Annotated in this window: 51 protein-coding genes (2 of these 51 running past the window's edge); 19 read left to right on the forward strand and 32 right to left on the reverse strand. The window is 63.1% G+C overall.

What is annotated here, in order from left to right; genetic code table 11:
• The 7 genes from P0D68_RS18825 to P0D68_RS18855 form a co-directional block, all read right to left on the reverse strand.
• A protein-coding gene (locus P0D68_RS18825; protein ID WP_091801321.1) for an LLM class flavin-dependent oxidoreductase crosses the window boundary here: on the reverse strand, positions 1-1012 show its 5' portion. Its footprint begins 359 nt before the window's first position; only the first 1012 of its 1371 coding nucleotides appear in the window; the start codon lies at positions 1010-1012; its stop codon lies off the left edge, out of view.
• The gene (locus P0D68_RS18830) at positions 1012-2274 is read right to left on the reverse strand and encodes an SfnB family sulfur acquisition oxidoreductase (RefSeq protein ID WP_408298850.1); all 1263 of its coding nucleotides are present in this window, start codon (positions 2272-2274) and stop codon (positions 1012-1014) included. The genes P0D68_RS18825 and P0D68_RS18830 overlap by 1 nt, the downstream gene beginning before the upstream one ends.
• A gap of 3 nt (positions 2275-2277) precedes the next feature.
• Positions 2278-3528 carry an SfnB family sulfur acquisition oxidoreductase gene (locus P0D68_RS18835; protein WP_408298852.1) on the reverse strand — a complete coding sequence of 417 codons (1251 nt, stop codon included), beginning with the start codon at positions 3526-3528 and terminating at the stop codon, positions 2278-2280.
• 205 nt (positions 3529-3733) lie between these two features.
• Positions 3734-4477, reverse strand: a complete 744-nt coding sequence (locus P0D68_RS18840; protein WP_408298854.1) for an amino acid ABC transporter permease — start codon at positions 4475-4477, stop codon at positions 3734-3736.
• Entirely contained in the window at positions 4474-5214 is a 741-nt protein-coding gene (locus P0D68_RS18845; RefSeq protein WP_408298856.1) for an amino acid ABC transporter permease, read from the reverse strand. The genes P0D68_RS18840 and P0D68_RS18845 overlap by 4 nt, the downstream gene beginning before the upstream one ends.
• A gap of 95 nt (positions 5215-5309) precedes the next feature.
• Positions 5310-6128 carry an ABC transporter substrate-binding protein gene (locus tag P0D68_RS18850; protein WP_408298858.1) on the reverse strand — a complete coding sequence of 273 codons (819 nt, stop codon included), beginning with the start codon at positions 6126-6128 and terminating at the stop codon, positions 5310-5312.
• Positions 6129-6326: 198 nt separating this feature from the next.
• Positions 6327-6638, reverse strand: a complete 312-nt coding sequence (locus P0D68_RS18855; protein WP_286162071.1) for a hypothetical protein — start codon at positions 6636-6638, stop codon at positions 6327-6329.
• Positions 6639-6996: 358 nt separating this feature from the next.
• Here P0D68_RS18855 and P0D68_RS18860 point away from each other — a divergent pair, with 358 nt between their 5' ends.
• Entirely contained in the window at positions 6997-8352 is a 1356-nt protein-coding gene (locus tag P0D68_RS18860; protein ID WP_408298861.1) for an LLM class flavin-dependent oxidoreductase, read from the forward strand.
• A gap of 158 nt (positions 8353-8510) precedes the next feature.
• Here the strand turns inward: P0D68_RS18860 and P0D68_RS18865 are convergent, their stop codons facing one another.
• The 6 genes from P0D68_RS18865 to P0D68_RS18890 all read right to left on the reverse strand — a co-directional run bounded on the left by P0D68_RS18865 (position 8511) and on the right by P0D68_RS18890 (position 13838).
• Positions 8511-10610, reverse strand: a complete 2100-nt coding sequence (locus P0D68_RS18865; protein WP_408298863.1) for a family 2A encapsulin nanocompartment cargo protein cysteine desulfurase — start codon at positions 10608-10610, stop codon at positions 8511-8513.
• Positions 10585-11517, reverse strand: coding sequence for a family 2A encapsulin nanocompartment shell protein (locus tag P0D68_RS18870; RefSeq protein WP_091801348.1), 933 nt, complete (start codon positions 11515-11517; stop codon positions 10585-10587). Before P0D68_RS18870 ends, P0D68_RS18865 begins: the two co-directional genes overlap by 26 nt.
• Positions 11518-11624: 107 nt before the next feature.
• The gene (locus P0D68_RS18875; RefSeq protein WP_091801351.1) at positions 11625-11900 is read right to left on the reverse strand and encodes a helix-turn-helix domain-containing protein; all 276 of its coding nucleotides are present in this window, start codon (positions 11898-11900) and stop codon (positions 11625-11627) included.
• Positions 11897-12874 carry a serine O-acetyltransferase EpsC gene (gene epsC / locus P0D68_RS18880; RefSeq protein WP_408298866.1) on the reverse strand — a complete coding sequence of 326 codons (978 nt, stop codon included), beginning with the start codon at positions 12872-12874 and terminating at the stop codon, positions 11897-11899. Before epsC ends, P0D68_RS18875 begins: the two co-directional genes overlap by 4 nt.
• 42 nt (positions 12875-12916) lie before the next feature.
• On the reverse strand, positions 12917-13384 hold the full coding sequence (locus P0D68_RS18885) for a rhodanese-like domain-containing protein (protein ID WP_408298868.1): 468 nt from the start codon (positions 13382-13384) through the stop codon (positions 12917-12919).
• 205 nt (positions 13385-13589) lie between these two features.
• A complete protein-coding gene (locus tag P0D68_RS18890) occupies positions 13590-13838 on the reverse strand; it encodes a hypothetical protein (RefSeq protein WP_408298870.1) in 249 nt (82 codons plus the stop codon).
• Between the two features lie 305 nt (positions 13839-14143).
• Between P0D68_RS18890 and P0D68_RS18895 the strand changes: the two genes are divergently transcribed.
• The gene (locus P0D68_RS18895; protein WP_408298872.1) at positions 14144-14956 is read left to right on the forward strand and encodes a VOC family protein; all 813 of its coding nucleotides are present in this window, start codon (positions 14144-14146) and stop codon (positions 14954-14956) included.
• A 172-nt stretch (positions 14957-15128) separates the two neighbouring features.
• Here P0D68_RS18895 and P0D68_RS18900 read toward each other — a convergent pair whose 3' ends face one another.
• From P0D68_RS18900 to P0D68_RS18915, 4 genes are read right to left on the reverse strand one after another with little or no spacing between them, the layout of a single operon-like run.
• Positions 15129-15929, reverse strand: a complete 801-nt coding sequence (locus tag P0D68_RS18900; RefSeq protein ID WP_408298874.1) for an ABC transporter ATP-binding protein — start codon at positions 15927-15929, stop codon at positions 15129-15131.
• Positions 15926-16795 (reverse strand): ABC transporter ATP-binding protein, encoded by an 870-nt coding sequence (locus tag P0D68_RS18905; RefSeq protein WP_408298876.1) that lies wholly within the window; start codon positions 16793-16795, stop codon positions 15926-15928. The genes P0D68_RS18900 and P0D68_RS18905 overlap by 4 nt, the downstream gene beginning before the upstream one ends.
• A gap of 11 nt (positions 16796-16806) precedes the next feature.
• Positions 16807-18630 (reverse strand): ABC transporter permease, encoded by a 1824-nt coding sequence (locus P0D68_RS18910; protein WP_091801372.1) that lies wholly within the window; start codon positions 18628-18630, stop codon positions 16807-16809.
• 40 nt (positions 18631-18670) lie between these two features.
• The gene (locus tag P0D68_RS18915) at positions 18671-19849 is read right to left on the reverse strand and encodes an ABC transporter substrate-binding protein (RefSeq protein WP_408298878.1); all 1179 of its coding nucleotides are present in this window, start codon (positions 19847-19849) and stop codon (positions 18671-18673) included.
• 338 nt (positions 19850-20187) lie between these two features.
• Between P0D68_RS18915 and P0D68_RS18920 the strand changes: the two genes are divergently transcribed.
• The 5 genes from P0D68_RS18920 (at position 20188) to P0D68_RS18940 (ending at position 25159) form a co-directional block, all read left to right on the forward strand.
• A complete protein-coding gene (locus P0D68_RS18920; RefSeq protein ID WP_408298880.1) occupies positions 20188-21210 on the forward strand; it encodes a LysR family transcriptional regulator in 1023 nt (340 codons plus the stop codon).
• On the forward strand, positions 21207-22697 hold the full coding sequence (locus P0D68_RS18925) for an NAD(P)-binding domain-containing protein (protein WP_408298882.1): 1491 nt from the start codon (positions 21207-21209) through the stop codon (positions 22695-22697). Before P0D68_RS18920 ends, P0D68_RS18925 begins: the two co-directional genes overlap by 4 nt.
• A gap of 26 nt (positions 22698-22723) precedes the next feature.
• Complete coding sequence (locus tag P0D68_RS18930; protein ID WP_408298884.1) at positions 22724-23284, forward strand: CMD domain protein; 561 nt, start codon at positions 22724-22726, stop codon at positions 23282-23284.
• On the forward strand, positions 23281-23856 hold the full coding sequence (locus P0D68_RS18935; RefSeq protein ID WP_408298886.1) for a peroxidase-related enzyme: 576 nt from the start codon (positions 23281-23283) through the stop codon (positions 23854-23856). The genes P0D68_RS18930 and P0D68_RS18935 overlap by 4 nt, the downstream gene beginning before the upstream one ends.
• Positions 23857-23983: 127 nt before the next feature.
• Positions 23984-25159: an ABC transporter substrate-binding protein gene (locus P0D68_RS18940; protein WP_408298888.1), complete on the forward strand. Its 1176-nt coding sequence runs from the start codon at positions 23984-23986 to the stop codon at positions 25157-25159.
• A 152-nt stretch (positions 25160-25311) separates the two neighbouring features.
• On the opposite strand, the gene P0D68_RS18945 is transcribed toward P0D68_RS18940, so the two are convergent.
• Complete coding sequence (locus P0D68_RS18945) at positions 25312-26901, reverse strand: ABC transporter substrate-binding protein (protein ID WP_408298890.1); 1590 nt, start codon at positions 26899-26901, stop codon at positions 25312-25314.
• 167 nt (positions 26902-27068) lie between these two features.
• Entirely contained in the window at positions 27069-27308 is a 240-nt protein-coding gene (locus tag P0D68_RS18950) for a hypothetical protein (protein ID WP_408298892.1), read from the reverse strand.
• A gap of 55 nt (positions 27309-27363) precedes the next feature.
• On the opposite strand from P0D68_RS18950, the gene P0D68_RS18955 reads away from it, so the two are divergent.
• The 5 genes from P0D68_RS18955 to P0D68_RS18975 all read left to right on the forward strand — a co-directional run bounded on the left by P0D68_RS18955 (position 27364) and on the right by P0D68_RS18975 (position 33497).
• Positions 27364-28584: an LLM class flavin-dependent oxidoreductase gene (locus P0D68_RS18955; protein WP_408298894.1), complete on the forward strand. Its 1221-nt coding sequence runs from the start codon at positions 27364-27366 to the stop codon at positions 28582-28584.
• Between the two features lie 71 nt (positions 28585-28655).
• Positions 28656-29717 (forward strand): ABC transporter substrate-binding protein, encoded by a 1062-nt coding sequence (locus P0D68_RS18960; RefSeq protein WP_408298896.1) that lies wholly within the window; start codon positions 28656-28658, stop codon positions 29715-29717.
• A gap of 41 nt (positions 29718-29758) precedes the next feature.
• Positions 29759-31378: an ABC transporter substrate-binding protein gene (locus P0D68_RS18965; protein WP_408298898.1), complete on the forward strand. Its 1620-nt coding sequence runs from the start codon at positions 29759-29761 to the stop codon at positions 31376-31378.
• 38 nt (positions 31379-31416) lie between these two features.
• Positions 31417-32472 (forward strand): aldo/keto reductase, encoded by a 1056-nt coding sequence (locus P0D68_RS18970; RefSeq protein ID WP_408298900.1) that lies wholly within the window; start codon positions 31417-31419, stop codon positions 32470-32472.
• Between the two features lie 152 nt (positions 32473-32624).
• Positions 32625-33497 (forward strand): MetQ/NlpA family ABC transporter substrate-binding protein, encoded by an 873-nt coding sequence (locus tag P0D68_RS18975; RefSeq protein WP_091801406.1) that lies wholly within the window; start codon positions 32625-32627, stop codon positions 33495-33497.
• A gap of 56 nt (positions 33498-33553) precedes the next feature.
• Here P0D68_RS18975 and P0D68_RS18980 read toward each other — a convergent pair whose 3' ends face one another.
• From P0D68_RS18980 to P0D68_RS18995, 4 genes are all read right to left on the reverse strand, one after another.
• Entirely contained in the window at positions 33554-35269 is a 1716-nt protein-coding gene (locus P0D68_RS18980) for an ABC transporter ATP-binding protein (RefSeq protein WP_408298902.1), read from the reverse strand.
• 73 nt (positions 35270-35342) lie between these two features.
• Positions 35343-36314, reverse strand: a complete 972-nt coding sequence (locus P0D68_RS18985; protein WP_408298904.1) for an ABC transporter permease — start codon at positions 36312-36314, stop codon at positions 35343-35345.
• Positions 36315-36356: 42 nt separating this feature from the next.
• Entirely contained in the window at positions 36357-37337 is a 981-nt protein-coding gene (locus P0D68_RS18990; RefSeq protein ID WP_408184985.1) for an ABC transporter permease, read from the reverse strand.
• Between the two features lie 13 nt (positions 37338-37350).
• The gene (locus tag P0D68_RS18995; protein WP_408298906.1) at positions 37351-38955 is read right to left on the reverse strand and encodes an ABC transporter substrate-binding protein; all 1605 of its coding nucleotides are present in this window, start codon (positions 38953-38955) and stop codon (positions 37351-37353) included.
• 427 nt (positions 38956-39382) lie between these two features.
• On the opposite strand from P0D68_RS18995, the gene P0D68_RS19000 reads away from it, so the two are divergent.
• Positions 39383-40612, forward strand: coding sequence for a porin (locus P0D68_RS19000; RefSeq protein WP_408298908.1), 1230 nt, complete (start codon positions 39383-39385; stop codon positions 40610-40612).
• 106 nt (positions 40613-40718) lie between these two features.
• Here the strand turns inward: P0D68_RS19000 and P0D68_RS19005 are convergent, their stop codons facing one another.
• Both P0D68_RS19005 and P0D68_RS19010 read right to left on the reverse strand, forming a co-directional pair.
• On the reverse strand, positions 40719-41063 hold the full coding sequence (locus P0D68_RS19005) for a DUF3088 domain-containing protein (RefSeq protein WP_408298910.1): 345 nt from the start codon (positions 41061-41063) through the stop codon (positions 40719-40721).
• Between the two features lie 41 nt (positions 41064-41104).
• On the reverse strand, positions 41105-42322 hold the full coding sequence (locus tag P0D68_RS19010) for an acyl-CoA dehydrogenase family protein (protein ID WP_408468739.1): 1218 nt from the start codon (positions 42320-42322) through the stop codon (positions 41105-41107).
• Positions 42323-42612: 290 nt separating this feature from the next.
• Between P0D68_RS19010 and P0D68_RS19015 the strand changes: the two genes are divergently transcribed.
• From P0D68_RS19015 to P0D68_RS19025, 3 genes are all read left to right on the forward strand, one after another.
• The gene (locus tag P0D68_RS19015) at positions 42613-42903 is read left to right on the forward strand and encodes a co-chaperone GroES (protein ID WP_007177123.1); all 291 of its coding nucleotides are present in this window, start codon (positions 42613-42615) and stop codon (positions 42901-42903) included.
• An 18-nt stretch (positions 42904-42921) separates the two neighbouring features.
• Positions 42922-44562 (forward strand): chaperonin GroEL, encoded by a 1641-nt coding sequence (gene groL, locus P0D68_RS19020; RefSeq protein WP_408184980.1) that lies wholly within the window; start codon positions 42922-42924, stop codon positions 44560-44562.
• 330 nt (positions 44563-44892) lie between these two features.
• The gene (locus P0D68_RS19025; RefSeq protein ID WP_408298914.1) at positions 44893-45120 is read left to right on the forward strand and encodes a hypothetical protein; all 228 of its coding nucleotides are present in this window, start codon (positions 44893-44895) and stop codon (positions 45118-45120) included.
• Between the two features lie 43 nt (positions 45121-45163).
• Here the strand turns inward: P0D68_RS19025 and P0D68_RS19030 are convergent, their stop codons facing one another.
• Positions 45164-47224, reverse strand: a complete 2061-nt coding sequence (locus tag P0D68_RS19030; RefSeq protein ID WP_408298916.1) for a pyridoxamine 5'-phosphate oxidase family protein — start codon at positions 47222-47224, stop codon at positions 45164-45166.
• A 30-nt stretch (positions 47225-47254) separates the two neighbouring features.
• Positions 47255-47896, reverse strand: a complete 642-nt coding sequence (locus P0D68_RS19035) for a glutathione S-transferase family protein (RefSeq protein WP_408298918.1) — start codon at positions 47894-47896, stop codon at positions 47255-47257.
• Between the two features lie 110 nt (positions 47897-48006).
• On the opposite strand from P0D68_RS19035, the gene P0D68_RS19040 reads away from it, so the two are divergent.
• The gene (locus tag P0D68_RS19040) at positions 48007-48933 is read left to right on the forward strand and encodes a LysR family transcriptional regulator (protein ID WP_408298920.1); all 927 of its coding nucleotides are present in this window, start codon (positions 48007-48009) and stop codon (positions 48931-48933) included.
• A 49-nt stretch (positions 48934-48982) separates the two neighbouring features.
• On the opposite strand, the gene P0D68_RS19045 is transcribed toward P0D68_RS19040, so the two are convergent.
• The 3 genes from P0D68_RS19045 to betC all read right to left on the reverse strand — a co-directional run bounded on the left by P0D68_RS19045 (position 48983) and on the right by betC (position 52940).
• Complete coding sequence (locus tag P0D68_RS19045; RefSeq protein ID WP_091801437.1) at positions 48983-50131, reverse strand: porin; 1149 nt, start codon at positions 50129-50131, stop codon at positions 48983-48985.
• A 268-nt stretch (positions 50132-50399) separates the two neighbouring features.
• A complete protein-coding gene (locus P0D68_RS19050; RefSeq protein ID WP_408184976.1) occupies positions 50400-51350 on the reverse strand; it encodes a choline ABC transporter substrate-binding protein in 951 nt (316 codons plus the stop codon).
• A gap of 51 nt (positions 51351-51401) precedes the next feature.
• Positions 51402-52940 (reverse strand): choline-sulfatase, encoded by a 1539-nt coding sequence (gene betC / locus P0D68_RS19055; protein ID WP_091801445.1) that lies wholly within the window; start codon positions 52938-52940, stop codon positions 51402-51404.
• A gap of 162 nt (positions 52941-53102) precedes the next feature.
• Between betC and P0D68_RS19060 the strand changes: the two genes are divergently transcribed.
• On the forward strand, positions 53103-54017 hold the full coding sequence (locus P0D68_RS19060; RefSeq protein WP_091801448.1) for a choline sulfate utilization transcriptional regulator: 915 nt from the start codon (positions 53103-53105) through the stop codon (positions 54015-54017).
• A gap of 137 nt (positions 54018-54154) precedes the next feature.
• Positions 54155-55030, forward strand: coding sequence for a formyltetrahydrofolate deformylase (gene purU, locus P0D68_RS19065; protein WP_091801451.1), 876 nt, complete (start codon positions 54155-54157; stop codon positions 55028-55030).
• An 81-nt stretch (positions 55031-55111) separates the two neighbouring features.
• Here the strand turns inward: purU and P0D68_RS19070 are convergent, their stop codons facing one another.
• Complete coding sequence (locus tag P0D68_RS19070; RefSeq protein ID WP_091801454.1) at positions 55112-55969, reverse strand: glycine betaine ABC transporter substrate-binding protein; 858 nt, start codon at positions 55967-55969, stop codon at positions 55112-55114.
• Positions 55970-56104: 135 nt separating this feature from the next.
• Positions 56105-57284 carry the 3' portion of an FAD-binding oxidoreductase gene (locus tag P0D68_RS19075; RefSeq protein ID WP_408298925.1) on the reverse strand. It continues 80 nt past the right edge of the window, so 1180 of the gene's 1260 nt are visible here — the last part of the coding sequence; its start codon lies off the right edge, out of view; it ends in the stop codon at positions 56105-56107.

Raw genomic sequence — 57284 nt, forward strand, 5'->3', positions numbered from 1 at the left:
TCGCGTTGCCGGGCGCGTAGTCCACTGGCGCGTCGAGATCGTATTGCGCATAGTCGATACCCGTGCTTGCCGCGAAGTGCGCGAGCCCGGCTTCGCGGCTCGCATATTGCCGATAGTCGGCATATTTCTCGCGGGCCTGCTGCTCGGTTGCGCCCGCAACCACCGCGGCGCCGACGAACACCTTCACGTCCTCCGGACGGCGGCCGGCCTGCACCAGTTGCTCGCGCAACGTGCGCACGGTTTCGCGCGCGGCCTGCCGGTTCGGCGGCGAAATGAACACGCATTCGGCGTGACGCGCGGCGAACCGCTGGCCGCGCCCGGAACTGCCGGCCTGGAACAGCACTGGCGTGCGCTGCGGCGACGGTTCCGCGAGGTGATACCCCTCCACGTTGTAGTACTTGCCCGCATGCCGCACCTGATGAACCTTCGCCGGGTCCGCATACACGCGTCCCGCCTTGTCGCGCAGCACCGCGCCCTGCTCCCAACTGCCTTCCCACAGCTTGTAGAGAATCTCCAGGTATTCGTCCGCCCGGTCGTAGCGCTCGTCGTGCGGCAGTTGCTCGCTGAGTCCCATGGCGCGCGCCGCGCTGTCGAGGTAGCCCGTGACGATATTCCAGCCAACCCGGCCTTGCGTCAGATGATCGAGCGTCGAAAACCGGCGCGCGAGAAGATAGGGCTGCTCGTAGGTGAGATTGACCGTCACGCCGAACCCAAGATGCTCGGTCACGGCGGCCATTGCCGACACCAGCAGCGTGGGATCGTTGACGGGCAACTGGATCGATTCGCGCAACGTCACGTCCACGTTGCGTTGATAAACATCGTAGACGCCGACGATGTCGGCGAGAAAGAGCCCGTCGAACAGTCCGCGCTCGAGCGTGCGCGCGAGGTTGGTCCAATACGGCAGCAGACGGTAGTCGCTCGAACGGTCGCGCGGATGCGTCCACAGGCCATGGTTGATATGACCCACGCAGTTCATGTTGAACGCGTTGAGCAGGATCTGTTTCTTCGCCATCACAAGGCTCCATGCCGCGGCGGCAGCTTGTCGTTGAGGTAGTAGTTGCCCACGGCGTGATACTTCCAGCGCACCGGGTCGTGCAACGTGTGAGTGCGCGCGTTGCGCCAGAAACGGTCGAGGCCGAGACCGTCGAGCGTCGCGGCGGTGCCGGCGAGTTCGAACAGGCGCGACCCGGCATCCAGCGACACGGTCGTGGTGAGCGCGCGCGCCTCGGCCACAGCGATCGACGCCTGCGCGACCGACTGCTCGGTGGGCTGCGCCTGCGCAGCATCGACGAAACGTCCCGCGCGGCGCAGCAACGCTTCTGCCGCGCGCAACCGCACTGAGAGGTCGCCGAACTGCGCAATGGTCAGCGGATCGTCGGCGGCCCGTTCGACCTTCGCGTCGATCCACGGTCGCGAGCGCTCCCGCACGAATTCCAACGCGGCTTCGAAGGCGCCGCGCGCCTGACCGAGATCGATTGCCGCATGAATGATCTGCGCGAGCGGCCCGATCGTCGTGGCGCGCTCGAACGACGCCTGAAACGGCACGACCCATTCGGGCTCGACGTGCACATGATCGAACTGCACCGACCCGCTGCCGGTGACACGCTGGCCGAAGCCATCCCAGTCGTCGGTTACGGTGACGCCCGGTGTGCCGCGCGGCACGAACGCCAGATAAGTGACGTCGCGGCCCTGCTCTTCGGCGACGACCAGCGTGGGGATCCAATGTGCGTAGAGCGCGCCCGTGCAATAGAACTTCCGGCCGTCGACATACCAGCCGGCCGCCTCTCGCGTGAGCCGTGTGCGTCGTTTGAAATCCTTGTGGCCGATTTCCGCGAGCGCATTGCCAAAACGCTCGCCCGCGAGCACCCGTCCGTAGAAAAAGCGCTGTTGCTCCAGGCTGCCGCCAACGCGCAGCACCTCGAGCGCATAGAAATGGTTCTGCGGGATCTGGCCGAGCGAGCCGTCGGCTGCGGCGATCGTTGCGGTGACTTCGGCGAGCGTACCGTTGCTCACACCCGCGCCGCCGAATTCGCGCGGCACGGTGATGCCCCACAGGCCGCTCGCCACGAAGGCGTCGAGTTCGGCCCACGGAAGCCGCCGTTCGCGATCGCGCAGTGCGGCTTCGCACGCGAATGCCTCGGCCAGACGGCGCGCGACGAGCCGCGCCTGCGCGTCGTCGCCGATCAGTTCGGGAGTGGGCAGCGAACGCAGTTCGCGAGGCAGCACGGCAGGCGCGGCGCTGTCGCCAACCGCGGAAGAAAGGTCAATGGTCATGTTTCAATTCCACGAATGCCGCGCGGGAAGCACCTGATTCAGGTGATAGTTGCCGAGCAGATGCAGCTTCCAGCGCACCGGGTCATGCAGCGTATGAGTGCGGGCATTGCGCCAATGGCGGTCGAGGTTGTGTAGCGCACGGGTCGACGCGGAGCCGGCCAGTTCGAACAGCTTTTCGCTAGCCTCCAGCGCGATGCGTGTGGTCAACACCTTGGCCTCGGCAACGGCGACGGAGGCGCGCGCGCTGGCTTCGGCATCGATCGGCCGGGTCGCGATCGCGTCGAGCGTGCGGCCGGTTTCCAGCAGCACTTCATGCGCGGCATGCAGGTCGATCTCCAGACGGCCGACATCGGCGATGATGTACGGGTCGTCGGTTGCGTGCTCGAGGCCGGAATCGACCCACGGCCGCGCGCGTTCGCGCACGAAGGCGAGCGCGTCGGCAACGGCGGCCTGTGCGATACCCTGGTCGATCGCCGCCTGAATCAGTTGCGACGTCGGGCCGGACAGACCCGGGCGGTCGGCCAGTTGCCAGATCGGCAAGACGTCCTGCGGATCGACGGGCACCGCGTCGAAGGTGACGGTGCCGCTCGCCGTGGTGCGCTGGCCGATGGCGCTCCAGTCGTCCACTACCGTCAGGCCCGGCGCATCGCGCGGCACCCAGACCTGCACGGCGCGTCCTTCGTCGTCGGTCGCGCGCGTCGGGACGCGGTGCGCGAACAACGCGCCGGTCGAATAGAACCGCTTGCCGTCGAGGCGCAAGCCGTCGGGCGTCGCGCGCAGGCGCGTCGAACCCTGCAGGACCGTCGCCGCCGCCGCCGAGCGACGTTCCGGGCCGGCATTACCAAGCCGCCGGCCGGCCAGCACTTCGCCGTACAGACGCTCTTTCTGCGCCGGGCTGCCGACTTCGCGCAGCACACCCAGCACGCCGAACTGGTTCTGCGGAATCTGCCCCAGCGCGGGATCCGCCGCGCAGAGGTTCACGAAGACTTCGGCCAGCGTCGCGAACGACACATCCGCACCGCCATATTCGCGCGGCACGGTGATGGCGCCGAGACCGCTTTGCGACCATAGATCCAGTTCGGCCCATGGCAGCACGCGATTGCGGTCGCGTTCGGCGGCGCCCGACGCGAAAACGTCGGCGAGGGTGCGGGATGCGGCGAGCGCCTGTGCGTCGTCAGCGATCCGCGTGACGCGCGCCGGATCGGGACGCGCCGGCAGTCGCGACGCGACAGGGCTGGATGTGGGACTGGACATGATGGCTCATACAGACAGTTGAGACCCGTCCGCTTGCGGCGTTTCGGCCTGTTGCCATTGGCAGCAGTACGGGTCCGACTCGCCACGGAAGGGCTAATCGTCTATTGGACCAGTACCTGCGCGTCACGCCTACTATCGAATTGGCAATTGCTTATCACGCGTTCCGATTTGCGGTGACGGCCTGCCCGGCTGCCTCGCGGCTTTTTCATTCGCTGAGTCGACCGAGCGGCAATGGTGTAACAGCTTCCTCATTCGATCCCGTAGTGGCGTGAGCGGACGGTGAGCGCAGCAGAATGCGGTGAGCGATCCATTGCAACGCGGAGCACAGCAGCAGATAAACGATGCCGACGAACACGAAAATCTGTGCGGGGTAAATCATCAGGCGGCTGTTGACCTGATTGGCAAGGAACGTGAATTCCGGCACGCCGACGATATACGCAAGCGAGGTATCCTTGACCAGCGACACCCACTGATTGACGAACGACGGCATCATGACGCGCACCGCCTGTGGCGGCACCACGTGACGCAACGCCTGCCAGCGTGAGAGCCCGAGCGACAGCGCCGCCTGTTGCTGACCCGCGCCGACCGACACGATGCCCGCATGCACGGCATGCGACAGATACGCGCCACCGATCAGCGACAGCGCGCACACCACCGCAACCAGCCCCGGCACGCCGATATGCAGCAGGATCGGCATCAGGAAGAATGTCCAGAAGATCAGCATCAATACCGGAATCGCCCTGAAGAACCCGACGATTGCGACCAGCAGCAGATGCACGCCGCCGCGTGTCAGCGAGAGCGCCACGCCGCCCGCCAGCCCCACCGCCGCGGACAGCAACGCCGACACCACCGACAGCACAACCGTCAGCGCGGCGCCGCCCAGTGGCCCATTGGGGAACGCGCCGAGCAGCAGATAACGCAGCGTCGGCAGCCACTCGAGCGCCGTCATGCCCGCCCTCGCTGCAACGCACGTACGCCAGTGTGTTGCCAGATCACCAAGGCCGTTTCGATCAACGCGATGGTGCCGATATACAGCACGGTTGCAGTCCCGAAGGCCTGGAAGGTGCGGAAGCTCTCCGTGTCCACCTGACGCGACATATAAGACAGTTCGGCCACGCCGATCGCCATGGTCAGCGACGAGTTCTTCACGACATTCATGTATTGCCCCGCGAGCGGCGGCGTGGCGATACGCACCGCTTGCGGAACAACGACGTGCCGCAAGGTCGCATAACGCGTCATGCCCAATGCGGCGCCCGCCTGGTATTGCGCGATGCCCACGCCGCGGATGCCGGCGCGAAACTCCTCCGCGATAAAGGCTGTGCTGTAGCAGGTCAGGCCCAGCCAGCCGGCGAACAGTTCGAAGCTCGGCCAGTGCACGGCAAAGGGCCCGGCGCTCAACACATGCGGCGTGTTCAGCCACGTCATCCAGGCTTGAGGCAGCAGCGTCGCCGCGCCGAAGTACCAGAACAGCAATTGCACCAGCAGCGGAGAGTTGCGAAACACGAGTACATAGACCCTTGCCGCAGCCGCGACCGTGCGATGTTGCGCGATATGGGCTATTGCCAGCACGAATCCGAGCAGCGTCGCGCACACGCTCACGCACGCCGACAGGATCAGCGTGATGAGAAAACCGTGGGCGAGCCAGCCGAGATAGCGCGGGTCCAGCCAGAAATTCAAGAGATGCATGCGGGAAAAACGCGGTCCGGTATCAGCAAGAAGGCCCGATCACGCGTTTCGGGCGGTGACCGGGCCATGTGGAGGCGGCTGTGAAGCGAGGCGCGTCAGCTCTTCTGCGGATCGCCGATCCTGAACAGGCGCGGCAACGGCGCGGCGCTCTTCGGGCCGAACCAGGTGTCGTAGATCGTGCCGGCCGTGCCCTTGGCTTCGAGATCCTTCAGCGTATCGTTGACGACATTCAGCAGGCGCGTCTCGCCCTTCGGCACGCCCACGCCTTCGTAGTCGTTGGAGATCGTGAACGGCGGGATCTCGTAGTTCGCCTTGTCCGGCACCTTCGCGAGCAACGCGACGAGCTTCGGTCCGTCTTGCGTGATCGCCTGCACGTTGCCCGTGCGCAGCGCGGCGAAGGCGAACGGCGTGTCGTCATAAGCAATGATCGTGGCGCTCGGGAATTGCGCACGCACCTGCTGCTCATTGGTCGTGCCTTTGTCCGCGCCGATCCGCAAACCGTTCAATTGTTGCGGCGAGGTAAGCGTGCCCTTCTTCGCAATGAATTGCGTGCCAGACGCAAAATAGGGGGTGCTGAAATCCACCTCCTTCTTGCGATCGTCGGTAATCGTAAAGTTGGCAAACACCAGATCCACCTTGCCCGACTTCAGGAAAGCAATGCGATTGGCCGGATTGGTCGGCTGGATCTCGAGCTTGACGCCGAGGCGCGTGGCGAGCGCTCGCGCATAGTCGACGTCGAGCCCGACGATCTGATTGCTCTTCGGATCGACGAAACCGAACGGCGGATTGCTATCGAAAGCGGCTACGCGCAACACGCCCGCTTTCTTGATGTCGTCGAGACGATCCGCATGCGCGGCAGCGGACATGAGAAGCAGACTTCCGGCGATCACTGCGCCAAGCACTCTGAGATTCATAACGGTGTTTCCTGTTGTTTTAATGGGCCGCGCGCGAGGTCGAACGGCGCGTGCCCTTAGCGTGAGACGTGGACTCTAACAACGCTCGCGGACGGCACAAACCAAGCAATTTTCAGGTGCTAAGCAGCGTTGCTGATAACCCCTGGCGTCTATGGCCGAGATCGCGAACAGGTGTCGTGAACAGATAAGTCGGACGACTCAGCGGCGCACGAGCATGGCGAGCGAGCGGTGCGCATCGAGTTGCCTGTCGTAGCCCGCCAGCGCGCCGTCCACGCGGCGCGTCAAAGGCGGCGTGGCGACAGTGGTTACATCGGGCTCAAGCGGCGACGCGCAGACCGGCGTCGCGCCCGACAAACAGTAGCCGACATCGCGCCGGGCGTTGATGCACGTGCGCACCTTGCCGCTGGCGATCAGCGTGGCGAGCGCGGCTTCGACCGCTTTCTCCGATACGCCGAACAAACGGGCGAAAGTCACAGCCGTATAGACGCGGCTGTGCCTCATTTTCAGCATCAGACTCTCGATCAACGGATCCATACTCGATAAAGGTGGGTCACTGCGGTTATGAAATAGACGCCGCGCGCTGACACCGCGCACGGCCTGAGTCAAAGCATGGCAGTGTTGGCGCGAATTTGGAAAGACCGAGTTCCGATATGGTTATGAAGCGAGCGGCACATCGTAAATCACGGTGGCGGCCCGAACGCTGCGCGGCATCATGCTGGTCTTGCATGGCGGCGAACCTTAGTCGTTGCCGACATATCGATGCCAGAAATCGTTAGTGGTCTCGAATGCACAGCCAATCGACAATTGAAGAGTCGGCCAGATGCCTTTGCTCCTTCGTTGCTGGCCCTTCCCGCATTCGACCAGACCCATGAGAAACGACCCGCCGCGCCAGCTCCATCTGAACGTCAACATTCTCCACTCGGGCTTCGTGCCTTCCGCCTGGCTTACCGAAGACGCGGATCCGCGCGCGTTCATCGATATCGCTCACTATGTTCGCGTTGCGCAGATCGCCGAGGCGGCGAAGTTCGACGCCGTGTTTCTCGCCGACAATGCGTCGATCGCCGATCAGATCGACTTCCGGCCGATCACGGCGCTGGAGCCGACCGTGCTGCTCGCCGGCATTGCTGCGGCCACGACGCATATCGGTGTGATCGGCACGGCGTCGACGAGCTACAACGAGCCGTATAACATCGCGCGGCGCTTTGCCACGCTCGATCATCTCAGCGCGGGGCGCGCGGGCTGGAACATCGTGACGACCGCCGATCTCGGTTCGGCGCGCAACTTCGGCCGCGAGGCGGTGCCTAATCATGCCGAGCGCTACGAACGCGCCGCCGAATTCACGGAGGTCGTGAAGGCGCTGTGGGATAGCTGGGAAGACGACGCCTTTATCGGCGACAAGGTAGATGGCCGTTTCGTCGACGCGGCGAAGGTGCATCGCATCGACCATCGCGGCAAATATTTCAGCGTGGATGGCCCGTTCAATCTGCCGCGCAGTGCTCAGGGCCACCCGGTGCTGATCCAGGCCGGCGGCTCGGTGGATGGACGCGAGCTTGCGTCCCGTCACGCGGAAGCGGTCTTCTCCGCGTCACAGTCGTTCGACGAAGCGGCTTCTTATGCTCGCGAGCTCAAGTCGCGCGCCGCGGCATTGGGGCGCGGCAACGACGCGATCCGCGTGCTGCCCGGCCTCACCACCATCATCGGCGCAACCGAGGCGCAAGCCTTGCGTCGTCGCGACGAACTGGTGGATCTGATTCCGTGGACTTACAGCCTGACGCGTCTGGCGGGCATATTGGGTGTGAGCGTCGAGCGGTTGAAACTCGACGAACGTCTGCCGGACGATCTTTCACTGCCCGGTGGCGGCAACGGCAATCACACGTTCTTCCATGTCACGCTCGCGCAAGCTCGTGCGAATGGCTACACGGCGCGCCAGTTGATCCGCGCGCTGGCCGGCGGTGGCGGGCACCGTGTCATTGTCGGCACACCGGAACAGATCGCCGACGATATCGAACACTGGTTCAAAGGCGGCGCCGCCGATGGTTTCAACCTGATGCCGGATGTTTTGCCGGGCGGCTTGCAGGATTTCGCGGACGGCGTGGTGCCGCTATTGCAACAGCGCGGCATTTTCCGCACCGAGTATGAAGGCCGTACGTTGCGTGAGCACTTCGGTTTGCAGCGGCCCGTGAGCCGCCACCTCGAAACACGGGAAGCGGCAGCGACCGTTTGAACGCTCAACCGAGCCGTCATACGGCGTGTCGCGCAGAAGTGGGAGTGGTGCCAGTGGCACCTCACGCGGCAGATTGAGAAAGCGGCAAACGCAAGCGTTACCACTGACAGGTTTCATTCGGTAAAAAGGCGGCAGCCGTAGCCGGCCACCGCCTGTATTCAGCGTCGCGAAGACAACCGTCGCACTACAGACACTAGCGCATCGACTTCATCGCAGGTGTTATAGAACGCGAGAGATGGCCGCACGGTCGCCTCGACGCCAAAGCGTCGCAAGATCGGCTGCGCACAGTGATGCCCCGAGCGCACGGCAATGCCCTCTTCGTTGAGCGCCTGCCCGACCTCCTCGGTCTCGTAGCCTTTCAGCACGAAGGACAACACACTGGCCTTGTCGCGCGCAGTGCCGATCAAGCGTACACCGGGCACCGGTTGCAGCACGCTCGTCGCATACGCGAGCAGATCGTGCTCGTAGCGCGCGATATTCTCGATGCCGACGCGTTGAACGTAGTCGATCGCCGCGCCCAGACCCACTGCATCGGCGATATTGCCCGTGCCGGCTTCGAAACGATTCGGCGGCGGCTGGAACACCGTGCGCTCGAACGTGACGTCGGCGATCATGTTGCCGCCACCCTGCCACGGCGGCATGTCCTCCAGAATCGCGCGCTTGCCGTAGACCACGCCGATGCCGGTCGGACCGAACACCTTGTGACCCGAGAACACGAAGAAGTCCGCGTCGATCGCCTGCACATCCACCCGCATATGCGACACCGACTGCGCCCCATCGACCAGCGCCTTCGCGCCGGCCCGATGCGCGAGCTCGACGATCTCCTTGACCGGCACCACCGTCCCGAGCGCATTCGACACCTGCGTGACGGAGACGATTTTCGTGCGGTCATTGAGCAGCCGCCGGTATTCGTCGAGCAATACCTGGCCGCTGTCGTCGACCGGAATCACGCGCAGCTTCGCACCGGTTTGCGCGGCAAGCTGCTGCCACGGCACGATATTGGCGTGATGCTCGAGGTGCGAGACGATGATCTCGTCACCCTCGCCCACATGCTTCACGCCCCACGTCTTCGCGACCAGGTTGATCGCCTCGGTAGTGCCGCGCACGAAGATGATTTCCTCCGGCGACGCCGCACCGATGAAACGCTGCACCTTGCTGCGCGCGGCTTCGTATGCGTCGGTGGCGCGGCCGGCCAACGCATGAGCCGCCCGATGGATGTTCGAGTTCTCATGCGCATAAAAATACGCCAGCCGGTCGATCACCGCCTGCGGTTTGTGCGTGGTCGCGGCATTGTCGAACCACACCAGCTGACGGCCGTTCACACGCTCCTGCAGAATCGGGAAATCGCGGCGAATCGCATTCACATCGAACGGCGGATGAGCGGACGGCCCCGCATGCGGCACACCTTGCGACGCGCCGGCTGCCTGCCCTGGAACGCGCGACGGCTCGTTCAGATTCAGGAAGTAGTGCGAGCCGCCCGGGTGTTCCGCGGGCGTGGACGATGGCGCGGCATGCGCGGCATGCGATGCAGCCGGACGGTCATACGGGAAACGTTGCTCGGCAAGCGGCTCATCGACACCGGGCAGACCGAACGATTGCGCACTCACCTCGTTCCAGACCGGCACGACGATATCCGGCGACGCAGCTGACGCGGCGCGAGGTTGACCCGATTCGCCGAGAAAATAAAACGGCGAGGCGGACGCCGGCGAAACCGGCGACGCGGGTGTCACCGGCGAAGCGCCGCCCGCGGACGGACGCTGCGCGCCGTGTCCCTCCGGCACACCCAGCGCGGAGCCGCCAAAGCGCGGATCGAGTGCGGGCGCAATGGTCACCACGCTGTCCGGCAAGCCGTTCTGCGCCGTCGCATGCGGCGCCAATGCGGGCGCGCGATTACCCAGCGACAGCACATGCGTCGGCGACGAGGGCAACAGGTTGGCGCCGGGCACATGCCCCTGCGGCAACGCTGCACCGGGCACACCGGTGCCCGTGCCGCCGGGACCGGCGAGCGGCGAACCCGCCGGCGCAGGGTTGCTGATCTCGCTGGTCACCGGCGCCGTGAACGGCAGCGTGCCGGCGAGCCCTGGCGTCGCGCCTGACTGCGGCGGGTTGCCCGGCAACGCCGAAAAGAACGCATTCGCCAGCGACGCCAACGTGGCAGGGTCAGGCAAACCCGCAGGCAAGCCCCCGGGCGGACCGCTCGGCACATCGTGCGGCAGGACGCTATCCATGGGCTTACTTGTAGGTGTCTGGGTAGTCATGGTACTTGCCGATCTCCACGTCATCGAGAACTGCCAGCGCGTCCGGCGAATGCACGGCGAGCGAGCAATAGAGCGAGATCAGATACGACGCGATCGCGTGATTGTTGATGCCCATGAAGCGCACCGACAGACCCGGCCCCTGCTCGCCGGCCACGCCCGGCTGGAACAGACCGACCACGCCCTGGCGCTTGTCGCCCACGCGCAGCAGCAGAATCTTGGTCTTGCCGTCGGCCACCGGCACCTTGTCCGACGGAATCAGCGGAATGCCGCGCCACGTCAGGAACTGCGAGCCGAACAGGCTGACCGTCGGCGGCGGCACGCCACGGCGCGTGCATTCGCGGCCGAACGCGGCGATCGCGAGCGGATGTGTCAGGAAGAACGCCGGCTCCTTCCAGACCTTGGTCAGCAGTTCGTCGAGGTCGTCGGGCGTCGGCGCGCCGGTCAGCGGAAACACGCGCTGTTCTTCCGCCACGTTGGCGAGCAGGCCGTAATCCGGATTGTTGATCAACTGGCTTTCCTGCAATTCCTTGATCGTCTCGATCGTGAGGCGCAGTTGTTCCTTGATCTGATCGTGCGGGCTGCTGTAGAGATCCGAGATCCGCGTGTGCACGTCGAGGACCGTGCTGACGGCATTCAGGAAGTACTCGCGCGGTTGCTCTTCGTAGGGCACGAAGGTGCGCGGCAGGATGCTTTCATCTTCACGCGCGGTGCAGGCGGCCACCACGGCTTCGGGATTCTTCACCTGATTCAGGCGATAAATGCCTGCCTCGACCGGCAGCCATTGCAGCAGATGGGTGAGCCAACGCGGCGTGATCGTGGCCAGTTGCGGAACGGTTTTGGTGGCATTGGCTAGTTGCCGTGCTGCGTTATCGCCGAGCGCCGTCAGGCCGCCCACTGTTGCTGTCATCTGAAGCTCCGGGATTGATAGAAGAAAAACGGGAAAGCTTATGAGCGAAAGCGATTATCGGGAGGCCACCCCTGCGCTTCAACATGCTATAGACGGCAAACGTTGATCTACCTCACGGACGGCGGATCGACGAACGCAGAGCGCGCGAGCACTGCAATGCCCGAGGCTTCGGAAGACAGGGTGAGCAGGTGCTCGATCGGCACCTGGAATGCGCGGGCAAGCTTGTCGACCGTGACGATCGACGCGATGGCCGAGCCCCGTTCAACCTCGCCGACATACGAGCGGTTGAGTCCCGCGTATTCCGCGAGTTGCTCCTGAGACCAGCCGCGTGTCTCACGCAGACGCCGCACCGCGGCGCCGAACTCCCTGACGAGTCCGCTCATCGCGCGGCTCCCGCCGCGACGGGAAGCTCGTCTGCATGACCGCGCGGCGTGCGCTCGCCATTCGCGGCGGCGCCGGTGCCCTCGTTGCGCGACACGGCCTGCGTCACGTGCGAGCCCGGCTCGACATCCTGCGTGAGCCAGACATTGCCGCCAATCACCGAACCCCGGCCCAGTGTGACGCGGCCGAGAATGGTCGCGCCCGCGTAGATCACCACGTCGTCCTCGACGATCGGATGGCGCGCATGGCCCTTTTCCAGATGCCCTTGCGCATCGCGTGGAAAACGCTTCGCGCCCAGCGTGACGGCCTGATAGAGCCGCACGCGCTCGCCGATCACGGCTGTCTCGCCAATCACCACGCCCGTGCCGTGATCGATGAAAAACCCCGCGCCGATCTTGGCACCAGGATGGATGTCGATGCCGGTTTGCGCATGCGCGAGTTCGGCGACAATGCGCGCCAGCAGCTGCAAACCCAGCCCATATAGCTCGTGCGCCAGCCGGTGATGGATCATCGCGAGCACGCCGGGGTAACACAGCAGCACTTCATCCACGCTGCCGGCTGCGGGGTCCCCGTGAAACGCCGCCAGCACGTCGCTGTCGAGCAGGCTGCGAATCGCCGGCAAGCGCGCGGCAAACGCGCGCACCGCAATGCCCGCCTGAGCCTCGATCGTCGCGGCAGGCGGCGGATGATGCCGGCTGCGGTAATGCAGCTCCAGCCGCGCCTGGCTCAACAGCGCATGCAGCGCGGCGTCGAGCGCGTGCCCGACATAGAAGTTTTCGCTTTCCTGACGCAGATCGAGCGGACCCAGGCGCATCGGAAACAGCACGCCCTTGAGCGTATCGATGATCTCCGCGAGCGCTTCGCGCCCCGGCAATTCGCGCCCGCCCGGTTCGAGCGAGCGTTTCTGCACTTCGCGCCATTGCTGGCGGACTGTCTGAAGCGCCTCGACAATCTCATCGACATCAAACACAGCCACAGTGGTGACTCCCCTAAAGTGCAGCGTGAGCGATCAGGCTTTTCAGTCCTGAATCCACGGCAGCCCGTGAAAACGCCATCCATTGCTGGCGCCGCGCCGTTGCGCGTCGTCCAGCTCTCCCTCAAAACCTTCCAGTACATTGAAAACCTGCGTGAAGCCGGCCTTCGCGGCGGCTTCCGCGGCCAGCGCGGAACGGTTGCCGCTGCGGCACAGCAGCAGCACGACGGCATCTTTGCCCGTCTTCGCTTCCAGCTCACGCACAAAACGCGGATTGCGCGTCAGACTCGTACCGGTCGCCCACGCGACATGCAAACTGTCGGGCACGAGTCCGACAAATTTGCGTTCTTCGGTGGTGCGCACGTCCACCAAGACAGCGTTGCCGGCCTGCACGAGTGCCCATGCATCCTGCGGCGACACGCCACCGGCGTAGGACAGGCCGGCTTCGGCGGCGCGGGATCGAGCGGCTTCGAGCAGCGCGTGGGTGGGTCGTTCTACGAGATCAAGCGTCATGACGTCTCCTTCGATATCGCGCGCATCCTTACGCGCCGGTTCAGGGCCAACGGTGAAAGCAACCGTCTATAGCCATCAGGAGACACTATGAAAGATCGAAGGCCGAAGCCGAACCAATTAATTGTGATTTCTAAAGAAGCATCGGTTTGGTCGCTCCCGCTCGGGATTGCCGATGCGCCGCGCCGGCCTGCTGTCCGCAGTCGCCTCAATCCGGCGGTATTTCCAGCGGCACGACGAACATGCCGGCGGTGTATTCCATATGGAAGTACCCGGAGCGTGCGTAGGCGGCGATGCGTTCGAGCCGCTCCTGCGATTGGGCACCGTCATTGGGAACAGGCCTTTCGCCGGCCGATTGATCAAACGCAATCGGCGCGCGCCTTGCGAACTGCTTTTTCAGGGCGCGAATGGGATGTCGAAGTCCGACCTGGAAAAATGTCGCTGAAAGCGTGGCCATACGGCCTCCGTCGATTCGTTGCCATACGAACGAATCTAACGGCCAGAAAAACGAAGCGCAAACAAGGTTTTGTGGATTGGTTTTCGTGGAACGTATCAAACGCAAATGACGCCGGGCGTGCGGATGACGGAATAAGGTTGCGAGAATAAATCGGTTCAGTCGCCCGGTGCGCGCGGATAAAGTAACTCGGCAAAGCCTGGCGCGACTATCCACGCACCGCACTATGCAATCGACAATCCGTTGCTAGTGTTTTTGCCCACGGCTTCGCATACTCATCGGTCACCCTCCTGAGGAGTCAAGCCGGCATGTCCCTTTCACTCGACCACGTCGTGATCCGCGTGCAGGATCTCGAACAGACCATCGCTCATTTCAGCGCACTCGGCTTTACGGTGCAGCGCGGCGGCACGCACGCCGACGGCGCCACTCACAACGCGCTGATCGGTTTCGCGGACGGCAGCTATTTCGAACTGATCGCCTTTCTGCGGGACGCACCGGAACATCGCTGGTGGGACGCCGGCAATCGGGTCGGCGACGGCTTCGTCGATTTCGCGCTCCTGCCGCAGTCGGTCGCGGCAACGATCGATGCCGCTCACGGGCGCGGCCTGCTCTACGACGGCCCGATTGCCGGCGGACGCGTGCGCCCTGACGGCGAGCGGCTCGAATGGCAGATCGGCAAGCCGCGCAGCGCCGACCTGCCCTTTCTGTGCGGGGATTTGACACCGCGCCGCTTACGCGTTGCCGAAGGTGACGTGCGCCATCACGCCAACGGCGCGCGCGGCGTGGCGAACATCACGCTTGCCGTGCACGATCTGGATGCCAGCCTCGCGCGGTATCGTGCGCTGCTCGGTGAATTCAGCGTGCAGCGCGCGCCTTTGCCAGGGTACGGTATCCGGTTCGCGATCCTGCCGCTCGGCACGACGACGTTGACGCTCGTCAGCCCGTCACGCCCGCCTCACGAACCTATTGAAGGTCTGGCATCCGGCATTCGGGATTATCTGGCCACACGCGGCGAAGGCGTCTTCGCCGTTGCATTGGAAACGCATGCAGGTGGCTCGCCGCGTGAATTCGCGCGCGAACTCACACACGGTGCCACCCTCGAACTCGTGGCGGGTTCCTGATCCCCGAATGTCGGAGAGTCGGCCGTCAACTGACCGCCGACTGATCGCCGACGGCCTGCCGCTCCGGCCGCCCGCTATGTTCATCGCGCCCACCGGCCACCGTCGCGCCGCAAAGGACAAGGGACGCTACGGCAACGGCCCGCGCCGTGCCGCGAACGCTATAGCCTCCCGCTCACGATGCCGTTTCCGCCGCAAGCGACCCGCCAAGATAAGCATCGCGAATCCGTTGATCGCCGAGCAGTTCGCTTGCGGTGCCGGACAACACCACGCGGCCGGTCTGCAACACATAGCCGCGATGCGCGATCTGCAAGGCAAGGCTCGCATTCTGCTCGACCATGAAGAACGTAATGCCCTGGCGGTTGATGGTCTGAATCAGTTCGAGCACCTTGTCGACATAGAGCGGCGACAGCCCCATGGTCGGCTCGTCCATACAGACGAGCGCCGGGCGGCTCATCAGCGCGCGGGCCATGGCCAGCATCTGCTGCTCACCGCCCGAAAGCGTGCCGGCGCGTTGCGTCAGGCGCTCTTTCACGCGGGGGAACAGGTCGAGCATGCGTTCATAGTCCGCGGCGATGCCGGCGCGGTCGTTGCGCGTGAAGGCTCCCATCAGCAGGTTCTCGCGCACTGTCATGTCGCCGAACAGGCGGCGCGCTTCCGGCACGGAAGCGATTCCGCGCCGCACGATCTGCGAGGTCGGCAGGCCGTTCAACGGCTTGCCGTCGAAGTTGATCGTACCGTTTCGCGGTTTGTGCAGGCCGAGGATCACTTTCATCGCCGTCGATTTGCCGCTTGCGTTGCCCCCCAGCAGGCTCACGATCTCGCCGCGTCCAATGCTGAGATTCAGGCCGAAGTGCACCTGAATCTGCCCATAGAACGTGTCGATCTGGTCGAGTGTCAGCAACGGCTCTGTCATGGCTTGTTCAGTTGTGGGTAAATCATTCGACGACACGAGATGCAGGGTGGAGCTCGTCATGCGGCGGCCGTTTCGTTGCGGCCGGCCTGCGCGCCGACCTGTCGATGCCCAAGGTAGGCTTCGATTACCGCGGGATCGTTGCGCACCTCGTCCGGCAAACCTGACGCGATCTTGCGGCCGTCGTCGAGTACGAGCACCCGGTCGGAGAGACGCATCACCAGGTCGAGCTTGTGTTCGATCAGCAGGATCGTGAGTCCGTCGCGTTTCAGTTCGAGAATCAGTTCGAGCATTTCCGCGGTCTCGGACTCGTTCATGCCGGCAGTCGGCTCGTCGAGCAAGAGAATGCGCGGACGCAGCGCCAGCGCGCGCGCAATCTCGACACGCCGGCGGTTCGCGTACGAAAGGCTGTGCGCCGGCTCGTCGATGCGAGGCGCGAGGCGTGTGCCGAAGCGCGCAAGCAGTGCCTTCACTTCGTCGCGCAATTCGGCTTCCTCGCGGCGCACCGCCGCGGGCCCGACCAGCGCGCGCAGCACTTCGGCGAACGCTCCAACAACGGGCCAGCCGCGCCGCGTCATCGCAAGACGCGCGTGCGCGCCGATCAGCACATTGTCCAGCACGCTCAGGTTGCCGAACACCCGCCCATGCTGGAACGTCCGGGCGACGCCGCGCGCGGCGAGCTGTTCCGGCGCCATGCCGGTCACGTCTTCGCTGCCGAAGCGCACCGAGCCGGAGTCGGGCGTATCGATTCCGGTCAGCAGATTGAACAGCGTGGATTTACCCGCGCCGTTCGGTCCGATCACGCTCACGCATTCGCCGCGCGCAACCGACAGGTTGACCTCGTCGACGGCGACGAGGCCGCCGAAGCGCCGCGTCACGCGCCGCACGTCGAACAGAATGTCCGCACCACCACTGGAAGAAGTTGTCATGGTCGTCCCCGTCATACCGCGCCGAACAGGCCCTGTGGCCTGAAGCGCACCAGCAGAAGCAGAATCACGCCGTAGATCAGCATCCGGTAATCGGCGGCGAAGCGGAATAGTTCGGGCAGGCTGATGAGTGCGATCGCCCCCGCCACCGCGCCAACCACGCTGCCCAGGCCGCCGAGGATCACCATGGTGAGCGCAAGGATCGACACTTGCGAGTCGAAGGTCTGATAGTTGATGTAGCTGTACAGATGCGCCGCAATGCCGCCCCCGATGCCGGCCGCCAGTCCACCGCACGCGAATGCGATGGCCTTGTAGCGGTTGGGCCGCACGCCATACGCGCGCGCCGCGACGTCGTCCTCGCGGATCGCGCGCCATGTGCGGCCCAGATGCGAGCGCAGCAGCCGTACTTGCAGCAGCGCAAGCAGCACGAGTACCGCAAGCGTGAACCAGTAAACCGCACGCACGCCCGTCAACTGCCAGCCGAACAGCGACAACGGCGGAATGCCGGTGATGCCGACCGGCCCGCGCGTCAGGCTATCCCAGTTCAGCACCACCAGTCCGATGATCTCGCCGATACCGAGCGTGGCAATCGACACGTAATGTCCGCGCAGCCGGAACGACGGATACACCAGCAGCGTGCCGATAGCTGCGGTGATGAGGCCGGCGAGCGGAATCGTCACGGCGGGCGACCAGCCCAGATTCACCGAGAGCAGCGCCGACGCATAAGCGCCGATCAGCAGCAGTGCCGCGTGGCCGAGCGAAATCTGCCCGACAGTCCCCGCGACGAGTGTCAGGCTGAGCGCGAGCAGGCCGTAGATCCAGCCGTTGGTCAGCGTCTGAAGCACATAGGCCGATGGGGTCGCGAACGGCAGCACGAAGGCGAGCGCCACCACCGCGACGATCACGCGGCGCGGAATCCTGACCGCCTTGCGGTTCGACAGGAACGTGCCTGTGAGCGGCTCGGGCGGCAGCCGGCGGCTCGAACTGAAGAGCCCGTTGGGCCGCCATACTAGAAACGCCAGCAGCAGCACGAACGCGAACAGGTCGCGATAGCTCGTGCCAAACAACGCGACGCCATAGCTCTCCACCAGCCCCAGCAGCAGGCTGCCGGCGATTGCGCCCGGCACGTTGCCCAGCCCGCCGATCAGCAGTGCGACGACGCCTTTCAGCGTAGCCTGAAAGCCCATCGCCGGATCGATGCTGTTGTAGTACATGCCGACCAGCAAACCGCTCAGGCCGCCGAGCCCGCAAGCAATCGCGAACACCGCCTGATTCACGGCATTCACGTTCACGCCCATCTGCTGCGCGGCGTCGCGATCCTGCGCGGTGGCGCGCACGGCCCAGCCGAGCCGCGTGAAGCGCAGGAACACGTAAAGCACGGCCGCGGCGCCGATGCCGATCGCCGCGATCAGCAGATCGAGCGAACCGAGCGTCGCCCCGCCGAGCGAGAGCGTCCAATCCGGCAACGGGCTCGGCACCGGACGCGGATCCGGGCCGAAGACGATTTGCGCGAGCTGGTCGAGCACGAAACTGATGCCGATCGTGGCCAGCAGCGGCGCGATACGCGCGGCGCCCTGCAACGGCCGCAAGCCGATCCGTTCAATAAGGATGCCGAGCAGCGCGCAGCCCGCGATGGTCGCGACGAGCGCGACCGGCAGCGGCAAGCCGAGCCGCGTCAGGCACAGCCAGCCGATGAAGCCGCCGACCATGTACACGGAACCATGCGCGAAATTGATCAGATGCGAGACGCCGAAGATCAGCGCGAGGCCGACCGCCAGCAGCGCATAGATATTGCCGACGATCAATCCGTTGATCGTGTAGTCGAACCAGGCCGTCATAGCGTGTCAGTCCCGTAGCCCGCATTGATGGTGCTTTCGATCATTGCGCGCGCACGGCGCTCACGCCGTCCCACAACGCGAATTTGCCGTCCTTGACGACCAGATCCAGGTTCTTTGCACCGGCCACGCGGCGCGTTTGCGGATCGAATTTGAACTTGCCGAAAATCACGCTCGGCACGTCGTTGATCTTCGCGAATCCGTCGTGCACGGCCGTGCGGTCGGCGCCATAGCGGCGGATTACCTCGCTCGCCAGAATCATCGCGTCGTAGGCGCGCGCGGCGAACGTGTCCGGCTCGGCGTTATATCTGGCGCGGTAACGCTGTACGAAGCTCTGCACTTCCGGGCGCGGGTCGCCGGGGAAAAAGTTCGATTCAGTGTAGACGCCGTTCACCGCGGGTCCGCCCAGGTCGAGAAATTTGGGCGAATACACCGAGCCGACAGCCGCGATCGGTGTATGCACGCCTGCTGCTCGCGCCTGGCGAACGATCTGCGCACCGTCTGAATAGTACGAAATCAGGACGATCGAATCCGGCTCCGCGCTGCGCACGCGCGTGAGCGTCGCGCGAAAGTCTTTCTCGTTCGGCTGATAGGCCTCGGCCGCGACGACCTCCGCGCCGTTCGACGTGACGGCCTTCGCGAAGATATCCTTGCTGGTGCGGCCCCAGTCGGTGTTCAGATACAGCACGGCGATCTTTTTAAAGCCGAGCCCTTTGGTGACGTAGCGTGCAAGCATCGGCTGTTCCTCCGCCTGGCTGATCGCCGTGCTCCACATATAGTCGCCGCCCTTGGTGAAGTCCGGGTGCGAGTTGGTGAAGCCGAACTGCACGAGGCCAGCGCGCTGGTAAACCGGCGACGCGGCCATCGACGCTCCGCTCGACAGATCACCCAGTTCGAGGAGGATGCGTTTGTCGTCGACGAATTTCTGCGCGATCGCGACGGCCTGGCGTGGATCGCTGCGGCTGTCCTCGAAGTCGTAACTGAGCGGATGACCATTAATGCCGCCATTGCCGTTGATCTGCTCGAGCGCGAGATCGAAGCCGCGCTTCCACTGCTCGCCGTATTGCGCGTCCTGTCCGCTCAGCGGTCCGGTCACGCCGACCCAGTAGGGATCCGCCGCGTGTGCAGCAGGCATTGCGCCGCCCAAAGCAATAGTCAGTGCGCCAGCCAGTTGAACAAGCGTGCGGGCTGCACCGCGCTTGTTGTTCCACAGAATCGACATGCTTTTCTCACGCCATGTAATTGAGTGAGACGATGTAACCATGTCGCCTGGAAGCCGGCCAACGAAGATAACGGTCAAAGCTTATTCCCGTGAATCCGCCAAGCTTATGAGTGTGAGTGATTACGCCGTGCGCCGAGCTTCTGCGCTGCTGCGGCCAATACAAAAAAGCCCTTGTTTCATGGCACTTTTCGCACTTCCAGCGGGAGGCTGATTGGCTCACGTCAGTTGCGCGCGTGCCGGAAGACCGCAACTTTCGTCAATTGCATAGCCGAATTTATTATAAGAATCGAGCATGAAACGGCCTCTAGAATGCACCCATCACATGGATGAGGCATCGCATGGAGTTGCATCAACTCGAAGCGTTCTCAGCAGTCATGTCGGCGGGCAGCATGACCGGCGCGGCTCGCCTGCTGCGCCGCTCGCAGCCGGGCGTGACGAGAACGATCCAGGACCTCGAACAGGAGATCGGCTATGCACTGTTCGACCGCAAAGGGCCACGCGTCACGCCGACGAGTCGCGCATTTCAGCTTTATGACGAAGTGGAGCGTTCGCTGATCGGCCTCGATGCGATCCGAGCCAGTGCGCGCGCCATCGGCCGCGACGAACCCATGCCGCTGCGCGTCGTGGCAACGCCCGCGCTCGCCGCGGCGCTGGCGCCGCGCGCCCTCGCGAAGCTGAATCAGGCGGCCGCGCAAGCAGGCACACGCGGCAACACGCAACTGCGCAGCGCGTCCGCCGAGCAGGTCGTGCAGGCGTTGCTCTCGCGTGCAGCCGATGTTGGCATCGCCACGCTTCCACTCGATCATGCGGCCCTCGATGTGCACTACATCATCGAAGCACCGTGCGTGGCCGTGCTGCATCGCGACGACCCGCTGGCGCAGGACGCCGTGTTGCCGCTCGCGCATCTCGCCGGACAGCCGGTCGCGACGCTGGCGAACCGCTACCGGCTGCGCAACAGGATCGATCGCGCGTTCGATCAGGCCGGCATTGCGCTCCTCACCGCGCTGGAAACCAACGCGTCGCTCAACGCGATGATGGCGGCGCAGGAGAAGCTCGGCGTCGCCATTGTCGATCCGGTGACGGCGTTCGGGCTGCGCCTCGCCGATGTCGAAGTGCGGCCGCTCGACGTGCCGATCCCGTTTCTGTATGGCGTTGTCACGCTGTCGGGCCGACCGCGCACTCCCGCAATGGACGCGATGATCGACGCCCTCGCGGAAGTCTCACACGCTCTGCTGCCCGGCGCGGTGCGCCACGCGGCGTCGCAGCATGGCGCACTGGTCGCTCACGATCGCATGGATAGCGCGGACAACGCTGGCGATTCCGATTCCTCCTCTCATCGCGACACCGGAGTTCCGGCATGACCGTATTGAATCCACCACCCGCCGCCGACGGCCTTGCCGCGCTCGAAGCCCGGCTTCGCGAAGACCTCGACTGGCTCGAACTGCCTGCGCCTTCCTGGGTGCCCGCGCGAAACGTCGGGGCGCAACGCGTGCTTGATGTCGCGATCATCGGCGCCGGCATGGCCGGACTCGCGGCAAGCGCCGAGTTGCGCCTGTTGGGCATCGACAACCAGCGGCTCTTCGATCAGGCGCCGGCGGGCCGCGAAGGTCCGTGGGTCACCTACGCGCGGATGCAGACCCTGCGCTCGCCGAAACAGCTGACCGGGCCCGCGCTCCGCCTGCCCGCCCTGACCTTTCGCGCATGGTACGAAGCCCAGTTCGGTCGCGAACAATGGGACGCGCTCTACAAGATTCCGCGTACGCAGTGGATGGACTATCTGCGCTGGTATCGTCGCGTGCTTGAACTGCCGGTGCGCAACGACACTCGCGTCGAAAAATTGCGCCCACGCAGCGATGGCCTGATCGAACTCGATCTCCTCGGCGGAGCGGCGAACGACACCAGTCGCGCACGGCGCGAAATCGTGCTGGCCCGGCATGTCGTGCTGGCAACCGGACGCGAGGGCCTGGGCGGCCCCTTCATTCCCGAGGTTGCACGCGAACTTCCCGCCCGCCTGCGCGCGCACTCGTCGGATGCGATCGACTTCGCCGCGTTGCGCGGCAAGCGTGTCGGCGTGGTGGGTGCAAGCGCGTCGGCGTTCGACAATGCCGCGAGCGCGCTCGAAGCCGGCGCGGCGCAAGTCGATCTGTTCGTGCGACGCGACGCGCTGCCTCGCATCAACAAGTTGACCGGCATTGGCAGCCCCGGCCTCGTACACGGTTTCGCCAGCCTGCCTGACGAATGGAAATGGCGCTTTCTGCACTACTCCGCCCAGACTCAGGCGCCGCCGCCGCGTGATAGCGTGTTGCGCGTCGCGAAGTATGCTCACGCGAAGCTGCATCTTTCGAGCCCGCTCACGCGCGTAAGCCACGAGGGCGACACGGTCGTCGTCGCTACGCCGAGGGGCCGCTACGCGCTCGATTACCTGATCTTCGCGACCGGTTTTCACGCCGAGATCGACACCCGCGACGAGTTTGCGCTGATCGCGCCGCATGTGCGCCGCTGGCGTGACCGCTTCGAACCCGCGTGCGAACTGCCGAGCGACGACCTCGGCAGCTCGCCGGACCTGGATCGCAACTTTGCCTTGCAGGAACGGATCGCGGGCACATGTCCGGCGCTCTCGCGCATTCACTCATTCAATCACGGCGCGAGTCTGTCGCACGGCAAGATCGCCGGCGACATTCCCGCGATTAGCGACGGCGCGCAACGTCTCGCGCGCGCCATCGCCGCCATGCTGTTCGACGCCGACCGGCACACGCACTACGCCGCGCTGCAGGCTTTCGACACCGCCGAGCTTGCCGGAGACGAATGGGCCGACGCCGACGCGCCCGTAATCGACACCACCGCCTGACTCTCCCCTGACGAGACCTATCACTCATGTCTTCTTCATTGACCGATCACACATCCACTGCCGCAACCGATGACTTGGTCGCAGCGTTGGCGGGGCTCGCGCCCGACAGCCCTGTCGCTGCGTTGCGCGCCTTCCGCAGTGACGCAACCCGCTATACGCAAGGCAGTCACGACGCGCTGTTCTCCAGCGACGTCGTCGATCTGACGCTGCGCGAACGGCTCTACGCGGCGTGGTATGCGGCGCTGCTCTCGCGCTCGGAGCAGACCGCGCAAGCATATCGCGACCGCTTGCTGGCGCTCGAACCGGACGCGGAGACAGGTGCGCACGCAACGAGCGCGTTGCTCGATGCCATCGCGCAACATCGCACCGGGCGCGACGTGACGGCCGACCCGCGGCTTGCGGCGATCCTCGTGCATACCGAAGCACTCGTATTGCAGCCTGCCGCGACCGGCAAGCCGGCCCTCTCGGCGCTACAGTCAGCCGGTCTGACGACGCGTGCGATCGTCGCACTCGCGCAACTCGTCGCATTCGTCACGTATCAGGTGCGAGTCGTCGCCGTGTTGCGCGCGCTGGAGGCACGAGCATGAGCACGGATCACGGCTTCACCTCGCACACCCTCGGCTGGCGCGCATGGCTCGATACCGTCCCGCTCGCGCAGGCATCGCCCGCGCAGACGGCGGTGCTCGAAGCAAGCCATCCCCAGGCGAAGAGTTCGGACTATTACCTGCTGCTCGTGCACGAAGCGGAAATCCTCCGGCAGCGCTCCGGTGCGTTCAACAGCATCATGTACGCGCCAGGCGGCCTCTCGCGCGCGGAGCGCGAGCTTGCGAGCACGGTTGTCTCGCGGGTCAATGGCTGCGTGTACTGCGCCTCGGTGCATGCGCAGCGCTTCCAGCAACTCGCGAAACGCGACGACGTAATCCAGCAGATCTTCTCGGACCCGCAGACCGCGGGCACGACGGAGCGCGAACGCGCCATTGTGAAGTACGCGATCGATCTCACGCTGCATCCTGAAGCGCTCAGCCGGGCCTCGCTCGACGCGCTGCGCCGCGCAGGGCTCGACGATACGCAGATTCTCGACTTAAGTCAGGCGATTGCGATCTTCGCGTGGGCAAACCGGCTGATGCTGACGCTAGGTGAGGCCGTGTTTCCGGCGTAGGTCGGGCTTCGCATTGCATTGACCTCGCATCGCGCCGGCTGGCGAATATGGATATGCGAATCGCTTCGTTGTCGCACGATGTGATGCGTTAGAGACTCGCAGTCCAACTCATTTCGGGAAAATACTCATGTCTGCCTCGCGTCCTTTCTTGCGGTTCCGGCGACTGTTCACGCTCGTCGGCGCCGTGCTTGCCTTCTCCGTTTACGGTGTATCTTCCGCGGCGCCGGCCAGCGGCGAGCCGGTATTCTTCGGCGTAAGCGGACCACTGACCGGCCCGAATGCGCAATATGGCGCGCAATGGAAAGCCGGCTTCGACCTCGCGCTCGACGAGATCAACAGCCAGGGCGGCATCAACGGCCGACCCTTGCAGTACGTGTTCGAAGATAGTCAGAGCGACCCGCGCCAGGCGGTCGGCATTGCGCAGAAGTTTGTCGACGACAAGCGCATCCTGATCGAACTCGGCGATTTTTCGAGTCCGGCCTCGATGGCGGCCTCGCCGATCTATCAGCGCGCCGGCCTCGTGCAGTTGGGTTTCACTAACTCGCATCCTGACTTCACCAAGGGCGGAGACTTCATCTGGAGCCCGTCCGTCAGCCAGGCAGACGCGCAACCGCTGCTCGCGGACCTGGCCGTCAAGCAGGGTTTCAGGCGCATCGCCGTGCTGTTCCAGAACACGGATTGGGGTCGCGCCAGTAAGGACGTATTCGTGAAGGCGGCGGGCGCGCGTGGCGCGCAGGTCGTGGCCGCCGAAGGTTATCAGCCCACCGACAAGGATTTTCGCGCCACGCTGCTGCGCGTGCGTGATACGAAGCCCGATGCACTGGTGCTGATTTCCTACTACTCGGACGGCGCGCAGATCGTGCGCCAGGCACGTACGAGTGGCATCAGCCTGCCGATCGTGGCCGCCAGTTCCGTGTACTCGCCGAAGTTCATGGAACTGGGTGGTGAGGCCGTCAACGGTGTGACCACCAATACCAGCTTTTTCCCGGGCGATCCCAGCCCCGCAGTTCAGCATTTCGTTCGTGGCTTCGAGGCGAAATATCACCATCAACCGGACGCCTTCAACGCGTTTGCTTACGACGCCACGATCATCGCCGCTTATGCGTTGCGCGCCGGCGGTCTCGATCGCCGAGCCGTGCGTGATGCGTTGCCAAAGTTGCATGACGTACCCAGCGTCGTGTTCGGCAAGGCGACTTTCGATCCGGCGACGCGCCGCGTGATCGGCGTGAAAAGCGTCAACCTCGTAGTCGAAAATGGCGAGTGGGCGCTTCTTGGCAGCAAGGCTGCGGTGGCGGCGAAGTGAGTGCGGGATGTCCGGCGGCACTCGGGGGCGTGAGCCTTGCCGAGGTTGCCGGACGGTCTGGATGCAAAGCGCGCCGCATAAGTGGTTCTGATCAGGCCGGGCTGGAAGTCGAGGGGAGGCGGACACTCCCTTCCCCTTTCTCTCCACCCGCTCTACGGCTGAATATACAAATCAGCAAAATTCCCGCGCAACCCTTCCCCGGTCGGCGCGTAGTCCCTCACCTTCTTCGAAACGACCGTAATGCTCGGATTCGCGCCGAACTCGATCGACGGAATGTCGTCGTGAACGATCTGCTGGAACTGGATGAATAGCTGACGGCGCTTTGCTTCGTCGGTCTCAACGGAGGCGGCTTCGAGCAAACGGTCGACCTCCGGGTTCGAATAGTGCGCCGCATTGGAGAACGGCAGTCCGATCTTGAAGTTCTTCGACCAGAAAACGCGTTGCACGCCCACTGTCGGGTCGAATACATTGGAGAGCGCTTCGAGCGTGATGTCGAAAGCGCGATCGGTATAAGCCTTCTTTACGTAGGTGGCGAAATCATAACTCTCGATCTCCCCATCGATCCCGATACGCGCCAACGACTGACGCACAAAATCCGCCGCCCGCGGATCCTGGAACGGATTGAACAGCAATCGCAGTTTGAAGCGCTTTCCGTCCGCGCCGCGCTTCAAGCCGGCCGCATCCAGCGCGGCATTGGCCTGAGCAATGTCATACGGAAAGTAATGAATGTCAGCGTCGTGATACTTCGTATTGGCCGTGCCGATCGGCGCAGCGGACACCTGGCCATAGCCATACCAGACCACGCGGTTCAATGCATTGACGTCGATTGCCTGTGAAATCGCTTTGCGCACGGCCTTGTCTTTGAGAACCGGCGTATCCAGGTTGAAGATCAACTGCTGATGGTTGCTCGCGTACGGCCAGTTGGTCGTATCCACATTGAATTCAGGCAGTGTCGTGAACCGCTTGACGTCCGCTAACGGAATCGCCTGATCGCCGAGATTGGCCGCACCCGATTCAAGCGCTGCCGCGCGGGCCGCGCCATCGGGAAGAAAGCGCACGATGATCTTGTCCACGTAGGGCTTGGGTTTGTCCCAGTAGTCCGGATTGCGTTCGAGCAGAATATAGCTGCCGTGAACAAACGATTTGTAAATGAACGGCCCCGTGCCGACCGGCGCGCTGTTATATGGGTTGGATCCGATGTCCGTCCCTTCGTACAAGTGCTTCGGCACGATCGGCGACTCGGAACCGGACAGCGCGGTCAGCAGAAACGGCGCGGGTTTCGATAGTTCGATGATCGCGGTGTAAGGGTCCGGTGTCTTGACATCGGTGACGTTCGCGAACGTGCTGCGGCCGCGCGGATGCACCTGCTTGAGCGTCAGAATCGAAAAGGCAACGTCTGCGGAAGTAAACGGCTTGCCGTCGTGCCACTTTACGCCGTGGCGCAAATTGAAGCGATATTGAAGCCCGTCTTTGCTGACCGACCATGCGGTAGCCAGCAGTGGTTGAGGATTGAGGTCCTTGTCATAGGTCAACAAGCCTTCCACCACTTTCGGGCCGATCTCCGCGTTACCGCCGGCGGTGGTGGTCAAAGGAACGATCGACGCAGGTTCAGGCGTGACGAGCCATGTGAGGGTTCCACCATGATTGGGCGCCGCCAGAGCGGGCACCGGACTGGCGCCAATCAGCGCGAAGGCGAACACCGCGGCGGAAAGGGTTCCGCGCAAACCGTTTTGCAAGCTCATAGGTATCCTCTTTATTATAGGAATGTCGGATAGTAAGGCGGCTTGAAAGGAACGAAAAGCAAGCAAAAGTGATTAGCTTTGCATCCTATGTTTAGCGTGATTCAAGGCGTTTTGCCTGCCTCGCTGACATGCTGTAGCTCACCCACGTGCTTCGCTACGTCGATGGCTCATTTCCCGCCGCAAGCTGCCGGAATGTGCGCACGCTCAACACTACTGCGCCGCCCGACGGTCTTCTCGTTCATCCGGCCATGCGCGATATCTCCGCTATAACAGCACGGCTTTGCAGCATCCGCCGCTTCAATTGAAAAGAAGAATTCGTTGTTTTGCATTCCCAACCTTGCGTGATCTACTGCGTTCACGCGAGCGTTGAAGAGATGCGGAGAATCTTTGCCGCCGCCGATCACCACGATGACCGCCCATCGAATGCGCGCTTTTTACGCCAAAACGGCACGGACAATTACTGTGACTCATTCCATTCTCGCCGCTCAACCCGAGGCCTCGACGCCTGCTGCTGAAGACAGGCGGGCTGCCACGCCCTTCGTTCCGGTTCGATCACCGGCCGCATTCGCCGATAGCCCGGTCTCACGCGCCTTCGAACAGCCGCTGCTGCTGGGACTATTTCTGCCGATTCAGGCGGGCGGATGGAGCGCGTCGACACTGCCTCGCTCCACCGACTGGAACTTCGATTACAACCTGACGCTGGTGCAAAAAGCCGAGGCATTCGGCTTCGATCTGGTCTTCGCGCTGTCGCAATGGCTGCCAAAAGGCGGCTACGGCGGCGTATTCAACGGTGAAGCGCTCGACTCGTTCATGTCGCTGGCCGCGATGACGGCGCGCACCGAGCGCATCATTCTGGTCGCGACCAGCCACGTGCTCTATGGGCCATGGCATCCGCTGCACTTCGCCAAGTTCAGCGCGACGCTCGATCACATATCGAAGGGACGGTGGGGCATCAATGTCGTCACGGGCCATCGCGCTATCGAGCATGAAATGTTCGGCTGGCACCGTATCGAACATGACCGGCGCTACGAACTTGCGGCCGAGTTTCTCGATGCCGTGCAGCAACTCTGGGCGCAACCTGACAATTTCAGCTTCGCACCCGAGCTATCCCGCTGGAAGCTCGACAAGGCGTTCGTCACGCCGAAACCGAAATACGGCCGTCCGCTTCTCGTGAATGCGACCGGCTCCGACGCGGGGATCGACTTCGCCGCCCGTTACTCGGACGTGGTGTTCATCACCAGTCCGGCCGGCTCCGAAATCGAAGCGGCTTTAGCGGCGCTGCCGGCGCATACGGCGCGCGTGAAGGCAACCGCCGCGAAGTACGGCCGCCAGATCCGCACCTTGATCAATCCAATGGTGATCTGCCGCGAGTCCGAGGCAGAAGCACGCGCCTATCACGACGCGATCGTGGCGCACGGTGACGAAGGCAGTTTTCATCGCTTCGACAGCGACGCGCACGCATGGCGCGGCAACGCTGAACAGCGCAATCAGGCCGCCGCCCGCGCGGTGGGCGGCAACATAGCGATGGTCGGCTCGCCGCAGCAGATCGCCGATTACATCGTGCGTTTGCATCAGGCCGGTATCGACGGCGTGCAGTTGAGCTTTTTCGATTTTCAGCCGGACCTCGATTTCTTCGGCGAGCGCGTGGTGCCGTTGTTGCGCGAAGCAGGCCTCCGGTACTGATTGCGCGCCCACCTTCGGATGCGAAAACCGCCTTCAGGTTGCCCGATAGTCTTCAATTACAAGGTCATTGTATGAGCCGCCTCTGGTACACGCGCTGCCCCGCCCCCACTCCATTCGGCATTGCCGTGCAGAAAGGCTGGCTCGAAGAAGAATTCGCGGCCGACGGAATCGATGTCAAAGCGCTACAGGACGCCGACGACGTGACGATCCGTCGCTCGCATTTCACGCATACGCAGCCCTGGTCGTTCCGTCAGGGCGGCAATATTCCCGCGCTCTGGGCGCGCGCACAAGGCAGCGACACGCGTCTGATCGGCCTGAGCTGGGTGGACGAATTCCAGGCCCTGATCACGCTCGACCGTCACCTCGAGGCGAGTCCGGATGCATTGGCCGGGCGTCGTTTCGGCTTTCCGCTCAATACGCGCGCGGACGTAGTCGACTTTCATCGCGCCACCGCACTGCGCGGCTTTTCTTCGTTGCTGGGCGTGCTGGGCGTGCAACTCGAAGATATCGATCTGGTCGACCTGCTGCACACGCCGCGCAGTCTCGAAGACGCCAAACCCGCCGCCGATGCGCCGCTCGCCGATTGGCTCGACGCGCAACGCTCTCACGAGTACGCCCGCGAGGCCGAAGCGCTGTTGCGCGGAGAAGCCGATGTCGTGTTCGTCAAAGGGGCGACGGGCCTCGATATCGCGAACCTGCTCGATGCGAAGATCCTCGTCGACATCAGCGCGCAGCCGAATCGCCTGCTACACGCGAACAATGGCACGCCCCGGCCGTTGACGGTAGACGCGCGTCTGCTACGTGAACGCCCCGACCTGGTCGAGCGGGTGCTCGCGCGCACGTTGGATACCGGCGATTGGGCCGAGGCCCACGCAGGGGATGTGGCGCACTACGTCGCCCGCGAAACGCGCAGTGCCGAGCATTGGGTGGAGCGCGCCTATCCCGGCGGGCTGCATCGACAATTGACGATCGGACTCGACCCGCAGGCGCTCGCGGCGCTCGCCGACTTCAAGCGCTTTCTTTTCAAGTGGGGCTTCATTGCATCGGATTTCGATTTCGACGCATGGGTCGACCCCGCGCCACTTCACGCCGCGCTCGCGCGCCGGCCCGCGCTGGCGGCATTCGCAAACTGAACCCGCTTCTTCACCCCTTTCTTCTCTCGCACAACCATACGATGACCTATGTCACAACGCAGGCGGCGCCAGGCCGCCGCGGCGCGCGCCTGTTCAAAGGGGCGCTCGGTCTGGCAGTCACCCTGATCGTCACACTGTTTGCTACGCACGCGCAGGCGCAGACTCGCGGCGGCACGCTCAATTTCGTCGTTACGCCCGAGCCGACCACGCTCGTGGACCTCGCCACCACGGCGACCAACGTGCTGAAGGTCAGCCCGAAAGTCGTGGAAGGCTTGCTGGAATACGACTTCAAATTTCAACCGAAAGCTTCGCTCGCCACCTCGTGGGAAGTGAGCGACGACCGCCGCAAATACGTTTTCCATCTGCGCCGCGGCGTGAAATGGCACGACGGCAAACCCTTCACGTCCGCCGACGTCGCGTATTCGATCCAGACGCTCCGGCAGGTGCACCCGCGCGCCAAGACCACCTTCGCCAACGTTACCGATGTCGCGACGCCGGACCCTTATACCGTTGTCATCACGCTGTCGAAGCCGGCACCGTATCTGATCAAGGCGTTCTCTTCGTCGGAAACGCCGATCGTGCCGAAGCATATCTACGAAGGCACCGACGTGCTGACCAACCCCGCGAATAACGCGCCGATCGGCACCGGTCCGTTTCGCTTCGTCAAATGGGTGCGCGGCAGCTATGTCGAATACGTGCGCAACGACGACTACTGGGACAAAGGCAAGCCGTGGCTCGATCGCATTGTCGTCAAGGTGATCAACGATCCGGCCGCCCGCACCGTCGCTTTCGAAGACGGTTCCGTGGACCTGAGCGGCGACTCGCCCGTGCCGCTGTCCGATCTGGAGCGCCTCAAAGCCAACCCGAAGCTCGGACTCGAGACTCGCGGCTACGAGTTCCAGGCGGGCGTGGCGCGCATCGAGTTCAACCTCGACAACCCGGTATTGAAGAATACGAAAGTGCGTCAGGCGATCGCTTCGGCGCTGGATCGTGAAGTGATTCGCAAGGTGATCTACTACGGCTACGCGACGCCGCTCGCCAGCCCGATCATTCCGTCGAGCCCCTACTACGACCCGGCGCCCACGCCCTATCCATTCAACGTGGAGCGTGCCAACGCGTTGCTCGACGAAGCGGGCTATCCGCGCAAAGCCGACGGCACGCGTTTCGCCCTGACCGTCGACCCCTTGCCGATCGGCGATCTGCCAGCGCGCACCGCCGCCTATGTCAAGTCGGCCCTCGCCCGTGTCGGCATTGCCGTCACCGTTCGCAGCCAGGATTTGCCTGCTTATCTGAAGCGAATCTACACCGACCGCGATTTCGATTTCTCGATCAATGGCATGAGCAATCTGTTCGATCCGGTGGTCGGTGTGGCGCGTCTCTACACGACCAGCAATTTCCGGCGTGGCGTGCCCTTCACCAACGGCTCCCATTACAGCAATCCGGAGATCGATCAATTGTTCTCGCAGGTCGCCGAAGAAACCGACGACGCAAAACGCAAGCAACTCTTCTCGCAGATTCAGCGCATTCTCGAACGCGATCTGCCGGACATCAATCTGGTGTCGCCGCAATACCTGACCGTCTACTCGCGCGCGGTGCATAACCATACGACCTCGCCGGACGGCGTGTCGTCCAGTTTCGCCGACGTGTGGCTGCAACGCTAGACCTCTCCCGATTCACTCTCTCACGGAATTCGACTCACATGGAATACAGACAACTCGGCCGCAGCGGCATCAAGGTCTCGACGCTAACGCTCGGCACGATGATGTTCGGCGGCCCCACCGACGAAGCGAGCGCCGCGCGCATCATCGATCAGGCTCAGGAGCACGGCGTGAATTCGATCGATACGGCGGACGTGTACGCCAAAGGCGAGTCCGAGCGCGTGGTGGGCCGCAGCATCGGCGCGCAGCGCGAGCGCTGGGTGCTGGCGACCAAATTCGCGAACCCGCTGCAGGACGGCGATATCAACGCGCGTGGCGCATCGCGCAAGCACATCATACGGGCCGTGGATGCCAGCCTGAAACGCCTCAACACCGACTACATCGACCTGCTCTATATCCACCGCGAAGACCACGAAACACCGGTTGAAGAAACGGTGCGGGCACTCAACGATCTGATCCAGGCCGGCAAGCTGCGTTATTACGGCTTGTCGAATCATCGCGCGTGGAAAATCGCCGAATTCAGCCACACTGCGCAGGCGCTCGGACTCGATGCGCCGGTAGCGAGCCAGCCGCTCTACAACATCGCCAACCGCCAGGCCGAGGCTGAGCAATTGACAGCCGCGCACCGCTACGGACTCGGCGTGATTTCCTATAGCCCACTCGCGCGCGGCGTGTTGACCGGCAAGTACGAACCGGGCTCGACGCCTGGCGCCGATACGCGCGCGGGGCGCAGCGACCGGCGTCTGCAGCAGACCGAATGGCGTGCGGAATCACTCGAACTGGCGCGCCGCGTGCGCGAGCATGCGCAAGCGCGGGGGCTTTCCGCCGGGCAATTCGCACTCGCGTGGGTGCTCAATAGCCGTTACATCAGTTCGACCATTGCGGGCCCGCGCACGGAAGCGCAGTGGCTGGACTACTTGCCGGCGCTGCGCTACCGCCTGACGGCGGAAGATGAAACGTTCGTCGACTCGCTCGTCACGAGTGGCCATCCGTCCACGCCCGGTTTCAACGATCCGGGGCATCCGTTCTTCGGGCGAATCCCGCGTCATGGCGCGTCCGAAGAAGAACCCGTGCTCGTTCAGCAGGGATCGCGTTGACTTTCCACCGTTGCCAGCTCATGCAGTTGGCGACGGTTTTTTTCCGCCGGCACGGCAACCGCCTGGCCGGTCTTCGCAAAGCTACCGCGACTGACAATCGCCCGATAGCCCCGCTTCTTCCAATCACCCCCATTCCCCGCACTTCTATCATCATGTCCCGATCCATTGCAGCACCATCAGCCGTCAGACGGCGTGTCACCGGCGCTTTACTTCTGGCCACCACGCTTGCGAGCTTCACCGCGTTCTCCGCCCTCACCGCTTATGCCGCGGACAGCGGCGGCACCGCGCAGGAACTGCGCGTCGGCTTCGTGCCGGGCCCCTATGCCGACGAATTCAAGGCAGGTGTCGAGCCGCAATTGCGCAAGAAAGGCTATGCGATCAAATACGTCGAGTTCAGCACCGGCCTCGAAGCGAACCAGGCTGTCTATCGCGGCGAGATCATCGCCGACGTCATGCAGCACGAGGTCTATCTGAAGTCGTATAACGATCGCAACGGAACGGATCTGGTGGGCGTGGTGCAGGTTCCCACACCGCCGATGGGACTCTATTCGAGCAAACACCGTTCACTCGCGGAAGTCAAACCCGGCACTCGCGTCGCGGTACCGAACGATCCGGTCAACCTCGAACGTGCGCTGAAGATACTCCAGCGCATCGGCTGGATCAGGATCAAACCGAACCCGAATCCCGTCGACGTCACCGAGCGTGACGTGATCGCCAATCCGGCCGGCATCAAGATCGTCCCGCTCGAATCGGCACAGGCGCCACGCGCCCTTGAAGATGTCGATTACGCCGCAATTCAGGGCAATTTCGCGATCTTCAGCGGCCACAAACTGACCGATGCGCTCGCGCTCGAAGAGATGACGCCGCCGTATATCAACCAGGTCGTCGTGAAGGCAGCCAACCGCAACGCACGCGCGACTCAGGATATCGTGCAGGCTTATCAGTCTGCAGACTTCCAGCACGCGATTCGCAGCAATCGCTTCTATGACGGCTTTCGCTTGCCGGCGTACTTCGGCAACGAGTGAGACGGTTTGAAGAATCGCGAGGGCGCCACAAGGCTGCCCTCGCGAGGACTCGCACGCTATGCGGCCTGCGCGTCGAATGTCCGGCCCGGAATCGCGTCGAGCAGCGTGCGCGTGTACGGGTGTTGGGGCGCGCGCCAGATGTCCCGATGGTGCCCGCTCTCGACAATGCGCCCCGCCTGCATCACATGCACGCGATCGGCGATATAACGCACCACGGAAAGATCGTGCGAGATGAACAGATACGCCAGCCCGAGATCGCGTTTCAGTTCGACCAGCAGATTGAGAATCTGCGCCTGAATCGATACGTCGAGCGCGGACACCGGCTCATCGCAGATCAGCAGATCCGGTTCCAGCACCAATGCCCGCGCTATTCCGATGCGTTGCCGTTGGCCACCCGAAAATTCATGCGGAAAACGCGCGAGCGCCGAGTTGGGCAAGCCGACCCGATCGAGCATGGTGGCGATGCGTGAGCGGCGTTGCTGGGCGTTGCCAACACCATTTACCACCAGCACGGTATCGAGAATGTCCGCGACCGTGCGGCGCGGATTGAGCGACGCGTAAGGGTCCTGAAACACCATCTGCACATGCCGCCGCAACGGCCGCAACTCGCGCTCGCCCAACGGCACGAGATCGGTGCCGCGCAAGCGGATGGCGCCGCCGGCGGCCGGCACGAGCCGCAAGATCGCCTTGGACAGCGTCGATTTCCCGCACCCGGATTCGCCGACAAGACCGACGGTCTCGCCGCGAGCGATCTGCAACGACACGCCGTCCACGGCGCGCAGCGTGCTCTTCCCATGGCGTTGCGGGTAGTCGATTCGCAAGTCCCGCAGTTCGAGCAACGGCGCATCGCCGGGCGACGCGGCACGCCCCGTGGCATCCGCGTCCGCCACGTATTGGCCGGTGCGCACCGAACGCGGCACCACGGCGAAACTCGGCTTGCCATCGTCGCCGATACCGTGACGGATTTCCGGCAGCTTCCACCCGCGATAATGCAGATCGTCCGCCAGGTTCAGCGAGGCGCCGAGCAGCCCGCGTGTGTAGGCATGCTGCGGTTGGGTAAAAAGCCGCGCAACCGGCGCCTCCTCGACCTTCTCACCCGCCAGCATGACCGCAACACGGTCCGCGTGCTTCGCGACGATGCCGAGATCGTGCGTGATCAGCAGCAGCGACATCGACAACTCGCGCCGCAAACCGTCGAGCAATTCGAGAATATGCGCCTGAATGGTGACGTCGAGCGCCGTGGTCGGCTCGTCCGCAATCAACAGGCGCGGCCGGCAGGCCACCGCCATCGCAATCATCACCCGTTGGCGCTGGCCGCCGGAAAGCTCGTGCGGATAATCGAACACGCGCCGCTGCGGATCGGGAATCTGCACCAGTTCGAGCAATTCGACCGCGCGCTTCCATGCCGCGGATTTGGACAGGCTCTCGTGCTGGCGCAATGTCTCGACGATCTGCGCGCCGATCGAAAGCACGGGATTGAGCGAGGTCATCGGCTCCTGGAAGATCATCGAGATCTGCCGGCCGCGAATGTCCCGGATCTCGCGTGCGGGCAGATCGAGCAGCTCGCGGCCGTCGAAACGCAGGCTGCCCGTTACGCGCCCCGGAGTGGGCACGAGCCGCATCAACGAAAGCGCCGTTGCTGATTTGCCGCAGCCCGATTCGCCGACCAGCGCCAGCGTCTCGCCTTGCGCGATATCGAAACTCAGGCCGCGCACGGCTTGGTGCGCGCCGAAACTGACGCGCAGGTCGCGTACTTCAAGCAGGTTTGCCACTGTGCATCCTCGAATACGTTGTCAGCCGCGCGGCAGGCCGCGTCATGCGCCCGCCATTCAGCCGGATTGAGTCTCAGGCGCGTTCGCGCAGGCGCGGATTGAGTGCGTCGTTCAGGCCGTCGCCAAGCAGGTTCAGCGCGAGCACCGCGAGCACGATCGCCGCGCCGGGAACCGCGGTCAGATACCATGCCGTGCGCAGCGAATCGCGGCCGGCGCCGATCATGCCGCCCCAGCTGACCACGTTGGGGTCCCCCATGCCGAGAAACGATAGCGACGACTCGATCAGGATCGCGCTCGCCACCATCACCGAGGCGGTCACGATCACAGGCGGCAAAGCGTTCGGCAAAATCTCGCCGAAGATGATGCGCGCGTTGCTGAACCCCTGGCTGCGTGCGGCGAGCACGAAGTCGGACTGGCGCAGAGAGCGGAATTCCGCTCGCACGATTCGCGCGACGGTCGGCCACGAAGCGATCCCGATCGCGAGCGCGATGATCGTCACACTCGGCCGGCCGATCGCGACGATCACGATCACCAGCAAGAACGACGGCACCGTCTGGAAGAGTTCGGTGATACGGACCAGCACATCATCGATCACGCCGCCGAAGAAGCCGCCCGTTGCACCGACCAGCGTGCCGATCACGAGCCCGATGCCGGCCGACACCGCGCCGATCAGCAGCGACACGCGTGTGCCATGAGCAATGCCCGCGGCCACGTCGCGCCCGAGTGAGTCGGTGCCGAGCCGATATTGCGTGTCCGTCCCCGGCCATTCGAATGGGGCCGCCACCATATCGAGCGGATCGCCGGGAAACAGATGCCCGGCGCTCAGCGCGAGCGCGATGAACGCCGCGAGCAGCACCAGCCCGGCGAGCGCCGACGGATTGCTCAGCAGCGCGCGCCAGACGCCGAGCCCCGCTCCCGCGCGCTCCGGTGCAACGGCCGCATTGCCGCGCCGCAGACCGAACAGCGTACCGGCCAACTGGCGCCGCCACGGCGATGCCGTGGGCTCGGGCGGAGTGGAGATCAAATTGGAAGAATCGGAAGCCATGTCATCCTTCTGGAAAATAACGAGTGGCGTCGACGCGATCCATCACGCGACGCGCGGATCGAGCCATGCTTGCAGCAGATCGACCAGCACATTGGCGATGATCACGAGCAGCGAAGACAGCAGCAGCACGCCGAGCAGCACGCTGAAATCGCGCGCCATTACGGCGTCGAGCGCGAGTCGCCCGAGGCCGGGCCAGCTGAACACTGTCTCGGTCACCGCGGCGCCGCCCAGCAACGTACCGAAATGAATCCCGACGATGGTCGTGAGCGGCATCAGCGCATTGCGCAGCACATGCCGCACCGTGACACGCCACGGATGCAAGCCCTTGGCCTGCGCGGTACGCACGAAGTCCTGACGCTGCACTTCCAGCATCGCGGCCCGCGTCAGCCGCGCATAGATCGCGACAAAGAAGGTGGCCAGCGTCGCGGCCGGCAGCAGCACGTGCCGGGCTGCATCGGCGAAATACGCGAAGCCGTGCAATTGCACGCCGAGCGTGAGGTTGCCGCCGCTCGGCAACCAGCCCAGGTGTACCGAGAACAGCACGATGGCGAGCAATCCAATCCAGAAACCCGGCGTCGAATAGAACAGCAAGGCCAGCACGGAGAGCACACGGTCCGGCCACTTGCCGGCCCAATGTGCCATCACCGCGCCAAGCACCACGCCCGTCACGATCGCGAACGACAACGCCACGCCCATCAACAACAGCGTATTGGGCAGGCGCGACAGGATCAACTGCATGACCGGCATGTCGTAGCGCGGTGAATAGCCCAGGCTGAAGTGGGAAAGATGCGTCAGGTACGACCACAATTGATGCAGCACCGGTTGGTCGAGACCGAACTTCGCGCGCAGCACCTGCATGGTTTCCGCGGTCGCCGAACCGGATTCGCCGGCAAGCACGTCGGCGGCGTCGCCTGGCATCAGCTTCAGCAGGAAGAAGTTCAGGATCACGATGCCGATCACCGTCGGCAATGCCTGCCATGCGGTACGCCGGAGAATCGCACCAAAACGCAAACCTCGACTCATCGTGCCGCTCCTGTCATGCGCTGAGGTAGACATCCGCGAGATTGCCTTCCAGGCCTTGTGCGGACACCGTATGGTTGTGAACGCGCCGGTTCGCCAGCGTGACCATGCGCGGCGCGACCAGGTTGAGGATCGGCAGATCGCGGTACACGATCTGCTGGAACTGCTGGTACAACACGACGCGTTTGCTTTCGTCGGTTTCGACCGCGGCGCTTTCGAGCAGGCGGTCGACTTCCGGATTGCTGTAATGCGGTGCATTCGAAAACGGCACACCGGGGCGGATATTCTTCGACCAGTAGAGGCGTTGAACCCCCACGCTCGGGTCGAATAGCGTGTTGACGCCGATGCTCGTGAAATCGAACTGGCGATCGGCATACACACGCTTCAGGAATGCAGGCAAGTCCTGCGAGCGAACCGTCACGTCGATACCGACACGCGCCAGCGCGGATTTGACGTAGTCGGCCTGGCGCCGGTACATGTCGCCGTACGGCAGGAAGTCGTGCGTCAAACGGAAGCGCACGCCGCCGTCCTTGCGCGGATAGCCCGCGGCGTCGAGCAGTTTCTCCGCGTTGCCGATATCGAACGCGTACGGTGCGAGTTTTGCGTCGTGATAAGGCGAGCCCGGCGTGATCGGCGTGGGCGACAGATCGGCATAGCCGTAGGCCACCGTGCGCTGCACGACCTGCGGATTGATCGCATGCGCGATGGCCTGGCGCACGCGCACGTCTTTGAGGACCGGATGATCGAGATTGAAGTCGATCTCGGCGAGCGGTTCCAGAAATCGATAGCCGCGCGTTTCGACCGCCAGTTGCGGCAGTTGCGTGAGGCGCGGCAGATCCGTGAGCGGCACCGGGTTCTCGCCGCCCAGATCCAACGCGCCGGTTTCGAATGCGGCCGAGCGCGCGGCAGCGTCGGGAATCACCTTGAACACGAGGCTGTCGATGTACGGCTTGCCCGCGTCCCAGTAGTCCGGATTGCGCTCATAGACGATATTGGCGCCGCGCGTCCACGATTTGAAACGGAACGGTCCGGTGCCGATCGGCGCGTTGTTGTGCGGATTGGACAGCGGGTCGCCCTGCGCGTACAGGTGCTTGGGCACGATTGGCGATTCGCCGGCCGAGAGTGCTTTCAACAGATACGGCGCGGGCTTCGACAACTCGATCACCGCGGTGCGCGCGTCGGGCGTGGCGATGCTTGTCACATTCGCGAACGTGCTGCGGCCCCGTGGATGCACCGATTTGAGCAGATCGATCGAGAAAGCGACGTCGGCCGAGGTGAACGGCTGGCCGTCGTGCCACTTCACGTTCTGCCGCAGGGTGAAGGTGTACTTCAGGCCGTCCGGACTGACGGACCACGCCGTGGCCAGTTGCGGCTTCGGGCGCAGGTCGAAGTCATAAGCCAGCAAGCCTTCCAGCACTTTGGAACTCGCGACGAGCGCGGGTCCGGTGGTCTGGAAGATCGACACGAGCACCGGCGGCTCCGGATTGATCAACATGTTCAGCGTGCCGCCCCGTTTCGGCGCGCCGGCCTCGCCCTGGGCGAACGCAAGTGCCGGCATGCCGGCCGCCGCGAGCGCCGCGCCCGATGAAATAAGAAATTCGCGTCGATTCAACCGTGCCATTTAATCCAGATCCTTATGCCGATGATTCGGCCTTGCCGGCCGAATAGAGTGTTGTCGTGTCGGCAATGCCGCTGCCGCAGCGCTCACGATAAAGCCGCAGCGTCGGTAAAAGAACCAATCGTTAGGTATATGCAAAGCATGGTGCGGAGGAAAGGCGCATCGGCGGGATGCCGCCTTTCCTTTTGTTACGTCGTGGCAGCATCGCTGCGCAAGCATACCAATAAGGATTGCGTATCTATTGTCGAGAGTTTGCGTTATTGCTAAAGAATCGGTGTTTTAGCGCTTATTCGAGAGAAATAGTCGATATCCATATCGAATTTGATTGTTTGTTTCGTCGATTCGTTTTGCTTATCGTTGCTCGCCCGATTCGAGATTTTCCTCGGGCAATCACTTCTCCGACTCGCCCTCAAAAACGATTCAAACAACTATGAAAAAACTGCTTTTCGCTTTCAGCGTTTCGTCTCTCATGGTCGGTACGGCCAGTGCTCAAAGCAGCGTCACCCTGTATGGGATCGTGACCGGCAATGTGACCTACTCGAATAACGCGCAGACGGCTGCAACGCCGTCCTCCGGCAAACCCAAAGGCGGCGCGCAGGTGGCGCAGTTCGATAGCGGATCATCGGGACTCGCGTCGAGTCGCTGGGGCCTGAAAGGCGTGGAAGATCTGGGCGGTGGATTGAAGGCGCTGTTCCAGCTTGAAAATGGCTTCAGCGTGAACAACGGCGCAATTGGTCAAGGCGGCACGGAGTTCGGACGCCAGGCGTGGGTCGGTCTGAATGGTGGCCGCTACGGCACGTTCACGTTAGGACGCCGGGGCGATACCTCGGTGGAGTTCGTGTCGCCACTGATCCACGGCTGGTATTGGGGCAACCTCGCGATTCATCCGGCGGACTACGACAATCTGAACTTCACTCACCGCATCAACAATTCGCTGAAGTACCTCTCGGATTCGTTCAACGGCTTCCGCTTCGGCGCGCTATACAGCTTGGGTGGCGTGGCCGGGAATGTCACGCAGAATCAACTGTGGTCCACCGGCGCCAGCTATACGGGCGGCGCGTTCGCCATTGCCGCGTCGATCGTCAATGCGCGCAATCCGAACACGTCGCTTTACGGCACCAATGCGAATGCAAGCGCCACGGGAAACAACCTTGGATCCGCGGGTTCGGCAACGACCGCCGAGTCCAATCCGGCGATCGCCGGCTTCGCATCGGCAAACACGCAGCAGACGATTTCCGTGGCGGCAACCTACACGGCAGGCGGAGCGATTGTCGGTGCGGCCTACTCGACCACCCAATTCCGTGGGCTGGGCTCGAACTCTTCGCTGAATACGCTGCACTATAGCGGTTCGACGAGGCTGAGCACCGTCAGTGCGAGCCTGCGCTATCAGGCCACGCCGTTTCTTCGATTCGGCACGTCGTTCGACTATACGGAGGGCGGCAGCGTGAGCGGAAAAGAGAGCGCCAAATACGAGCAGTTGAACCTTGGTGCGGCGTACTCGCTTTCCAAGGCAACCGACATTTACGTGACCGGCGCTTATCAACACGCGAACGGCACCGATTCATTGGGACGGCCGGCGGTCGCGGCAATCGGCTATCTGACACCGTCCACCACCAGCAACCAGGTGGCCGTCTCGGCGGGTGTCAAGCATCTGTTCTAGAGCGAAGCAACAGGCCCCGGTCGAGCAACGGCTCGGGGTGAATGCCATTGTCACATCGAAACACGCCAACGACATTTACCCCGGCATACACCCCGCTTCAGCTTCGTCAATGCACTTTGGGGAAACCGTGACGCTGCGCGAGTAGATCGAGAATGCGGCGCGTGTCCGTCACGAAGCGCTTGCTGCCCAACGTCCGGGCATCGGCGGGCGCGGGCTGCTCGTCACCGAGAATCAGTACCGGCAGACTTTGGTGCTCAGCGTCCAGCGCCTCGATCACCTCGGCGCGCGGACGCGGAAACGGCAGGCGGCGAATGTCGAGGTGGGCGTTGCGCGCGGGATCGCTCGCCAGCAAACCTTCAATGGGCGCTCCGTCCGGGCAGATAAAACGCTCCCCCGGATGATTCGGATCCGTAAAGCCCGGCTCCAGTAGTAACAGCAAATCTCGGCTCATAGTGTGCAATGCTCGAAAGGTGGTGAATGGATGGCAATCCGTTAGAACACGCGTCCTTCGGTCAGATGCGTAGTCACGCCGTTCAACTCGTAGTCGCCGATCACGCGCGCTTTGTGCAGCAGAGGGTTGTGACTGAAAATGGTGCGCAGATTGCGCCAATGACGGTCGAAATTGTGCGCGCGGCCTGTGGCCGATGCGCCGCCAATCTCGAACAGACGCTCGCCCGCATAAAGCGCCAGCTTGCTCACCACGAGCTGGGTTTTGGCAGTGGCCAGTGCGCCTTCCAGCACCAGCTCCTCCGCATTCGCCGCGCCGCTGTGGATCGCATTCGCCGAGCGGTCGAGCGTGCGTGCGTTCGCCGCGACCAGTGCATCGATCGAGAGGCTGTGCGCCGCGAGGTCTCCCACCACCTGCTGCACGAACCCATCCTCGCGCGCCGAGGGCGCCGGACTATGCAGCACCGGCCGGCCGTATTGCGTCACGTAGCGCCGTGCGTCCGCGAGAATGTTTCGCACGATACCCGCCGCGACCGTCACCAGATGCAGCTGTCGCACGGCGCTGCCATGCCGGCCGGCGAGCGTCGTATAGCCGCGTGTCGCTATCTCGTGAGAGAAAACCTGCACGTTGTCGAGCACGAGGCTGCCGCTCGCCGTCATGCGTTGCCCCATGCCGTCCCAGTCGTCGAGTACCTGCAATCCTTCACGCGACACGGGAATCACGATCGACACTTTTTCGTCGTTCTCGTTCTGCACGTTGATCCGCGCATAGTCGGCGAACGCGGTGCCGATCGAGTAGTACTTTCTGCCTGTCACACGAAAGTGCTCGCCGTCGCGCACCAGCTTCGTCACGATTTCGCCCGGCCTCGCCGTCCCCAGTTCCGTGGACGCACCGCCAAAGATCGCCCCTTGCCGTATGCGCTCGATCTGCGTCTCGTTGAAGGCGGAACGCGGCGACAGCAGCAGTTGCTCGGTCTGGTCGAAGTGAATCCGCAGTGCGTGCGCGACATTCGATTCATGCGCGCCCAACGTGGCGATCACCTCGAAGAGGTCTTCCAACGTTCCGCCCAAACCGCCCCACTCGACCGGAAAACGGAGCACCCCCAGGCCGGATTCGCGAAACAGCCTGAAGCCGTCGAATGGCAACTCGCGCCGCACCTCACGTTGCGCGGCGTCTTCGCCAATCGCCTGAGCCAGCGCGGGCAACCCGGAGAGTGCCGCGTCGAGCCTCGCACGCGCCGTGGTGTCCTGAGAGACCTGCATGCCTTGATTCCTTGTAAAAGCGCACGGATCGCATTCGATCCGACTGTTTGAGTTGGGAAGATGGACCGGCGCGCCAATAAGACATGCCGCTGTGACGAATCAGTATAGGGACGCGGCTCTCCGCACAAAACCAGCGAATCAAGCTATGAATATGCGCGATTGTGAAATGCGAATTGCGGATAAGGATTGATGAATCCGTTATTGGAGCAACGGGCGCCGCATTTCTATACTCGATCCCGGTCAGCACTCACCAACGACGAGTGCCAGAATTCAACCGTGGAAATGGAACCATGAGCCTACGTCCCTTGCATGACCGCCTGATCGTCAAGCGTCTCGACCAGGAAACCAAAACCGCTTCAGGCATTGTCATTCCGGAAAGCGCCGCGGAAAAACCCGATCAGGGCGAAGTGATCGCCATCGGACCGGGCAAGCGCGATAGCGACGGCAAACGCATCGAACCCGATCTGAAAGTCGGCGAGCGCGTGCTGTTCGGCAAATATGCCGGGCAGTCGGTCAAGGTCGACGGTAATGAACTGCTCGTGCTGCGCGAAGAAGATGTCGTCGCAGTCGTCACTCAATAACGAAGGGAGCGTCTAACCATGGCAGCAAAAGAAATCATTTTCAGCGACGTCGCCCGCTCGAGGCTGGTCGAAGGTGTCAATATTCTCGCCAATGCGGTCAAGGTCACGCTGGGTCCGAAAGGCCGCAATGTGGTGCTCGAACGCAGCTTCGGCGCACCGATCGTCACCAAGGACGGTGTGTCGGTCGCGAAGGAAATCGAATTGTCGGACCGCGTGCAAAATATCGGCGCGCAGCTTGTCAAAGAAGTCGCTTCGCGCACCAGTGACGCGGCGGGCGACGGCACCACGACGGCGACTGTGCTCGCGCAAGCCATCGTGCGCGAAGGTCAGAAATACGTGGCGGCGGGCCTCAACCCGCTGGATCTGAAGCGCGGTATCGACAAGGCCGTGGTCGCCGCAATCGATGAACTGAAAAAGATCAGCAAACCGACCACGACCAGCAAGGAAATCGCGCAGGTCGCGACGATTTCGGCCAACGGCGAAGAGTCGATCGGTCAGCGTATCGCGGAAGCGATCGACCGCGTCGGCAAGGAAGGCGTCATCACCGTGGAAGACGGCAAGTCGCTCGACGACGAACTCGACGTGGTGGAAGGTCTGCAATTCGATCGTGGCTACCTGTCGCCGTATTTCATCAACGATCAGGATAAACAGGTTGCGGTACTCGACAACCCGTTCGTGCTGCTGCACGACAAGAAGGTGTCGAACATTCGTGATCTGCTGCCGATCCTGGAACAGGTCGCGAAAGCCGGCCGCCCGCTGCTGATCATTGCGGAAGACGTGGAAGGCGAGGCGCTCGCCACGCTGGTGGTCAACAACATTCGCGGCATTCTGAAGACCGTCGCGGTGAAGGCGCCCGGCTTCGGCGATCGTCGCAAGGCGCTGCTCGAAGACATTGCGATCCTCACCGGCGGGCAAGTGATCGCTGAAGAAACTGGCCTGACACTCGATAAGGCGACGCTCGCCGAACTGGGTCAGGCCAAGCGCATCGAAGTCGGCAAGGAGAACACCACGGTCATCGACGGCGCGGGCGACAGCAAGAATATCGAAGCGCGCGTGAAGCAGATTCGCGTGCAGATCGAGGAAGCGACTTCCGACTACGACCGCGAAAAACTTCAGGAACGCGTCGCGAAGCTGGCGGGTGGCGTGGCGGTGATCAAGGTGGGCGGCGCAACCGAAATCGAGGTCAAGGAAAAGAAAGACCGTGTCGACGACGCACTGCATGCAACGCGCGCAGCCGTTGAAGAAGGCATCGTGCCGGGCGGCGGCGTCGCGCTGATTCGCGTGAAGCAGGCGATCAGCGGGCTCAGGGGCGTGAATGCCGATCAGGATGCAGGCATCAAGATCGTGCTACGCGCGCTCGAAGAACCGTTGCGCCAGATTGTCACGAATGCGGGCGAGGAAGCGAGCGTGGTGGTTGCGAAGGTCGCTGAGGGCACGGGCAATTTCGGTTACAACGCGCAGACCGGCGAATATGGCGATCTGGTCGAATCGGGCGTGCTGGATCCGACCAAGGTCACACGCACCGCGCTGCAGAACGCGGCTTCGGTAGCCGGGCTGCTGCTGACCACCGACGCCACCGTTCACGAAGCTCCGAAGGATGCGCCGGCCGCGGGTCAGCCAGGCGGTCCTGGCGCGGGCGCCCCGGGACTCGATTTCTGACGACTCACCGCTTCCGCCTGGCACCAGGCAATTAGCGCGGTAAACACGGGCCGGTACTCGCTTTCCAGCGAGCCGGCCCGATCTGTTTTCCACTTTCCTCGCACATGTATGGCAGACGCCGAACCATGCCCATCGCTATGTCATCGCGATCCCGCGTGCGACTCGCGCTGGTGTGCTTTGGTGCACGCACCCCGCGCTGGCCGCGGGTCCGCATACTAATTCAGCATTTCTACAACAAACTAAAATATTGCGGTGCAGCAAAATGCACTAAACTCAGCGTAGAAGTCTGCAATTCGCACTCACGGTCATGTTGCGACGGAGGAATGTGCCATGACGACTCATGAGGCTTTACACGCACCAAACACGGCTGTTCTGCATGTCTTCGAGCAGGACGGCGGCTGGCATTGGGGCATCACCACGCCGCGCGCGGCGGGATCCGGATTCAAGGTGGTGGCGTTCAGCAAGGAAACCTTTCCGATTGAGGAAGCAGCGCGCAGCGATGGCGATCGGGCACTGCGCTGCCTGTCAGGCGCCGACGTTCACGAGTCGACCCATTGACGACGCCGCCCGCGTGACATCGGCCGGCGCTATCGTTCACTGATCACAAGTCCAGCGTTACACCAGCTTGCACACCGGGATCGCCGGCAACCGGATGCGCCATGCAAATCAGCGCAGCACCGGGCTCGATCTGCGCCTCCACTTCGCCGTCATACTCAACCTTTCCCGCCAACACACGCGTCGAACATGTACCGCACATACCCGAGCGGCAACTCGACGGCGCGTTGATGCCGTGCGCCTCGGCAAGCTCCAGCAAGCTGCCGTCGCGCGGCAGCCATTGAATCGTACGCGCCGAACGCGCAAAGCTCACCTGCACACCGTCAGTGCCTTGCGCCGGCGCTTCCTGTGCCTTCGTCCCCTCGCTGGCGCGCGTGCGCTTCACGGTCGCCGGGCCGAACGCTTCGAAGCGAATCCGTTCATCCGCGACGTTCAGTCCACGCAGCCCTTCATACAGGTCCTGCATGAACTGCTCGGGCCCGCATAGATAGAAGTCGTAGTCGTCGAAGGGCAGCGCGCGTTTCAGCGCGTCGATGCCGATCCGTCCGGGCGATACGCCGTCAGTCGGCACAGATGCGGCGCTATCGAAGAGATGCAGGGAAACTGCCGGATTACGCGCCGCGATCTCCTTCAGATCCGCACTGAAAGGTCGTTCACGATCACTGCGCGCACCGTGAAAGAAGAAGAGTCGCCTCGCTTTCGCGCCGTCGTCGCGCGACGCGGCCGACGCATGCCGGAGCATGGCCATCATCGGTGTGATGCCGATACCCGCCGAGATAAAAACAGCGGGCCGCGGGCTCTCTTCTGCATAGGTGAAGGTGCCGCGCGGCTTCATCGCTTCGATCTGCATGCCGGCAACCAGATGCTCGTGCAACCAGTTCGAGGCAACCCCTTCGCGCTTCACGCTGATTCGATACCGCAACGGATGGTGCGCATCGGAAAGCGTGTAGGTTCGCAGCAGCGGTGTGTCGAGACCCGGCACAGGCAGGCGGATCGGCAAAAACTGCCCCGCTTTGTACGGCGGCAGCGGTGTGCCGTCGATCGATTCGAAGTAGAAGGAACGAATCGACGGTGTCTCGTCGGCCACTGTCGCAACCGTCAGCTTGTGCCAGGGCGACGCAGCAACCGGCTTACGCACTGCCGCCGCAAACTGCGGCGCAAACTCCACATCGGACCAGCGAAACGGCAATGCGCCCCGGCTGCGCCGCACTTCCCGCACGTGAAAACGTACGAGCCGTTGCGCGCCTTCGAACGCCGCCAGCTCCGCGCCGTCCCAGACGATTTCCGCAACTGCGGCGACATACACCAGATCGCCGGTCGCGAAGTCGATGAACAGCAACCCCGCGCGTGGATCGTGGATCAGGTTGCCGATCGTATTGAAGAAGTTGTTGCCGCTGTAGTCGGGCGTGGTCAGCGTGTGCTCATCCTTGATACGGACGAACCCCGGCGGCCCGCCGCGATGCGACACGTCGACGCCGCGAGCGAGACCCGCGTTCTCTTCGAGATTCGCGCTCGCGATGAAAAACGTGTCCGCTCCCGCCAGCAGCTCACGGTCGGCGTCGCTGAGTTGCGTTGCTATTTCCGGCGGCACCGAAGGCCCGGACACGCCCTGCTCCACCCAGCTCGGCACACGGCTCTGAATGTACTTCGCGCAGTTGCCGAAGCTCTGGCGAACCTCGACGGTCAGCGCGGCTCCGTCCACCGATGTCACCACGCCGTTGATCCGGTTGCGGCGCCGGGTCTTCGGCTGCAGTCCAAGGCCGCCGATCATGGCACCCTTCTGCCAGCGGTCCGCAAGTGGATCACCGGCCAGCACACCGCCTTCGATCCGCAGCGTCCGCGCATCCGGCGAGCTTACGAAACCCGGCGCGCCCGCGCGCACCGTCGCCCATGGCTGGCCGTGGGCGTCGACACCGCCGAACACCATGAACGGCTGTTCGGCGAAGAACTGGCGGTGCTGGTCCGGCATGGAGCGGCGAATGCCGCGGCGGCCCGACGCATCCGCCTGGCTTGTCACCCCCGCACGCTGCTGGGCGGCGAGTTCGGCTGTGTGAAACGGCGAGGCGTCGGCGCCCCAACTATTCAGAGGAATAAACGTGGACATCATCGGACTCCGTTGACGTCAAAAATCAGCCGCTCATCCGGCGAGCAGTCCGGCCTTCGTCGACGGCATGGCGACAAACCGCGGCAACGCTTCGACGCGGCGCAACCACGCACGAATGTTCGGGTACGGTTCGAGCGACACGCCGCCTTCCGGTGCATGTGCGATATAAGTGTGCGCGGCAATGTCGGCAATCGTCACCTGATTGCCCGCGGCGAACGCCTTGTCCGCTAGTTCGCTTTCGAGCACGTTGAACAGCTTCACGGCAATTTTCTTCGCGCTCTCATGATCGAGCGGCGCGCCGAACACGGTAACGAGCCGCGCGGCACATGGCCCGTAAGCGATCTGGCCGGCGGCGAGCGACAGCCAGCGCTGTACGGTGGCCGCGCCGAGCGGGTCTTCCGGCAGCCACGAGGCGTCGCCGTAACGCTTTGCCAGATACACGAGAATCGCGCTCGAATCGAACAGCGTGAGCTCGCCGTCCTGGATCGTCGGCACCTGCCCCAACGGGTTGAGCGCCAGATACGCGGGCTTGCGGTTATCACCGGCTTTCATGTCCAGTTCGACCACTTCGAACGGCAGGTCGAGCAGGGTCAGAAAGAGCTTCACCCGATGGCCGTGGCCGGAAAGCAGCGTTGTATACAGGCGGATCGGTTGGGCGGGTCGCGCAGCGGGCATAACAGGCTCCATCGAGCAGGAAGGGATGGAACGAGCATAATGCGCACGAGCGCCTTTGCAGAAGCCCGATAATCCGGGAAACACAGTCAATCGAAGATGGACAATCCACCATGGCCGACGTACGCGACGTAAACCTGAACCGCCTGGCGATCTTCGTCGCGGTCGTCGAGGCCGGCTCGCTGACCGCCGCGGCAGCGCGTCTGGGCCTCGCCAAAACCATGGTCAGCACGCACATGCAGCGGCTCGAGGCCGAGGTGGGCGCGAGCCTGCTGGTCCGCACGACGCGGCGGCTAGGCTTGACGGAAGCGGGCCGCGCGTTTTACGACGCCAGCGTGAAGATCCTGCGCGCCACGGAAGAAGCACTGACGGCGATCGGCGGAGAATCGGCGCCTGTGCGCGGCACCTTGCGCGTGAGCTCACCGATCGACTACGGCTCGCTTGCCGTCGCGCCGGCGCTCGTCGAACTGCGCCGCGCGAATCCGCAGCTCAATGTCGAATTGCTGTGCACCGACCAATATGTGGATCTCATCGCGGACGGCATCGACGTGGCAATCCGCCTCGGCCGGCTGGCCGACTCCAATTACCGGGCGGTGAAGCTCGGCAGCTTCGTCAAGTGGATCGTCGCGAGTCCGGAGTTCGTCGAAATATGGGGAGAGCCGCAAACGCCCGCTGAGCTGTCGGCGATGCCCTACTGCGCGTTGACGGTCTTGCCGCATCCATTGACGCTCGAGCTGCGGCGCAGCAATGGCAAGAGCACAGACGACGGTGACGCCGAAAGCGTGCGCTGCGAAAACGCGTTTCTTGTGAACACGGCCAACGCTTGCCGCTCGGCGACGCTTGCCGGCGGCGGATTCGGCCTGTTGACCGATTTTTCGATCGACGCCGATGTCGCCGCGGGCCGGTTGATCCGCCTGTTGCCCGAATGGGCGACCGAGCCTGCTAGCATTCAGGCGGTGTTTCCGCCCACCAGCCATCCGCCGGCCAAAGTGCGGGCGCTGATCGAAACGTTCAAGAAACAGCTCGAACGGCCATCGTAATGGCGCGGGCGGTTCCCGTGACACACGGAAAGCCGCCCTTTGCCACCGGTCAGAACGAATGACGCATGCCGATCCGCACGTCGCTCTGCGTGTTCGACGAAGACGGCGTGAAGCTATAGCCGATCACCGCGTTCACGCCATCCGACGCACGCAGATAGTCGCCGGAAATATAGACGTCCGTGCGCTTGGACAACAGGTAATGCAGGCCGAGCGAGCCCTGGTTCCAGTGGTTGCCTTCGAACCGTGTGTGTTGATAACCGCCGTACAGCATCAACGCCGGAGTGAACGTATAAGAAGCGCCGACCTCATAGACCTGCATATGCGAGGTCTCGCCGAGCCCCTTGATCGTGGTGTAAGTGAAGTCGCCGCTCAGCATGACCTTGCCGATCGTATAGGCCGCACCCACGGCAAACGCCCCTTGCTTGTCGACCGGAAACGCCGACGAGCTGTACAGGTCCGTTACCGCACCGGTCGCGGGATCGACGGACACGGTCGGCTTGCCGAGGAACGTGCGCGTGCCGATCATCGCGTACGGGTCGAATGCGTAGATGCCGTACGGATTGTTCAACTGCGTATAGGCCGCGCCCATGTTGAAGTCGCTGTGCTCGTAACGCGCACCCACGCTCCATGCGCTCTTGTTGTGAAAGTCGCCCGCGGTATTGCCGAACGAATACATGCCGCCGAACGAGAAGCCTGCGTAGTCGTTGGAGAGAAACTTGACCGAATTCGGCAGCCGGTCGCCGTTCATCCGGTCGAAGTCGCCCTGATGGATCGCATAACCGCTCGCCCACGACGAAATGTTATAGAGGTAGACAAACTCCTCGGTCATATCGAGCTGATTACCGAGCGAGAGCGTACCCCAGTTGCTCTTCAGGCCGACGTATGCCTGGCGGCCGAACAACGCGCCGCCGAATCCGAGTTGCCCGTTGCCCACGTGAAAACCCGACTCCAGTACGAACACCGCCTGCAAGCCGCCGCCGAGATCTTCGACGCCCTTGAAACCGATCCGGTTACCGTACGAAATACCGTCGTCGAATTTGAACTGGTTGGCGCCACCGGCATTGTTCACGTAGGTGATGCCGGCATCCAGAATGCCGTACAGTGTGACGCTGCTTTGCGCATGGGCGGCCATCGGCGCACAGATAGCGCTTGCCGCGATAGCGAGTCCCGAAAGGCTGACGGCATTGCTCTTCTTCATCTAATTCTCCCCTGCTCTTTGCCTGCGTATTTCGTTGGATAAAGCGATCCCTGCTGCGCGCTGTTGACCAGCGCGCGGCGCTTCTCGCATGACGGGCAGTTCGAAACCGGCTGAGACCGAGTAAAACGGATTGAAGCTATCTGCGATGCATGTAATGACCAGTCACATTCACATCGCCGGATCAAGAATACGAGTCCAGATTTAGGAGGATTCGACCGGAAGCGACATAAATCTGTCGCCTGGCGACTTCATGGTTAGGAATGCGCTGTTATTTCATGCCGAGCGCCGTTTGCACGGCTTGCAAACCATTGGCGCCGCTCGCCGTGTTCACGCCGTCGAGCCACGACTTCAACAATTCGGGGTGACGCTTGAGCGCTTCGGTCGCGGCAGCGTTCACAGGGGTCTTCTTTTCCAGTACTTCGGTGATCACGCCGTTTTCCAGATCGACATTGAAGGTGAGTTGCCTGAACAGCTTGCCGACGTTCGGACACTGCTCGGCATAGCCGCTGCGCGCCACCGTATTGACCGTGGCGCCGCCGTAGTTGGGCCCGAAGTACCTGTCGCCGCCATCAAGGTAAGTGAGCTTGAACCTCGTGTTCATCAAGTGCGGTTCCCACGCGAGAAAGACAATCCATTTCTTCTCGCGCACCGCCCGCTCCACCTGCGTGAGCATGCCGGTCTCGCTCGACTCGACGAGCTTCCAGTTGCCGAGTCCGAACGCCTTGTCGTCGACCATCTTCTTGATGTTCTGATTGGCCGGTGCGCCAGGTTCGATGCCATAGATCTTGCTATCGAACTTGTCGGCGTTCTTTGCCAGATCCGCGAAAGAATGGATGCCGGCCGCCGCCACATAATCGGGTACGGCCAGCGTGAACTTGGCGTTGCTCAGATTCGGATGCACGACCTCGATCGACTTTTCTTCCTCGAACGGTTTGACGACCGGCGCCTGCGCGGGCATCCAGTTGCCGAGAAACACGTCGATCTGCCCTTTCTTCAAGCCCTGATACGTGATCGGCACCGACAGGTTCGCCACGCTCTGCTTATAGCCCAGCGCCTTCAACAGTACGCCGGTGATCGCATTGGTGGCGTCGATGTCGGTCCATCCGGGCCCCGCCATGTTGACTTGCGTGCACGACTGCGGCTCGGCGGCCAACGCGAATGTGGCCGACGCGCAAAGCAGCGCAACGCCGGTTACCGCCTGTTTGAAGAGCTTTTTCATTGTGTCGGCTTCCTGTTCGTGAGGTGGGGTGGATCGTTAGCAGAGTGGGAATCAACGCACGACGGCGGGAAAACGCGCCATCGCTTCGAGCGTATCCAGATCGATGTGATTGCGCATATAGCGCTGACTCGCATCGACATGCGGCTGCCAGTCCCACGACGCGACCGTGCCCTGTGTCGTGGATGCGAAATGGAAATGACGTCGCCGCTGGCTTTGCAACACTTCGTTGTGCAGCGCGGCGAGATCCCAGCGTTGCGCGATCTCCTCACGCAAAGCCGCGACCTGTGCCGCGTATTCGCTGCGCGCGGCAAGATTCTCCCGCTCCAGCGGGTCCGCTGCGACGTCGTAAAGTTGATCGGGATCCGCCGGCGTATGAATGAACTTGAAGCGGCCGCGCCGCACCATCACGATCGGCGCAATCGCACCTTCCGCCAGATATTCGCCAATGGCTTCATCGTGACCATCTTGGCGGCCCTGCAGATGCGGCACGAGGCTCTGTCCATCGAGCGAATCGGGCCACATGGCCGGCGATTCGCCGCGCGCCAGTTCGACCAGCGTGGGCAGCAGATCGAGATGCGAAACGGATGCCCGCACGCGATGCGCGTCGAATTGCTGCGGCGCGTGCACGATCAGCGGAACGCGGCAGCCACCTTCGAAGAAGGTCATCTTGTACCAGAGGCCGCGCTCGCCGAGCATCTCACCGTGGTCGGAGGTTACGACGATCATCGTGTCTTTCGCGAGTCCCGACTGTTCGAGCGCTTCGAGGATCGCGCCGAACTGGTCGTCGACGTAGGAGATTGCGCCGTAGTAGGCACGGCGCGCATTGCGGATCTGTTGATCCGTGGGCGGCGTGCGGTCGGTTTCGCATACATGGCGCAGGCGCTTCGAATGCGGATCGGCGTCTTCGATTGAATCGCGAAACGCGGGCATGTCGATGTCTTCGTCGCGATACAGGTCCCAGTACTTTTTTGGAATCGCATACGGGTCGTGCGGATGGGTTAGCGAGGCGACCATGCAGAATGGTCTTGCATCTTTTCCGGCATGACGTTCGCGTGCGATGTCGAAGAGTTTCTGGCGCGTGGTGAACGTGACTTCGTCATCGAAATCGAGTTGGTTGGTGCGCACGCACGGGCCCGCATCGATCACGGAGCTCATGTTGTGATACCACGTGGGGCGCGCTTCGAAATGCGCCCAGTCGGGCGTCCAGCCAAAGTCGGCAGGATAGATGTCGGTGGTGAGCCGCTCTTCGAAGCCATGCAACTGATCGGCGCCGCAGAAATGCATCTTGCCGGACAGAATGGTGCGATATCCTTCGGCGCGAAGATAGTGCGCGAACGTCAGCGTTTGCGACGGAAATTCCGCTGCATTGTCATAGGCGCCGATTGCCGACGGCAGCTTGCCCGACAGGAAGGAAAACCGCGATGGCGCACATAGCGGACTCGCGCAATAGGCGGATTCGAATACCACGCCTTGCTTGGCGAGCCGGTCGAGATTGGGGGTCCTGGTCAGACGGTGTCCGTATGCGGCCAACGCGAACGGCGTCATCTGGTCAGCCATCAGAATGAGGATATTCTTTTTGCTCTCAAGCATGGGGGCGTGCCTCGAATAGAATCACAAGTGTCGGTGCAAATGCCGCCGTTGTTGCAACGGCAAACGGGCGGCCCGATGCCGGGCCCGCCATGCGCACCACTATTGCCGTCCAATTCACGACTGTGAAGACGGCAAATCGTTATGTGCCTATAAGGGGTCGTTATGCCGAGGCAGGATCGCTTGCCGCCAATGCAGGCGCTGGCCATGTTCGAATCCGCGGCGCGTCTGGCCAGCTTCACGGCTGCCGCGCGCGAGATGGGTTCGACACAGCCGGCTGTCAGCCAGCGCGTCGTGCAGCTTGAAGAAGCGCTGGGCACCCCGCTCTTCGAGCGCGGCCATCGCGGCGTTACGCTCACGGAAGACGGTGAGCGGTTGTTCGAAGCGGTGCGCCACGCGCTCGACACGATTCGCCTCGCCACCAGCGAAATCCGCGCGCGGCGTATGCCGCAAACCCTCACGCTCTCCACCGATTTCGGCTTCGCCACCTATTGGCTGATGCCGCGTTTATCGCAGTTCAAGGCGCTGATGCCGGACGTCGACGTGAAGATCATCACCTCTCAGAACGTGTTCGATCCTTCGCACGATCAGGCGGACATTGCCATTGCATTCGGCGACGAACACGCCGACTGGAGCGCGCGCGGCGTGGTCAAACTGTTTCCCGAGCGCGTCACGCCGGTGTGCAGCCCCGCCTTTGCCGCGGCACACCCGTCGCTGCGTACGCCGTCCGAGCTGCTGCACCTCCCGTTGCTGCATCTCGAACCGACCCAGCCGGCGCGCTGGCTGTCCTGGACCGACTGGTTCGCCGCGCACGCGCTGGATGCGCCGCCCGCGCATCGCGGCATCACGTTCAACAGTTTTACGCTCGTGGCCCATGCGGCGATCATGGGCCAGGGCGTCGCGCTCGGCTGGGCGCCGCTCGTCGACGAACTGCTTGCAACGGGGCAACTCGTCGAACTGTTCGAGCCGCCGGTCGTCACCGAGCGCGGCTATCTGCTCGTCACGCAGCGCGCGGCGACGCCCGCTGTTAGCGCCTTTCGCCAATGGCTGCTCGGCGAATGCGGACTCGACGCCGACTGAGCACCGCCCCCGAATCTGGCGCTCCCGTTCCAGCGCGACGGCGTTTAGCTTCTATCCGCGCATGCGCCTGATTTGATCTACTGCGATGATGCATGCCGCGCCCCGCGGCATCGCCCTATCATCCAAGTGGAGAGCGCATGTCCGCCGATTCCCGCCCCGATCAACTGGTTCTCACCGTCGCGTGTCCGAGCGCGGCGGGCCAGGTCGCCGCCGTTGTCGGCTTTCTCGACCGGCATCATTGCTATATCGACGAACTGACCGTTTTCGACGACGACCTGAGTGAACGCTTTTTCGTGCGCTGCGTGTTCCACGGCGTGGACAGCAGCGAGACGCTGCATGCCGCGGGCCTCAAGCGCGAATTCGAGCCGATCGCCGAGCGCTTCCGCATGACATGGGCCATGCACGACGTCGGCACACGGCCGAAAGTCCTGATCATGGTGTCGAAACTCGAACACTGTCTCGCCGATCTGCTGTTCCGCTGGCGCATGGGCGAGCTAAAAATGGACATTGTCGGCATCGGTTCGAATCATCGCGATCTCGAACCCTTGGCGCAGCAGCATGGCCTGCCCTTCCACCATCTGCCGATCACCGCCGATACGAAGCCGCAACAGGAAGCGCGCCTGCTCGATCTGTTCGAGACATCGGGCGCGGAGTTGATGATTCTCGCGCGCTATATGCAGATTCTGTCCGGGGAAACGAGCCGTGCGCTCGCGGCACGCGCGATCAATATCCACCATTCTTTCCTGCCCGGCTTCAAGGGTGCGAAACCGTATCACCAGGCGCATGCGCGCGGCGTCAAACTGATCGGCGCCACCGCGCACTTCGTCACTGACGATCTCGACGAAGGTCCGATCATCGAACAGGTGGTGGAGCGCGTCGATCATTCGTATAGCCCGGAGCGTCTGCTTGCCACCGGGCGCGACGTCGAATGTATTACGCTGGCGCGGGCCGTCAAGGCGTTTATCGAGCGGCGGGTGTTTATCAACGGCGATCGGACCGTTGTGCTGCAATAAACGAAAACGCCGCTGAAAGCGGCGTCTCTCTGAAAGCTGCCGCTTCACCGAAGCGGCAACACGTTCACACTAAGCGCGTAATCACTTCACCCAGCTATCCACGCGATCACCGTGTGCGCTGATCCACGCATCCGCGGCAGCAGTCGGCTTCTCGCCGTTTTGCGTGGCCAGCATCACGCTGTCGATCTCACCCGGCTTCCATTGGAACTTCTTGAGGAACGCGACAACCGTCGGCGCCTTCTTCTCGAGGTCAGGATTCACGACGCTATCCACGTGCTCCGCTTCGCCGAACACCTTCTTGGGATCTTCGAGGAATTTGAGCTTGTACTTCGCGAACATCCAGTGCGGCTTCCAGCCCGTCACGATAATCGGCTTGCTCGCCGCTTCCGAGCGCGCCAGTTCGGCGGTCATCGCGCTGCCCGAGCTCGGCATCAGCGTGTAATCGAGTCCGTAGGCCTTGATCGCCTCGCTGGTTTTCTGCATCACGCCCGCGCCGGCGTCGATCCCAACGATGCGGGAGCCGAACTCCGTCTTCTTCGCCTCCAGATCGCCCACGCTCTTCACGTCGGCGTTTTCTGGCACGATCAGGCCGATCTTCGCATCGTTGAAGTTCGGACCGAGGTCGACCACCTTGTCCTTGAAGTTGTTCCAGTACGCGCCGTGCGTGACCGGCAGCCACGCGGACAGCGTCGCATCCAGGTCACCGCGCGCCACGCCTTGCCACATCACGCCGGCTGCGACCGGCACGAGTTGCACCTGGTAGCCCAGACGCTTTTCGATCACGCGCGCGGCCACGTTCGAGGTCGCGACACTGTCGTCCCAGCCTTCCACGTAACCGATCTTGATAGTCGGCTTGGTATCGGCCGACACACTCACGCTGCTTGCCGTCAGCGCCGCGCTCAATGCGCTCAACACGAATATCTTTTTGATCAGTCTCATCGCCGTTCTCCCGTTTGCCGTCACAACAACCCAATGAGCATTTAGAATCGCCAGCCAGAATTGCCAGGTAGCGTTGTTTTCCGACATCCAGTTGTCCGCACGCGACTTCGGCCACTGGGGGCCGTCCTTCTCGTCTTACTTATCCACGACCAGATCGGTCAACGGCTTGCTGCAGCACAACAGCACCATGCCCTGATCGATCTCACGCTGGCGAATGCCGCCTGCGTGTTTCATCGCGACTTCCCCCGACACCAGCTTGACCTTGCAGGTGCCGCACATACCCTGAGTACACGACGCGGGCAGCCGCACGCCCGCTTTCTTCGCAGCGTCGAGCACGTGCTGGCCACTGCCGCATTCGATCTCGCGATTGCTTTTGGCGAAGCTCACCTTGAAGCGGGTTTCCGTTTCGACGGAAGCGGGCGCCGGTGCGAGCGCAGGCGTGAAGCCCGGCGCCTGTTCGCGCGCCTCGATAAAGCTCTCGGCCGTGACCGGCGCGCTCGCGTTCAGCAACGCGTCCGCCACGTGAGCGGTGGTCAACTGCGCGGCCACTTCGCCCACGGTCTCGAACGAGAAACTTTCCTCATGGTAGTGACTGCGATCGAAACCGCCCTCGTCCAGCAGATTGCGCACCGCTTGCATGTACGGCGCGGGTCCGCAGGTAAAGATCTCACGTTCCAGAAAGTCCGGCGCGATGAGCTTGAGCAGCGGCAATGTCAGAAAACCGGTCACACCTGGCCAGTTCGTGCGCGCGCCGAGCCGTTCGCAAACAAACGCGGTGCGGAAATGCGCCTGATTCGACGCGATCAGGTCGAGTTCGCGCGCGAAGATAATGTCGTCCGGTGTGCGGGCGCTATGCACGAACACGATGTCGCTATCTTCACCGAGTTCATGATGCGCGCGGCTCATCGACATCAGCGGCGTAATACCCGAGCCCGCCGATAAAAACAGGAATTTACGCGCCGGGTGCCGCGCGCAGGTGAATTCGCCCGCCGGCCCGAGCACGCGAACCTCGGCGCCCGCATGCAGATTGTCATGCAGCCAGTTCGACACCTTGCCGCCCGGCACGCGCTTGACCGTGATCGAGATCGTATGCGGACGCGTGGGCGGCGAAGAGATCGTATAGCAGCGATTGATCGACTCGCCGTCTATCTCCAGTTCCAGCGTAATGAACTGCCCCGGCTCGAACACGAACGCCCGGCCGGACGGTGCGCGAAAGAAAAAGCTCTTTACGTCGTGCGTTTCCTGGCGAACCTGGCAGCACACCAGCGTGTCGTCGGTGTCGCTGTTCCAGCGCGCCGGCAACGCTTCCCAGAAA

Source organism: Paraburkholderia sp. RL17-380-BIE-A (assembly GCF_046028085.1).
Classification (GTDB): Bacteria; Pseudomonadota; Gammaproteobacteria; order Burkholderiales; family Burkholderiaceae; genus Paraburkholderia.

Coding starts and splice junctions, on each gene's coding strand:
- P0D68_RS18845 (WP_408298856.1), bottom strand. CDS start 5,214: ATGCATCTCTTGAATTTCTGGCTGGACCCGCGCTATCTCGGCTGGCTC.
- P0D68_RS18835 (WP_408298852.1), bottom strand. CDS start 3,528: ATGTCCAGTCCCACATCCAGCCCTGTCGCGTCGCGACTGCCGGCGCGT.
- P0D68_RS18915 (WP_408298878.1), bottom strand. CDS start 19,849: ATGTCGATTCTGTGGAACAACAAGCGCGGTGCAGCCCGCACGCTTGTT.
- P0D68_RS18990 (WP_408184985.1), bottom strand. CDS start 37,337: ATGAGTCGAGGTTTGCGTTTTGGTGCGATTCTCCGGCGTACCGCATGG.
- P0D68_RS18870 (WP_091801348.1), bottom strand. CDS start 11,517: ATGACAGCAACAGTGGGCGGCCTGACGGCGCTCGGCGATAACGCAGCA.
- P0D68_RS18855 (WP_286162071.1), bottom strand. CDS start 6,638: ATGCTGAAAATGAGGCACAGCCGCGTCTATACGGCTGTGACTTTCGCC.
- P0D68_RS18875 (WP_091801351.1), bottom strand. CDS start 11,900: ATGAGCGGACTCGTCAGGGAGTTCGGCGCCGCGGTGCGGCGTCTGCGT.
- P0D68_RS18830 (WP_408298850.1), bottom strand. CDS start 2,274: ATGACCATTGACCTTTCTTCCGCGGTTGGCGACAGCGCCGCGCCTGCC.
- P0D68_RS18970 (WP_408298900.1), top strand. CDS start 31,417: ATGGAATACAGACAACTCGGCCGCAGCGGCATCAAGGTCTCGACGCTA.
- P0D68_RS19000 (WP_408298908.1), top strand. CDS start 39,383: ATGAAAAAACTGCTTTTCGCTTTCAGCGTTTCGTCTCTCATGGTCGGT.
- P0D68_RS19025 (WP_408298914.1), top strand. CDS start 44,893: ATGACGACTCATGAGGCTTTACACGCACCAAACACGGCTGTTCTGCAT.
- P0D68_RS18885 (WP_408298868.1), bottom strand. CDS start 13,384: ATGACGCTTGATCTCGTAGAACGACCCACCCACGCGCTGCTCGAAGCC.
- P0D68_RS18910 (WP_091801372.1), bottom strand. CDS start 18,630: ATGACGGCCTGGTTCGACTACACGATCAACGGATTGATCGTCGGCAAT.
- P0D68_RS19010 (WP_408468739.1), bottom strand. CDS start 42,322: ATGCAGGTCTCTCAGGACACCACGGCGCGTGCGAGGCTCGACGCGGCA.
- P0D68_RS19030 (WP_408298916.1), bottom strand. CDS start 47,224: ATGATGTCCACGTTTATTCCTCTGAATAGTTGGGGCGCCGACGCCTCG.
- P0D68_RS18840 (WP_408298854.1), bottom strand. CDS start 4,477: ATGACGGCGCTCGAGTGGCTGCCGACGCTGCGTTATCTGCTGCTCGGC.
- P0D68_RS18960 (WP_408298896.1), top strand. CDS start 28,656: ATGAGCCGCCTCTGGTACACGCGCTGCCCCGCCCCCACTCCATTCGGC.
- P0D68_RS18985 (WP_408298904.1), bottom strand. CDS start 36,314: ATGGCTTCCGATTCTTCCAATTTGATCTCCACTCCGCCCGAGCCCACG.
- betC (WP_091801445.1), bottom strand. CDS start 52,940: ATGCTTGAGAGCAAAAAGAATATCCTCATTCTGATGGCTGACCAGATG.
- P0D68_RS18900 (WP_408298874.1), bottom strand. CDS start 15,929: ATGACGAGCTCCACCCTGCATCTCGTGTCGTCGAATGATTTACCCACA.
- P0D68_RS18965 (WP_408298898.1), top strand. CDS start 29,759: ATGACCTATGTCACAACGCAGGCGGCGCCAGGCCGCCGCGGCGCGCGC.
- P0D68_RS18850 (WP_408298858.1), bottom strand. CDS start 6,128: ATGAATCTCAGAGTGCTTGGCGCAGTGATCGCCGGAAGTCTGCTTCTC.
- P0D68_RS19060 (WP_091801448.1), top strand. CDS start 53,103: ATGCCGAGGCAGGATCGCTTGCCGCCAATGCAGGCGCTGGCCATGTTC.
- P0D68_RS18925 (WP_408298882.1), top strand. CDS start 21,207: ATGACCGTATTGAATCCACCACCCGCCGCCGACGGCCTTGCCGCGCTC.
- P0D68_RS19040 (WP_408298920.1), top strand. CDS start 48,007: ATGGCCGACGTACGCGACGTAAACCTGAACCGCCTGGCGATCTTCGTC.
- purU (WP_091801451.1), top strand. CDS start 54,155: ATGTCCGCCGATTCCCGCCCCGATCAACTGGTTCTCACCGTCGCGTGT.
- P0D68_RS18895 (WP_408298872.1), top strand. CDS start 14,144: ATGTCCCTTTCACTCGACCACGTCGTGATCCGCGTGCAGGATCTCGAA.
- P0D68_RS18905 (WP_408298876.1), bottom strand. CDS start 16,795: ATGACAACTTCTTCCAGTGGTGGTGCGGACATTCTGTTCGACGTGCGG.
- P0D68_RS18930 (WP_408298884.1), top strand. CDS start 22,724: ATGTCTTCTTCATTGACCGATCACACATCCACTGCCGCAACCGATGAC.
- P0D68_RS18945 (WP_408298890.1), bottom strand. CDS start 26,901: ATGAGCTTGCAAAACGGTTTGCGCGGAACCCTTTCCGCCGCGGTGTTC.
- P0D68_RS18920 (WP_408298880.1), top strand. CDS start 20,188: ATGGAGTTGCATCAACTCGAAGCGTTCTCAGCAGTCATGTCGGCGGGC.
- P0D68_RS19045 (WP_091801437.1), bottom strand. CDS start 50,131: ATGAAGAAGAGCAATGCCGTCAGCCTTTCGGGACTCGCTATCGCGGCA.
- P0D68_RS18935 (WP_408298886.1), top strand. CDS start 23,281: ATGAGCACGGATCACGGCTTCACCTCGCACACCCTCGGCTGGCGCGCA.
- P0D68_RS18975 (WP_091801406.1), top strand. CDS start 32,625: ATGTCCCGATCCATTGCAGCACCATCAGCCGTCAGACGGCGTGTCACC.
- P0D68_RS18865 (WP_408298863.1), bottom strand. CDS start 10,610: ATGACTACCCAGACACCTACAAGTAAGCCCATGGATAGCGTCCTGCCG.
- P0D68_RS18890 (WP_408298870.1), bottom strand. CDS start 13,838: ATGGCCACGCTTTCAGCGACATTTTTCCAGGTCGGACTTCGACATCCC.
- groL (WP_408184980.1), top strand. CDS start 42,922: ATGGCAGCAAAAGAAATCATTTTCAGCGACGTCGCCCGCTCGAGGCTG.
- P0D68_RS18940 (WP_408298888.1), top strand. CDS start 23,984: ATGTCTGCCTCGCGTCCTTTCTTGCGGTTCCGGCGACTGTTCACGCTC.
- P0D68_RS19015 (WP_007177123.1), top strand. CDS start 42,613: ATGAGCCTACGTCCCTTGCATGACCGCCTGATCGTCAAGCGTCTCGAC.
- P0D68_RS19035 (WP_408298918.1), bottom strand. CDS start 47,896: ATGCCCGCTGCGCGACCCGCCCAACCGATCCGCCTGTATACAACGCTG.
- P0D68_RS18995 (WP_408298906.1), bottom strand. CDS start 38,955: ATGGCACGGTTGAATCGACGCGAATTTCTTATTTCATCGGGCGCGGCG.
- P0D68_RS19070 (WP_091801454.1), bottom strand. CDS start 55,969: ATGAGACTGATCAAAAAGATATTCGTGTTGAGCGCATTGAGCGCGGCG.
- P0D68_RS19005 (WP_408298910.1), bottom strand. CDS start 41,063: ATGAGCCGAGATTTGCTGTTACTACTGGAGCCGGGCTTTACGGATCCG.
- P0D68_RS18860 (WP_408298861.1), top strand. CDS start 6,997: ATGAGAAACGACCCGCCGCGCCAGCTCCATCTGAACGTCAACATTCTC.
- P0D68_RS19050 (WP_408184976.1), bottom strand. CDS start 51,350: ATGAAAAAGCTCTTCAAACAGGCGGTAACCGGCGTTGCGCTGCTTTGC.